Consider the following 44,550-nt stretch of genomic DNA (forward strand, 5'->3'; position numbering starts at 1 on the left):
CAGCCTGTTAAAACTTTTCGGACAGGCTCTTTTTATTTAGTAACACTATTTTTGTTATCTTACTTCTTTAAAACACATCACCTTCTTTGAGTTTTTCAGCGTTTTCAGCAAGTTGTAATTCATCAATAAGGCGTTGAACATCTCCATTGATAACATTCTGTAAATCATAGAGAGTAAGCCCGATACGATGATCAGTTACGCGACCTTGAGGATAATTATAAGTGCGTATTTTAGCTGAACGGTCACCACTGGATACCATTGACTTACGGCGAGCAGAATCAGCTTCCATTTTTTTAGCAAGTTCTAATTCGTAGAGGCGAGAACGTAATACTTTCAATGCTTTTTCAAGGTTTTTGTGTTGAGATTTTTCATCTTGGCAACGCACCTCTATACCTGTAGGAATATGCTGGAGTTGAATAGCAGAATAAGTAGTATTCACCGACTGTCCGCCAGGGCCTGTGGAGGTTGTACGAATAATATTTACATCTGCCATATTGAGTTCTACATCAAACTCTTCAGCCTCTGGTAATACCATTACAGTAGCAGCTGAAGTATGTACACGCCCTTGTGTTTCAGTTTGAGGAACGCGCTGTACACGGTGTACTCCTGCTTCAAACTTTAAAGTACCATATACATTATCACCTGTAACTTCAAAAATAATCTCTTTGTAGCCCCCTGCAGTTCCTTCATTGAAATCCATTACCGAAGTACTCCAGCCTTTGCTTTGGCAATATTTAGTATACATACGATAAAGGTCGCCAGCAAAGATAGAAGCCTCATCTCCACCTGTGCCAGCACGTATTTCCATTACAGCATTCTTCGCATCTTCAGGGTCTTTAGGAATCAACATATATTTGATTTCTTCCTCTAATTGAGGCAAGCGTTCTTTGCTTTCTTCTAATTGTAACTTAGCCATCTCCACCATTTCAGCATCACTACCATCGGCAATAATTTCTTCAGCTTCAACAAGATTGCCAGTTACATTGATGTACTCTTCTCGTTTATCCATCAACTCTTTTAGATCTTTATACTCCTTATTAAGCTGAATGTAACGTTTTTGGTCGGCAATCACATCAGGTTGGATAATCAAATCCGATACCTCATCAAAGCGTTGTTTAACAATGTTTAGTTTATCAAGCATTTTATTCTGAATAATCTTTTTGAGGGCGCAAAGATAGCAATTAATTAGCTAATTAGCAAATTACAGAATTATCACAACAAAAAATCTCTTAAAAAAATTTTAATATTTAGAAAATAAAATGTACCTTTGTAGCGTTTTTTAAAAAGAAGATTATTTTAACTAATACAAACAAAATGAGTTATAGAATTGAAAAAGACACTTTGGGTGAAGTGAAGGTGCCAGCCGATAAATATTGGGGAGCACAAACAGAACGTTCACGCAACAACTTCAAAATCGGTGCACCCGCTTCTATGCCGATTGAAATTATCCGCGGCTTTGCCTATCTTAAAAAAGCTGCTGCCTATGCTAACTTCGATTTAGGCGTACTTTCAGCCGAAAAACGCGATGCTATTGCTCAAGTTTGTGACGAGATTCTCGAAGGCAAACTTGATGACCAATTCCCATTGGTAATTTGGCAAACCGGTTCAGGTACTCAATCTAATATGAATGTGAATGAGGTTATAGCCAATCGTGCTCAAGTGTTAGCTGGCAAACAAATAGGAGAAGGAGACCCCGTGTTAAAGGCTAATGATGATGTGAATAAATCACAATCGTCTAACGATACTTTCCCTACAGGTATGCACATTGCTTGCTACAAAATGGTAGTTGAAAAAACTATTCCGGGGGTTCAAAAACTACGCGATACCCTTGCCGCTAAAGCTGAAGCCTTTAAAGATGTAGTAAAGATAGGTCGTACCCACCTTATGGATGCTACACCACTTACTTTAGGACAAGAACTTTCAGGCTATGTAGCTCAGCTTGATCACGCTATTCGCGCTATCAAAAATACTTTAGCACACCTCTCAGAACTCGCTTTAGGTGGAACTGCTGTAGGTACAGGGCTCAACACTCCTAAAGGTTATGATGTGAAAGTAGCTGAGTATATTGCTAAATTCACCGGTCTACCTTTTGTAACCGCTCCTAACAAATTTGAAGCTTTAGCTTCTCACGACGCTATTGTAGAAAGCCACGGTGCCCTCAAGCAATTGGCTGTATCATTAAACAAGATTGCAAACGACATTCGTATGATGGCTTCAGGTCCTCGTTCTGGTATTGGTGAAATTCTCATCCCTGCTAACGAACCAGGTAGTTCTATTATGCCAGGTAAAGTGAATCCTACCCAATGTGAAGCGATGACAATGGTAGCAGCACAAGTAATGGGTAACGATGTAGCTATTTCAGTAGGTGGTACTCAAGGTCATTACGAATTGAATGTATTTAAACCATTAATGGCTTCTAACTTCCTTAAATCAGCTGAGTTGTTAGGTGATGTTTGTGTATCGTTTGAAGAACATTGCGCAAGTGGTATCGAACCTAATTACAAACGTATTAAAGAATTAGTAGACAACTCGTTAATGCTCGTCACAGCTCTTAATACTAAAATAGGTTATTACAAAGCTGCCGAAATTGCTCAAACAGCTCACCGCAATGGTACAACCCTCAAAGAAGAGGCTGTACGCCTTGGTTATGTTACTCCTGAGGACTTTGATAAATGGGTGCGCCCTGAAGATATGGTAGGAAGCCTTAAATAATTAATAAGTAATAACTTATGTAACAAATAGAGGGTATCTGGAAACAACTTTTTAGATACCCTTTTCTTTTAATACACATCTTAAAACTATATTTTTATGCTGAAAAGAAATCTATTTTTATGGCTGTTTACTATAGCTATATCGTTCGGGGTTACTGCTCAAAACTACGAGTGGAAAGAAGCTCAAAGTGGCGGGTACACTTATAAATATGTTACCCACGATCCTACCAATGCAAGGTTTTATACCTTGAAAAACGGGCTTACCGTAATCCTAAGTCCTACTAATAAAGAACCCCGCATTCAGTGTTATGTAGCCGTGAAGGCTGGTAGTAAAACTGATCCTGCTACTCATACAGGACTTGCACATTATTTAGAGCATTTGCTCTTTAAGGGAACTGATAAATACGGTTCACTTGATTGGAATAAAGAAAAGGTACAATTAGACAAAATTGATGCCCTTTATGAAGAGTACAATCACACCAAAGACCCTGCTAAACGCAAGGCTATCTACAAGATAATCGATTCAGTATCGGGGGTAGCCAGCAAGTATGCTATTGCCAATGAGTACGATAAAATGATGACTGCTATGGGTGCACAAGGTACTAATGCGTTTACTTCTTTTGAGAAAACTGTTTATACTGATGATGTACCAGCAAATGCTATTAATAAGTATATTGCTGTACAAGCTGAACGTTTTCGCAACCCTGTGCTTCGTATTTTCCATACCGAATTAGAAGCCGTATATGAAGAAAAAAACCGCTCTTTGGATAGCGATAATAGTGAAGTATTTGAAACTCTCTTCTCTGAGCTATTCAAGAAACACAATTACGGCTTGCAAACTACTATTGGTACAGTAGAGCATTTGAAAAATCCTTCACTGAAAGAAATTCGCAAATACTTCCATACCTATTACGTACCTAATAATATGGCAATAATATTGGCAGGTGATTTTAATCCTGATAAAGCTATTGCTCAAATTGATAAGGCTTTTAGCTATATGCAACCTAAACCTGTACCTCAATATACTTTTGAGAAAGAAGCACCTATCACTGCCCCTATCATCAAGAAAGTAGTAGGCCCTGATGCTGAAAGTGTTTCTATAGCATTCCGTTTGCCAGGTAACCAAGATAAAGATGCTCTATTAGCTGATTTAGTAGGTGAAATCCTCACCAATGGCAATGCAGGGCTTATCGATTTGAATCTTGTAAAGAAACAAAAATTACTAAAAGCCAGTGCCTTTGCTTATACACTTATAGACTATGGAGTACTATATCTATCAGGAGCTCCTTTACAAGGACAGTCGTTAGAACAAGTAAAAGATCTTATGTTAGGGCAAATAGAAAACCTTAAAAAAGGTAATTTTGATGATGATCTCATTCCTTCTATTATCAACAATTTGAAAAAACAAACGATTCAAGCAACTGAATCTTATAGCAATCGCGCTAATATGTTGATGGCAGCTTTTACAGATAATCTCAACTGGAAAGACCAAGTAGCTTATGTAAATAATCTTTCTAAACTTACTAAAGCCGATATTGTCGCTTTTGCTAATAAATACTTAGGTAATAACTATGTGGCTATTTATAAAGAGAAAGGACAACGCACCAATGTAGAAAAAATTGAAAAACCTGCTATTACTCCTGTTGAAACTAATGCCGATAAACAATCAGCTTTTGTGAAAAAGATCAACGAGATGCCAAGTACTCCAGTAGCTCCTGTATTCTTAAATTACAGTAAAGATTTGCAAAAAGGTAAATTAGGTAATGCGGAAGTATTGTATGTACAAAATAAAGATAATGAGTTGTATCGTTTGAGTTTCCGCTACAAAATAGGTTCAGCTAATGATTTGAAAATGCCTATGGCAGCCCAATACATCCAATTTTTAGGAACTGATAAGAAATCAGCTGAACAAATTTCAAAAGAATTTTATAAGATAGCATCCAGCTTTCAAATCTCTACAGAAGAAGAATATACCTATGTATCAATAGAAGGTTTACAAGAGAATTTTGAAGCTGCTGTTAAACTTTATGAAGATTTAGTTCTCAATGCTCAACCAGATGAGCAAGTATTACAAGCACTTAAAGCTCGTGTTGCTAAATCACGTGTAGATGTAAAAGCTAATCGTGGAGCTATTATGCAAGCACTTACTAATTATGCTCTTTATGGTTCTAAAAATAAGGTGAACAATGTACTTTCTAATGCCGAAATTAATACGATTAGTGCAAAGGAATTGGTAGATAGAGTTAAAAATTTGAATAATGTAGAGCAAACCGTTATTTATTATGGACCTGCTACACTTTCAGAACTTACAACTAAACTAAAACCTTTACATAAAGTACCTACTAAGTTCGCTAAAGTAGCTCCTAAAAAAGAGTTTAAACAAGTAGAACAGACTAAAAACCAAGTACTTTTTACTGATTATGAAATGGTACAAGCTGAAACACGCTGGGTGCGCAATACTGTTCCTTTCAACCCTGCTGAAAGTACTGTAATTAGTGCATTCAATAACTATTTTGGTGGAGGTATGGGGTCTTTGGTATTCCAAACCATTCGCGAAAGCAAAGCGTTAGCATATAGTACTTATGGTTATTATGCTTCACCAAGAAAAAAAGCTGATAAATACTATGTGCTTGCCTATGTAGGTTCGCAAGCTGACAAATTTAAAGAAGCTGTAGAGGCTATGAATGAACTGCTCAATACAATGCCTGAATTACCAGCTAATCTCGAATTAGCCAAGCTACAAATCAAACAAGAAATAGAAACTGAGCGTATTACTCAAGATGGTATCATTTATAGTTATTTAGCCGCAAAAGAATTAGGTCTTAAGGATGATATACGCAAGCAAGTATATCAAAATATAGATGGTATTACAATGAAAGAGATAAAAACTTTCCACGATAAATACCTTTCAAAAAAGCCTTATACTTATGTAATTTTAGCTTCTGAAAAGAAACTTTCAAAAGATGAACTTCAAAAAATAGGAGATTTCAAAAAACTCTCTTTAGAAGAACTCTTCGGATACTAAAAATAAAAATGAGGCTCATCAAAAAAGATAAGCCTCATTTTTTTATTTTCTTCAGTTTTTACTTTTTCATAGCTTCTTTGATATGAGCTACTTCAGCTCCTATATCACCTGCTCCTACAGCTAATAATAATTGAGGACGTTTCTTGAGTAGAAGAGGAATAAGTTCAGTTTTGCTTACTAAAGTTTTTTTAGAAGTAGTTATTTTCTCTAATAAAACTTGTGAAGTAATCCCCTCTATAGGTAATTCACGTGCAGGATAGATATCTAATAGTATCACCTCATCAAATTGTGATAGACTTTTTGCAAAATCATTCATAAAATCACGTGTACGAGTGAAAAGGTGAGGTTGAAAAACAATAGTTTTAGGAGTATTAGGATACATTTCAGCTACTGCTTGATATAGCGCATTGATTTCGGAAGGGTGATGGGCATAATCATCAATGAAAACAAAGTCTTTTTCTTTAATGATATATGAAAAACGACGTTTTACCCCTTTAAAAGTAGCTAAGTGAGGTAACAATTTTTCAGGAGCAATTCCAGCTTTTACAGCCATAGTAACAGCTGCCAAAGCATTGAGTAAGTTGTGTCGCCCTGGTTTCATAAAGGTAATATCTTTATAAATACCTCCTGCATATTTGAAATCAAAATGATAAATACCTTCTACAATATGAATATTTTGGAAACTGTAATCAGAATTATCATCTAAACCATACGTTTCACCAGCTATATTTAGTCCGTTGCGTACAATGAGACTGCCTCCAGATTTAATTTTTCCAGCAAACTCGTGAAATCCTTCTATAAGATGTTGCTCATCACCATAAATATCGAGGTGATCGGCGTCCATAGAGGTAATACAAGCAATGTTAGGTGAAAGTCGTAAAAATGAACGGTCAAACTCATCGGCTTCAACTACTGTATATTCACTACCTTTGAGCACCAAATTACTATTGAAATTTTCGGCTATACCTCCTAAAAAAGCACTTACCGAAGCTCCACTTTCTACCATAATATGGGCTAAAATACTCGATGTTGTAGTTTTACCGTGAGTACCTGCAACAGCTAAACAAAAGGAGTTTTTAGTAATGAAGCCTAACACTTCTGATCGTTTTACTACTTGGTAGCCATTTTCTTGAAAAAATGTCAGTTCCTTATGATCTTTAGGAATAGCAGGAGTATAAACCACCAGAGTAGTTGTAGTATTTTTGAATGAAGCTGGTATAGCTTCTACCTCATCAGTAAAATGTACTTTTATACCCTCTTTTTCAAGCATTTCAGTAATATCAGTAGAGGTACGGTCATAACCAGCTACTACTTTGCCATTGGCATTGAAATAACGTGCAAGGGCAGACATTCCTATGCCTCCGATACCTATAAAATAAACGTTTGTTATTGGTTGTAAATTCATAATTTCTTTGTTTCTAATAATTTACCATTTTTATAAGTGCTCACAGTGGTTTCTTTTATACTGCGGTCTTCACATATTTTTTGAGAAATTACCCCTTTTTCATATAACTCTTTGCAGTTACCTTTTTCAGTAACATACCATTTTTCAGTTATTTTTCCTTCAGGGTCATATTTGGTAGTAGTTTTACTATTTATTTGTTCGAGTTTGAGTTTGCCATTTTGATAATACTCTTTGGTAGTATTTTTAATAGTATTTACTTCTTTACTGGGGTTGCCATTCTTGTGATAATTAGTTACTATTTGGTCAGCGCCTTCTTTTAAATTAGTGTATATTTCTATTTTTTGAGCAATATTTCCAGCATGGTCATACACCAATCCTTCTATAGTATTACCTTTGAAGATATTTTTTTTGCGTAATCTTCCTTCAGGAGTAAAAATATGAATTTCAGCAAGTTTTCCATTATTAAAAATATAAGTGGAAGGAATGTTACGTTTTTTATTTACAAATTTACCTTCACCTACTAATTGACCACTATTACCTATTTCAAACTCGAAACGTTGTTCGTTGTTATCAATGATGTAAGTACCTTTTTGTAAAGCTATCTTTCTTGTGATAAATGCCTGACGTATCATATCAGCATTGATAGCAGCTGAGTTACCTGATTTGAGATTGCATTGTAATTGTTGATATATTTCATAGTTTGTATATTCTTTGATTTCTACGATACCTTTTTTGAAATCATCACTTTTAGTATCTATAAATACAGAGGGTTTTAAGGTGGTTTGTGCTATAGAAAGCACTCCTCCTCCTAATAGAGCTATAAATGTTAAAATTTTAGTCATCTGTTATCTGTTATTTATTATTAAATCTACAATTTCTTTAGTTGCATTGGGTTGAGCTAGTGCTTTAATATGAGACGAAAGATTTTGTTGTTGAGTTTCATCAGTTATCAAGCTGCTAAAAGTATCTGCAAATTTACTATCTAATTCATTTTCCTTTATTAAAATAGCAGCTTGTTTATCAGCTATAGCACGTGCATTTTTAGTTTGATGATCTTCGGCTACATTAGGTGAAGGGATGAATATAACAGGTTTGCCTACTACACATAATTCACTTACAGAACTTGCACCTGCTCGCGAAATAATTACATCGGCAACGGCATAAGCTTGTTCTATACGATCAATAAAAGCTAAAACGTGTACTTGTGAACTATTATACTTTTTGTATTCTTCATAGTAAAGTTTGCCACATTGCCATAGCACTTGCACCCCTAATTTTTCAAATAAAGGTAATTGAGCTTCCACTAACTGATTGATGCGTCGTGCTCCTAAACTTCCTCCTAATATCAAAAGTGTTTTTTGATGAGGATTAAGTTGGAAATACAATAAACCTTCTTCGCGATGTTGGTCTATATTTAATAAGCCTCCACGAATAGGGTTACCCGTTTTTACGATTTTCTCCTTTGGAAAGAAAACTTCCATACCATCATAAGCAACACATATTTTCTTTGCCTTTTTAGCAAGCATCTTATTGGTAATGCCTGCATAGGAATTTTGTTCTTGAATAAAAGTAGGGATTCCCATTTGTCCTGCTACTTTTACTACAGCTCCACTGGCAAACCCCCCTGTACCTATGACAGCATCAGGTTTAAAACGCTTAATGATTTGTCGGGATTTCCATAGACTATGGATAAACTTTAGTGGAAAAATCAAATTTTGCCAAGTGAGTTTACGTTGAATTCCTGAAATCCACAAACCTTCAATAGGATAACCGGCTTGAGGTACTTTTTGCATTTCCATACGATCTTTGGCCCCTACAAAAAGTATTTCGGCTTCAGGTAAACGTTTTTTTATTTCATCGGCAATAGCGATGGCAGGGAATATATGTCCGCCAGTACCACCTCCTGAGATAATAAATTTTTTCATAGAATTTAGTTATTTAGTTTTTAGTTCAATAACTGTGATTTCAGGCCATACCCCTAAACGACCAGGGAAAGCGTGATAACCAAAACCTCTATTTACATTGAGGTATTTACCACCCTCTTCATACATTCCTCCCCAATATTTGTAAATATATTGTGAGGGACTCCATTTTAGCCACCCAGGTATTTCAATACCACATTGCATCCCGTGTGTATGACCACTGAGAGTAAGTTGAATATCTTTATTTTCAGGTAACACAATCTCTTGCCAATGAGTTGGGTCGTGACTCATTAATATTTTAAAATCTTCGGTATTTACACCTTCCATAGCCTTATTCAAATCGCCATATTTAGAAAATCGACCGTGTCCCCAGTTTTCTACCCCTATTAAAGCTATTTTTTCGCCATTACGTTCTAAATAACAATGTTCGTTAAGCAATAGTTGCCATCCCATTTGTTTTTGTAATTGAAATAAATGCTCTAAATTTTGTTGTTTAGCTTCAGGAGTTTCCCAAGAGGAATAATCACCATAGTCGTGGTTACCCATAATAGAAAATACTCCATCAGGTGCTTGGAGAGTAGCAAAAAGTGATTTCCAATTGTGTACCTCATTTGCCAAATTATTTACCAAATCACCTGTAAAAAGGATTACATCGCTTTTTTGTGAGTTGATAAGATCTACTCCATAGCGTATTTTCTCATATTTATCAAAGCTACCACAATGAATATCGGATATTTGAGTAATGCGATAGCCATCAAATGCTTTAGGGAGATTATCGAAATACAATGTGTATTTCCAAACTTTATAGTTATATTTTCCTTTGAAAATACTATAGAGGATAGAAGCAAAAGGAATAGCTGCCAATCCCCAACCTAAAGTACTTACAAACTTACGACGAGAAGGAATACGTGGTGCATTAGTAGGTTTGCGAAATATAGCTTTTATAAGTCGTGTAATATCTTCTAATAACAAAGGAAGAGTTACAAACAAACAGATAATAAGCCACGTAAGTAGCCCTGCAACAGCATATTGTTGAGGGGCACTCCATACAACTTTTCCTCTACAGAACCAATGGTACAACAAGTGAATTACCACTCCTATTGTGATGAGCCAAAATAGCCATTCTACCCAACGGGGAACTTTGAGAGTTTTTAAACTTCTACTTGCATAAAATGTTAGTAGAAAATAAATGATAAAAATACCAATAAGAATTATATAAACCATATTCATTTGTCAATTTACCAATTTGCTAATTGACAACAAACTGGCTAATTATTCATAATTTTTTTGATGTTTTCAACATTAGAAATAGGGCGTTTTGTTTCGTCTAAAAACGCCTCTGTTTTAAATGAGAAAGGCAAAGATGTACCCAAATCCTCAAAAACTGTACCTGAAAAGTGCACTTGGGTAAAACCAGCAGCTTTTATCTGTATAATGCTCTGTGGATTGATACCACCCCCAGGCATAATTGTGGGTTGACCTGCAGCTATGCGGTTGAGTTCTTTAAGTAGCTCTAATCCTTCGATAGCTGATTTTTTACCCCCTGAGGTAAGAATACGTTCAACTCCCAAGCGTTTTAGGGTTTTAATTGCAGCAATGGGATCGGGGGCACAATCAAAAGCACGGTGATAGATAAATTCCATAGTACCTGCAGCTTCTTTGAGGCGCGCAGTACGTTCTTCATCAATTGTGTTATCGCGATGTAACACTCCTGTTACTACTCCTTGGCAACCTAATTCACGACAGAGATTGATGTCGCGTAACATCACATCAAACTCCTCATCGGTATAAGTAAAATTACCACTACGAGGACGTATCAGTACACAGTTACCGATAGAGAGTTCATCCATTACTTTTTTAATTAATCCATAGCTGGGGGTTACCCCTCCTACACCTAATTCGCTACACAACTCTATACGGGTAGCACCTGCTATTTCAGCATTTTTAGCCGACTCAAAAGAGCTGGCACATATTTCATAAATCATAGTCTTTGTTAATTTAGAGCGCAAATGTACAAAACAATTGATAATTAGCAATGAAGAATGAGTAATTAATATAAAAATATCCGAGAAAAGTATTATACTTCCTCGGATATTTATATTTGAAGATGTTTCTTTAGTTGTTAGTTTTGTTAAGATCTTCTAATACTGAATCAAAAAACAACAACATTTCGTGAGCGTGGTATTTGCCGTATTTGTTGAAAGTTGCTTGTGTTTTAGTATCAGGTTTCCAATCGAAGAAAGCGTGATTGGCACCTCCTACTTGTATATACTCCACCCTCTGACCGGATTTGGAAAGGGCGCGTTCGTAAGTTTTGACCTCTTCATCTTTTATAAGTCCATCTTCTGAACCTCTAAACAACAATTGGGGTACAGCTCTTTTAGAAGCCTCGGGAATATTATTGATAGGAGCTATTTCGTTCAAAAAAGGATAGTTCTTAAACATAAAAGCAAGAGTTTCTGGACGAAAAACTCCATAACTAGGGGCAACAGCTTTGATAGCATTAGTTAACTCATCACGCACTTGAGTTACTGTTTTCCCTTTAGGCATATAGGTAGGCATAAACTCATACATACCTTGTATTTTACCAAAGCCTTTATCACCTATACGTTCTACAAAGTTAGCTGCTGAGGCAGATAGATGTCCTCCCGCACTATCACCTGTAAGGAATAACTTACTGCTATCGCCTCCATATTTAGCAGCGTTTTCAGCAATGTGTAACAAAGCTCCATACACATCTTCTATAATTTGGTGCAATTGAGTAGGAGTACTATCTCCGTCTAGTTTGTCTATCCAGCGATAATCAATGTTGAAAACCACATATCTGCCACTGTTTGCTAGTTCGCGTGCCAAACCTCTCATCACCGATTCAGTATTGGAGCTCCATCCACCTCCGTGGATAATTACAACACAAGGTAGGTTTTGCTTACCTTTAGGACTATATACATCGTATTTCAGCGGTTTTACTCCCGGTTTAGCATAAACAATATCTTGCACTACTTTCAGATTAGCTTCCGCTTTTTTAGGTACAAAACAAGCTCCTACATTCATATCTTTGTCTACTTTCACTTTGAACTCAGGTGTAGATTGTTCATAAAACATAGCCCCCCACTGTTCTGGTAAGGAGTAATAGCCACTATCAAAAATATAGCCAGTGGCAGGGGTTGCTTTGAGTGTAAGAACCGTGCCTGCTTTTACCATTCCGTCCTTAGGTAAAGTAGGGCTAATAGTATACGAACCATTACGTGCCTCATCAGGCGTTACTTTGAATTTGTTTTGTGCTTGTAACCCTATAACAAATAAGGTTATAGCACTGAATAGTATGCATTTTTTCATATCTGTTTATTTTAACTATAAAAACAATTCATTTACTTTCCCATATTCTGCCCATTGTATATCATACACTTCATTGGCGAGAGTTTTGTCGCTTACTACCTGTAATCCTTGAGCTTCGGCTTTGAGGGTTAGCAGGTTGCCGATAGTAGTTTTAGCATTTAATTTATTGAGTAGAGCTTTTACAGTATCGAGAGATAGATCTTTAGCAAGCTGTCCTTGGAAAGGGAGTTCCATCCAGATAATCTCTTTAGCCTCTACATCTAAGATACCAAAGAGGAGTCCTTTTTGTAATGATTGAGCGATACGCACCTGATGAATCACGGTAGAAGGGTCATAAGCTACCCCTGTACGCTCAGATACTTTCATTTTATGCTTACTATCCATCCAACCTACTACTAAATTAGGTGATAGTGCCCCATTAGAATAAGCATTGCATACAAAGGTCACGTACTTAGCTTTCTTTTGGCGCAAGATATTTACATCGATATTGATATACTCGGCAGTACCTACTTTATTAGGAATACTGCGAATATCACCACTGTGTTGGCAACCCGTAGCGGTAAGTTTACCAAAAAAGCACATCTCATTTTCCATTCTACATTCTTCGTCAAAGATAATATGGCAGGACAAGTCCATATCGAGATGTTGGGCAGGAAGGTCTTTGCCCCATTGCATAAAGAGGCGTATCTCGTTGCCTTCTAAGGGAAATTTCGTACCCATTAGGGTTGCATTGAAGTCGTGTATATTATTGCCTCTATCACCTATAGGCAAAGGGATATGATACAGCTGTTTATCTATAAATATCGTTTTATGAGGATTGGGTTGTTTAGCAAACTTTCGGCGTATTGTCCACAAGCATAGGTCTTCTACAGCTGTTTTCATCTGGGCTAATTGCTCTTCGTTATAACCTAAATTTACCCATTGATTTTTAGGAGCATTTATATAATCGCCTGTGATGATTTTTATAGGGCGTGTACCCTCTGGTGTAAAGTAAAGATCAGCATAATTATTAAGGGTAAAGAGCAAACGCATGGGTACTTGGTCTATTACTTCTTTGAAGGCGATAATCGTATCATCTGCACCCACCCATAACATAGTAGCGAATAGCGAACGTGCAAACTGGGAAGGGCGTTCTTTTAGATATTCTAAAACAGTATCAGTATCTACATTTAGGTAAGCCTGTTGAACCTTGCCTTGCCACACTTCGTATTTCTGATGATAAAAAATATCTAATAGTGTAGCAAGCTTTTCAAAGCCTTTTTTCTTGCTATACTCGGCTAAACGCAAGGCACGAATAAAGCGCACCCACATTTCGCGCTTAGGGTGCATTAATTCACAAGCCTTCTCAGCTGAAAGAGACAAATTATTTAACCAGCGTACTACTCGGGCACATTCCTCACGAGAGTACTTGAGTTTGAGAGCTTGTTTTGCTTCAGCTTTAGCTTGCTCACTCTTATCTAATTGACGCATTATATGCTGGTTGTTTTTAGCATTTTTAGCAACAATTGTTTTAGGAGGGATTATCTGTAAGAAGCCTGTTTTTTTATACCACAAATAGCGCAATATATTGGTAGGGGAGCTAAAACAAGCACCCGCTTCCGCCTCCTTGCCCTGAGCAATATAGTTATCTACTACCAAGACAAGTGTCTCCTTCATACCAATATGAGTCTCAGGAGCTACTGAAAAGTAAGGGAGTAGCAACTTAAAGGAATCGGACTGAGTCGCATCCAAGGCAGTTTTGGATCTTAGTAGGTTTTGGAAAAAGGTATCAGCTTCCGCTTCACGCCAAAGGTCAAGGATTTTGAGTTTGCTACCTTGTCCTTGATATTCTATTTCTCCAAGTTCAAAAGGGGTACCACAGAAAGGACAACCATTATAACGCCACAAAGGGAAAGTACCATAAGGAATATAGTGTCCACAAGCTAAAAATCGCTCGTGTTTAGGTATGTAAGAATCGTTATATCTTTCATCTTCGTCTTGATAGTAATCGTAATAATAGCTAGAATACTCATCATCATATTTTATCAGGTCAGGATACTGATTGTAGAAATCTGTGATAATATGATCTATCGCACTCTCGCCTGTAGGTACTTCCCAGTTTTTGATAAGAGGTGCCCAATTGAGATTGACATGAAGTACCTTTTTTATCACCTTGACAACAGACTGACGATACTCATTGGTAGTACCATTGGTAGCATGCAAAAGGTCTTCAGTAACCCCAAAACCATGTTGGCGTAGGGCAGCTACTAGTTCCAAGGTACCTGGCTGTATAGCTCTTTGTGAGACCATCGTATCAGGGATATAAAGGGCGTTTTGCCTAAGAGCAACTTTTTGTATGTTGATTGTTTTTCCCATAGTATAAAATAAAAAAGAAAGGTAATCACGGAAGTAAGTTCTTACCTAAAGAGAAATGAAGTAACTTCCGTTTGACCTTTCTTTATTAAATTATGAACACAGATTTTTATTCTTCGGTAGGAGGTGTTACTTCCTCAGTAGCATCGGTCTCGTCATCGTCTTCTTTCATTACTTTGGTAACGGCAGCAATAGAGTCTTTACCTTTGATGTTGATGAGTTTTACACCTTGAGTAGCACGCCCAGAGATTCGCAGTGTGTCGATGGAGAGGCGTATTGCAATACCTGATTTGTTGATAATCATTAAGTCTTCGCCTTCCAAAACACTCTTGATAGCAACTAACTGACCTGTTTTCTCAGTAATAGAAATAGTTTTTACCCCTTTACCTCCACGGTTAGTAATACGATAAACTGCTTCGTGTGTTTCGGGGTCATCGATGTATGAACGTTTTCCATAACCGTTTTCAGAGACAACTAATACGGTTTCTTCACGTGGGTTTTCGATAGCTATCATACCTACTACTTCATCGTTTTCAATGTTGAGGTCGATACCACGTACTCCCTGAGAATTACGCCCTACAGCACGTACTTTGTCTTCTCCAAAACGTATTGCACGACCTGATTTCACTGCTAACATCAGCTGGCTACTACCTGAGGTAAGTTTAGCTTCGATAAGCTCGTCGCCTTCTTTAATAGTAATGGCATTGATACCATTCTGACGTGGGCGGGAGTATTCTTTGAGCAAGGTTTTCTTTACAGTACCTTGTTTGGTAGCCATAATGAGGTAGTTGTTATTGATATACTCTTCATCTTTGAGATTTTGAACGCTCACAAAGGCTTTAATTTTGTCGTCTTGTTCTATATTGATAAGATTTTGTACAGCACGACCTTTGGCAGTTTTGCTACCTTCAGGAATTTCGTAGACGCGCATCCAGAAACATTTACCTTTCTGGGTAAAGAACAATAGATATTGGTGATTAGAGCTTACAAATAGGTGTTCTAAGAAATCTTGGTCGCGAGTGGTAGAGGCTTTTTGACCTACCCCTCCCCTACTTTGTGTTTTATACTCACTGAGGGAAGTACGTTTGATATAACCTGCGTGAGAAATGGTAATGACCATTTTATCATCGGGGATCATATCTTCTACACTAAACTCGCCTCCTGCATACTCAATAGTAGAGCGACGTGCATCGCCGTATTTTTCTTTTATTTCAAGAAGTTCTTCTTTGATAATTTCAGTTCGACGTTCTTTACGAGCTAAGATATCTTCTAAATCACGTATTTCGGCTAACTTTTGTTCGTATTCTTCTTTAGTTTGCAATATTAACGCTTTGTTGATACGGCGTAGAGCTAAGGCTAAGATAGCTTCGGCTTGAATATCTGTAAGATCAAATTCAGCTATCAAATCTTCTTTAGGTTTATCGTGAAAACGGATGATTTCAATAGCTTTACCCATTGTATCTTCGGTAGCCATCACTTTCATAAAACCTTCCAAGATATGGATACGTTCTTTAGCTTTACGCAACTCGTAATCAGTGCGACGATATACCACATCGTGACGATGTTCTACAAAGTGATAAATAAGCTCTTTAAGGTTTAATAGCTGAGGGCGACCATTTACCAAAGCAATGTTATTCACACTAAAGGAAGTTTGTAATTCAGTATGTTTAAACAAGTTGTTTAGTACTACATTAGGTACAGCATCACGCTTTAGGATATAAACAATACGAATCTTACCACGAGCTGATTCATCGCGTACATCAGTAATACCCTCTAACTTACCTTCTTTTACTAAATCGGAGGTTTTTTTCAGTAAGATAGATGTATCTACTTGATAAGGTACTTCGGTAACGACTATACATTCTTTGCCTCTTACCTCTTGAAATTCAGCTTTAGCACGTACAATCACACGACCACGTCCTGTTTTAAAAGCCTCTTTTACTCCTTCATAACCATAGATAATACCACCTGTAGGGAAATCAGGAGCTTTGATATATTTGATAAGTTCATCTATTTCAATATCATTATTATCAATATAAGCGATGGTACCATCAATTACTTCACTAAGGTTATGAGGAGCCATATTAGTAGCCATACCCACAGCGATACCCGCAGAACCATTCACTAATAAATTAGGAATGCGGGTAGGGAGTACGATAGGTTCTTCACGAGAATCATCATAAGTAAGTTGGTGGTCAACAGTCTCTTTATCGATATCAATAAGCATATCTTCTGAGAATTTGCGCATACGGGCTTCGGTATAACGCATTGCGGCAGGTGGGTCACCTCCCATAGAACCAAAGTTACCTTGCCCATCAACGAGCATATAGCGCAAACTCCAGTACTGAGCCATACGCACCATAGTATCATACACAGCGGTATCGCCGTGAGGGTGGTATTTACCTAGTACTTCCCCAACAATGGCAGCTGATTTTTTATAGGGACGATTGCTGAGTACGCCCATATCGAACATACCATAGAGCACGCGACGGTGAACAGGTTTCAACCCATCACGAACATCGGGTAGTGCGCGCGAAACGATTACTGACATCGAATAATCGATGTAAGCAGATTTCATCTCTTCGCTGATATCAACAGGAATCAATTTTTCTCCTTCTGTCATAATTATTTACTATATAAAAGTAAGGTTTTTATTACAATTAGCGGGCTAAGATACAAAGTTTTTTTGAGATAGCAATAAAAAAAGTTGATGTTTTTTTTCTATTTTTTTTAAGTTTTTGATATTCAATATGTAATTGATAATTGTCTATTAGCAATTAGCTAAAATATTTTGGCAAATTGGATGGAAGTTAAATGGCTATTTCTGCAGAATATACAAAGAAAAATGAGGTTCTGTTTTGAAATAGATAATAGCCTGATTTACAAGAGTGGTTATTTTTTTACACTTTAAAAATCAGTTAATTAAAAACGTTTTCTAAAAAATAATTCTTTTTTTTCTTGGCGTATTCAAAAAAACGCGTACTTTTGCAAAATAAAAGAACATAAAACAATAATTTATGGCAACATTTATTAATTACACAATTATTATTATCTATTGTACAGCTTTGATAGGCATTTTTTTATATAGTCTTTCAATGCTTAGTTTGCTGCTGAACTATTTAAAACACCGCAAACAAAATGACGAGTCTCCTAAGTTCAACCTTCTTGACCCAAAAGAGATACCCTACGTAACCATCCAACTACCACTTTACAATGAAAAGTATGTAGTACCTCGTTTACTTGAAAACATTGCTAAACTTGAGTATCCGCGCACCAAACTTGAAATACAAGTGCTTGATGACTCTACTGACGAATCGGTAGCTGAAACCGCTGAAATTATTAGAAATTTACAAGCTACAGGGTTAGATATTCAGCATATACGACGTGAAAATCGTCAAGGTTTCAAAGCAGGAGCCCTAAAAGAAGGGTTAGCTATCGCTAAAGGTGATTTTATAGCTATCTTTGATGCTGACTTTTTACCACAACCTGACTGGCTTAAACGTACTGTAATATACTTCAAAGACCCTGAAATAGGGGTAGTACAAACCCGTTGGGGACATATCAATCGTAATTACTCTATCCTTACTAAAATACAAGCCCTTGCTCTTGATGTTCACTTCACTCTTGAACAAGTAGGGCGTAACTCTAAAGGCTATTTTATCAATTTCAATGGTACTGCAGGTATTTGGCGCAAAGCTTGTATATACGATGCAGGCAATTGGGAAGGCGATACACTTACCGAAGACCTAGACCTTAGCTATCGCGCTCAGTTAAAAAATTGGAAGTTTAAATATTTGGAAGATGTAGAAACTCCTGCAGAACTTCCTGTAGTTATTTCGGCAGCGCGCTCACAACAATTCCGTTGGAACAAAGGAGGAGCTGAAAACTTCCGCAAAAGTGTAGGTCGTTTACTCGCTGCTAAAAATATTGGATGGAAAACTAAATTTCACGGAGTAATGCACCTCTTGAACAGCTCAATGTTTTTATGGGTGTTTATCACTGCCATTTTCAGTATCCCAATGTTATACCTCAAAAATCAATACGGTCATTTAGGATGGATATTTCACTTCACTAGTTTCTTTATAACAAGTACTATTATTTTGTTTATCTGCTATTGGTTTACTTATAAGAACTTACAAGGGAAGACTTTTGATGACTTTTTGAACTATGTAAAGCTATTCTTTACATTCTTCTCAGTGGCTTTAGGATTTTCTTTCCACAATACTATTGCTGTACTTGAAGGACATAGTGGCAAACGCAGCGAGTTTGTACGTACCCCTAAGTTCAACATCAGTTCGCTAAGTGATAGCTGGAAAAACAATAAATATATCAACACTAAACTATCACCTAATATGATAGTAGAGTTTTTACTAATGTTGTACTTTGCTTTTGGATTATATAGTGCTGTTCGTCTCAATGATTTTGGGATGTTTCCATTCCACTGTATGCTTACTTTAGGTTTTGGATTTGTATTTTTCAAATCGCTTACCTCAAAAGCTTAATTAGTATTAGTATATTTGTAAATTAGCAAATGAATGGAATGTATAAAATAAAGGGTTGTCTTGAATCATAGGCAACCCTTTTATCTTTTCTCTTACCTAAAACAATGAACTTAGAAACTTTCAGAGACTTTTGCTTGTCCTTACCACATACTACTGAAGATATGCCTTTCGGCGAGGACATATTGGTTTTTCGCATTTGTGGGAGGATATTCGTGCTTACGAATTTAGAAAGTGTCCCTTTGAGGGCAAGTCTCAAATGCAACCCTGATCGCGCTTTGGAGCTTCGTGAGCAATACCCTGAAAAGATTGTAGCAGGCTATCACTTAAACAAAAAACTTTGGAATACAGTTTTGGTAGAGAGCCTCCCTCCTACTCTTATTGAAGAAATGGTACAACATTCTTACGAAGAAGTACTCGCCAAAGTACCTAAAAAAGAGAAAGAACTTATAACAAATCAATAGTATGAGACAAAAATTTACTTTGATTACTTTGGGCGTTCGCGATTTTCAGAAAGCCCTTAGCTTCTACGAAGGCTTAGGTTGGCAAAAATCAGATAAAAGTATGGACGACTATGCTCTTTTCCCTTTGGGAGGCATCGTATTGGGGCTTTACCCCTTAGAAGAACTTTCAGAAGATACTACTTTGCCTTATGAGCCAAGTTCGTTTGCAGGAATGACTATCAGCTACAATGCTACCTCGGAAGCGGAAGTAGACGCTGTATTAGCCAAAGTTAAAGAATTAGGAGCAACTATAATAAAACCTGCTCAAAAAGTATTTTGGGGTGGCTATAGCGGTTACTTTAAAGATTTAGACGGTTATGTGTTTGAAGTCGCTTATAATCCTTTTTGGGAGTTCGATGAGAATAACAATCTTAAATTGTAGACAATGAAAACACGTATTACAGAACTTTTTAATATTCAATATCCTATCATTCAGGGAGGAATGATATGGGCAAGTGGTTGGCGATTAGCTTCAGCAGTGAGCAATGCAGGCGGTTTAGGACTATTGGGCGCAGGCTCTATGCACCCCGAAACCCTTGCAGAACACATACGTAAGTGTAAAGCGGCTACCGATAAACCTTTTGGAGTGAATATTCCTATTATGTACCCCGAAATGGATAAAGCTATTGAAGTGATTTTGCGTGAAGGGGTAAAGATTGTATTTACTTCGGCAGGAAATCCTGCTACCTATACGTCTTTATTGCAAAAAGAAGGCATAAAAGTAGCTCACGTAGTGAGCAGTAGTAAGTTTGCTCTTAAAGCCCAAGTTGCCGGCGTAGATGCTGTGGTAGCTGAGGGTTTTGAAGCTGGTGGTCACAACGGACGTGAGGAAACCAGCACAATGGTGCTCATTCCTGCTGTATGCAAAGTATTAGATATTCCTCTCATTGCTGCAGGGGGAATTGCTACAGGTAGCGGAATGCTTGCTGCTCTTGCCTTAGGTGCCGAAGGGGTACAGATAGGCAGTAGATTTGTTGCTACTACTGAAGCGTCTGTACACCCCGCTTTCAAAGAGAAGGTTGTAGCCGCTGGTGAAGGAGATACTGAACTTACCCTGAAAGAATTAGCCCCTGTGAGATTACTAAAGAATGGTTTTTATGAACAAGTAAAGGCATTATACAATACCCAACAAGCTACTGTAGAGAACCTTAAAGCCTTAGTAGGTAATCGTCGTACCAAACAAGGAATGTTTGAAGGAGATATGGAACAAGGTGAGCTTGAAATAGGACAAGCAGCTTCACTCATCACTAAAGTACAAAGTGTACAAGAAGTTATTGATGAGATTATAACAGAGTATCACAAAGGTATAGAAAGACTTACAGCTTTAAAATAAAACAATGGAACGAATAGAAATTTACACTAGCAAAAAGAAAAACATTTTTCTACTATTCTTAACCATTATTTTCTTCGCAATAGGCTTATTTTGTTTTCTAAATGCCAATGGATTATCTAAAGACGGCAAAAGAAGCATTGTTTTTATAGAAGCTATAGGTATTATCGTTGTAGTTTTTGCTTTAACAGCTCTATTTTTTATCATAAAAAACTTGCTAAACAATCAATGGGTACTTGCTATAGATGAAAAAGCCCTACATATAAGAATACAAAAGTATTATCTTATTCCTTGGCAAGAAATAATAGGCTTTCAAGAATTAGAGATCAAAGGGAATAAGAGTATTTTGATACAAGTGAGAAATCCAGAAACTCTTATTGCTAATGAAAAGAACTTTTTTGTAAAAAAGATGATGCAATGGAGTCAGAAAATGTATGGAGCTCCTATTAGTATTGCAAGTTCTACAATGAAAATCAGTCATAAAGAACTTGTTTCGCTACTTTTAGTAAGTTTTGCTACTTATAAAGATAAAAATTAGTAAGAATATGCACTTTAAAACTTTATGCAAAGTAATTATACTATTGTCATTTGTTATATTTGCAACTTGTATAGCATTCTTAGTTTATATACTTGGAGAAAAAGCTTATATTGATTGGTTAAAAGCTGATACAAACAAAGCTTGGGGGTGGGGTTTTACAGTGGGACTTATATTATTTTATGCCTTACCTTTATGTTTGCTTATCAGTAGCTTTTTATTCTTAAAAAAAACAATCTTATTTTGGATTCCTTATATTATATTGTTGATTTATGCTATTGATGAAAGTTTTATAGGTAGTTGGACTCACCCTTTACGTGGAACTTTATTATTATTATCCATAAATGCTGGGTATTTATCTTCATACATTTGTCTTTACTTTTATCAAAAGAAAAATAGTAAGAAAAAAAGAGATTGATTTATAAGTATTTACTTTTATTTGCAGAAAATGCAACAAAAAAAGTATTAAAAAATTTGGAAGATTATAGTAAATAATTGTATATTTGCACTCGGAAAATATATTTATATCACTATAATTGCGGGAGTAGCTCAGTTGGTAGAGCGTCAGCCTTCCAAGCTGAATGTCGCGAGTTCGAACCTCGTCTCCCGCTCTATAAAAAAGCCTGATAACAATATGTTATCAGGCTTTTTGTTTATCATTTCTAATTTTATTTTTACAACATTGTATATTTCCTGATCTTCATTGCCAATTCCCAAATGACAATTCCTGCACTTACAGAAATATTCAGAGAATGTTTAGTACCATATTGTGGGATTTCTATCACTTCATCAGAAGCTGAAACCACTTCTTGTTCCACTCCTTTTACCTCGTTGCCAAAGATAATAGCATATTTTTGATTTCTGTTAGGCTCAAAATCATTCAGCATTGTAGAATTTTCAGCTTGCTCAATACTAATAATATAGGCACCTTGCTCTTTTAGCTTTTCTACTGCCGAAAGTGTATTTTCTTCATATTCCCACGCTACACTATCAGTCGCACCCAAAGCTGTTTTATGAATCTCTTTGTTTGGAGGAGTGGCGGTAATCCCACAGAGGTATATCTTTTCAATTAAAAAAGCATCACAAGTGCGAAAAACAGAACCTATATTGTTCAAACTTCTCACATTATCCAAAATTACTATTAGAGGTGTCTTTTCTGCCTTCTTAAATTGCTCAATATCCAATCTATTGAGTTCATTATTCGCTAATTTACGCATATTACAGTCTGTTTACTTTATCTACTCCTTTGATGTTCTTAATATCTTGCATCAGTTTTTTTAAAGTAGCATTGTTGTTGATTGAAATAGAGACTTTTCCGCTGAATACATTACCTTCTGTATCTATATTAATATTGGTAAGTTTTACAAATTTGCTATCCAAAATCACTTTTGAGATATCACTGATGAGTCCATCGCGGTCAATACCACTAATTCTAAGACTCACTTTGAAATCTCTTTCATCAGATTTTACCCATTTGGCTTGAATGATACGATAAGCGTAATTCGATTGCATCGAAATAGCATTCGGACAAGTTTTTTTGTGTACCTTCACCCCTTCGTTGATAGTAACAAACCCAAAAATAGGATCACCAGGGATAGGATTGCAACATTTTGAAAAAGTATAGTCTAAAGATTCTTCTTCTTTACCAAACACAATGCTATCATAGTGAACGTTAGGCGAATAAACAGGTTCGTCGGTAGGTTTTTTAACTACTTTATTTTTGAATAAGCCAAAGAAAGACGTGCGATGAGATACAAACTCTTTCAGCATTTGGTTGCTGATTTCTCCCGTTCCTGCTTGATAGTAAATATCTAAACTCGTCTTTGTTTTGAAGTAACTCACTAGCTCATTCATTACTTCTTCATTAAGAGTAACCTTCAATTGCTTTAATTTTCGAACTAAAATCTCTTTTCCTTCAGCAGCAACAGCTTTTGTTTCTTCTTTTAAAGCATTTTTTATCTTACTACGTGCTTTAGCAGTTGTAGCATAGTTTAGCCAGTTCTTAGTGGGTTTTGCATTTTCAGCAGTGATAATTTCTACTGTTTCACCGCTCTTTAATACATAGTTTAAGGGCACTAATTTATTGTTTACTTTGGCTCCACGTGTTTTTAAACCCACTCCTGTATGTATTGAAAAAGCAAAATCAAGTGGTGTAGCACCTTTCGGGAGAGATTTTATCTCACCATTAGGGGTAAAGACGAAAATCTCTTTAGAATACAAGTTGAGTTTGAAATCTTCTACAAAGTCTACAGCATTTGCCTCGCTGTTTTCAAAGACTTCTTGCAACCTATTAAGCCACATTTCGATGCCTTCTTCTTTTTGATCGCCGTGTTTATATTTAAAATGGGCTGCATAACCTTTTTCGGCGATTTCGTGCATACGTTCGCTGCGTATTTGCACCTCTACCCATTTGCCTTTTGGCCCCATTACGGTAATGTGTAAGGCTTCATAACCTGTAGATTTAGGTGAGGAAATCCAATCACGCAATCGGGTGGGATTAGGACGGAAGTGGTCAGTAACAATAGAGTATATTTTCCAAGCCAAAAACTTTTCTTCAGCTGGTTCACTTTTATAGATGATGCGAATCGCAAATTTATCGTAAACTTCTTCAAAACTCACACCTTGCGATTCCATTTTTCTGTAAATAGAATAGATTGATTTGGGTCGCCCTTTGATGTAATAATCAATTTTTTGTTGCGTTAAAGAGGTTTCTACGATTTTAGTAAACGCTTCAATATATTCCTGTTGTTCTTCTTTGGATTCCTCCATTTTGTTTAGGATACTATTGTAGCGTTCGGGGTCAGTATATTTAAGGGCGAGGTCTTCTAATTCTGTTTTGATGTTATACAAGCCAATGCGGTGAGCAATAGGTGCATAAATATAGAGTGTTTCCGAAGCTATTTTGGCTTGTTTATAGTCTGCCATCGAATCCATCGTTTGCATATTGTGGAGTCTGTCAGCAATTTTTATGAGAATCACGCGCACATCGTCATTCATTGTAAGAAGGAGCTTTCGGAAGTTCTCGGCTTGTAAAGAGATGTCATTTTCACGGCTCATACTCGAAATTTTGGTAAGTCCTTCTACAATATGAGCTACAGTTTTACCAAAAAGCCGTTCCATATCTTCAATCGTATAGTCGGTATCTTCTACTACATCATGTAACAAAGCCGACGCAATGGCTATAGCGTCTAATCCTATTTGTGAAGCAACAATTTTAGCTACGGCAATAGGGTGAAAAATATAAGGCTCCCCACTTTTTCGGCGTTGGTTTTTGTGCGCATCAACAGCGGTGTCAAACGCCAAGCGAATGAGTTTTTTATCTTCATCACTCAAGGTTTGATAACTAATACGCAAGAGTTCTTTATACTCGCGGGCAATGGCTTTGTTTTCTTCTTCTAAGTCGGTGTTTGTTTCCATAAATAAAAATGAATGTAGAAAAATCTAACTTTAGCAAAATTTAGAACTTTACTGAAGTTTTAGAACTATTTTTTATTTAATAGTAGCCGATAATTTACGGAGCTTGATAGCCGTAAGGATTTTTTTAGTATACAATGGGAAGTCGGCACCGAGAAGCCAACCAAAATATCCTGGCTCTTCATCAAAAATATCTTCTACACGTTTGCCTTTGTGTTTCCCAAAGGTAAAGATTTCCTCACCTTTGTCATTATAGCCAATAAACCCAGCAAAGTCGGCTATTTGTTTGCGATAAGTAAACTCGCTGAGCTTTTTGATGTTGTTCTCTAAGCTATCATAACGGTCAAGCTGGGCTTTGAGGATTTCATAAGTGGCATTAGTATCTGCTGAAGCTGTATGCGCATCAATAAGATCTTTACCACAATAGAACTTATAGGCTGCCGAGAGAGTGCGCTGTTCCATTTTGTGAAAAATAGTTTGTACATCTACTGATACGCGGTTCCCCAAATCAAAATCTACTTCAGCACGCAGCATTTCTTCGGCAAGCAAAGGAATATCAAATCGGTCGGAATTGTAGCCAGCAAGGTCAGAATCTTTTATCATATTATGGATTTGCTTGGCAAGCTCTTTAAAAGTGGGTTCCCCCGCAACGCGTTCATCGGTAATGCCGTGCACATCTGAGGCAGCTTTTGGGATAGGAATAGTAGGGTTTACGAGCCACGTTTTACTTTCCTTATTGCCATTGGGGTAGACTTTTAAAATAGATATTTCAACGATACGGTCTTTGGTAATATCAATGCCCGTAGTTTCAAGGTCAAAAAAACAAATAGGTTTTGATAGTTTTAGTTCCACGATTTTAGTGAATAGTTAAAAGTGAATAATTTTAAAAATGGTAATTATTAATTTTCTATTTGAGCAGAGAGTCCAGCATCAAGAAGCGCGGTGCAAAGAGGTTCTAGATATTCATAACTTCCTGTTTTTACATCGCATTTTCCCTTGAAATGCACAATAATAGCACATTGCTCGGCTTGCTCAAAAGTGTGATGACAAACCTCTACTAAGGTATCAATAACGTGGTCGAAAGTATTGACATCATCATTGTATAAAATGAGATGACATTCATCATCTATAAGCTCCATCACGTCTTCCTCAGCAAAGGTTTCTTCTTGGTAATTATTTTGTAACATAATTTGCTTTTATAATGATACAAAAGTATGGTAAATAAATGAATTGTGCAAATGTTTACTTTAATATTTCTTATTGCAAAGCATTTGTTATCTAAACGATACAACATTTGGTAATCGTTGAGAAAAACTATGCAATCTAAAATCGTCGTTGGTAATCCCTGTAAATTTAAAAATATTCCTACCCGTTCCAGGTATATTAGGGTAATACCCAAATGAAAACTCTATAGCGCCAAAGGGTAAGTAGTCATTAGATATATAGAACCCTAAAGATACTTTAGAATAGACTTCAGTTTTTAAAAAAGCTGTATTATTTCTACCTATAAAACCTGCATCGGCTGATAGGAATGGGCTGAACCTAAAACCTAATAACTGAAAAGGTGCATAAACTTGTGTTTGAGAAGTAAAAATTAGTTTACGTGTGCCATATACTTCACTACTATTGAAACCTAAAATACCATTAGAATCATTTAAGTTGATATTATTGCGCTGGTATATACTTCCATTGAATCCTATTACGAATGAAGAGCGTAAAAACTGACGAAAATGCCAATCGCCTATTGTAAATAACTTAGTAAAATAGGTGCCTTGTCCTCGTAGAATAGTTTCTTTACTATTACCATTTTCAAAAAAAGATCCTACTTCAAAATTTATAGAGTGATAGCCCTTTCTGTTATAGTTTGCTGAGGTAAATCCAATTCCAAGATATGGTAATGTTGCCTTATTTTTCCATAAAATACCTGAAGTGAGAAATACAGAATGTCCTATCCCTACATCCTCAATATCGCCATTGCGAAAAATATAACGTTCTTTTATGAATCCTGTACTATTTAAGCTAAATTGAGTGAGATATAAATTTTCATTGCTGTAATATTGTTTTGGATCTATATCTAAAGAAGGTTTTTCGTAATAACTGATATTGCGAAATCTTGCTGCTGCAATAAAATTGTGAATGAGTTTAGAATCTCCTTTTTTAATAGGTTTTACCCAACTACCAAAAGCATCAAAAGTTCGCGTCATTAACGTAGGGGTATAAACAGAATCGCGATACCTAATACCTTCATCTTTAAAACGATTCTCATAATACCCTAAACGTCCCGACCAACGTGCTAAAGGTGAATAGAGAGGTCGTTCTACTTGTATATTTTTTGAAAACTCATTCTCATAATCAGAATAATAACCTGTTCGTACATTGATATAAGAATTTCTGATATTTCTCACTACATAATTGAATCCTTTACCATTATTTCCAATTCCTGAAAAGTATTGTTGATAAGTAAGTGAAAGTTCGTGTCCTATCCCGAAGAGATTCTGCTCAGTAAGCCTTGTCCAGCCTCTATTGCCTGCTAAATCTCCATCAAAGTACATCGACCAACTATCAAGCACATTTACTTGTACATCTATGGAATCGGAAGTTCCCTCCACAGACGTTGCTTTCACTTGTGCTCTACGAATATACCGTTGATTACGCAATATACGTTCGGTTTCACTCAGTAGAAGAGTGTCTAAAGGTTTGTCCTTTTTAAACAAAAGCATCCTACGCACTGTACTCTCACGGGTTTTTATATGTAAAGCATTGCCATAACGTTCTAACCGAGTACGAGGAGATTTGCTCAAATCTCTTTCATCAAAACCAAAAGGATCTAAGGTAGTAATAACAATGTTTCTAATGATTTTCCCTTGATAAGAAGAAGTTTTCTTAGGGGTAATAATTGTAGTAGATGTAACAGTAAATATACTTATTCCTTCAGGAGCTTTTTTTTCTTCAATAACAATAAGTTCATTTAAGTTCTTAGTGAGTTTATATTTTCCAAAAAAGTTTTTTATTTTTTTATAAAATGCTCTGTTTTTCATTTCTCTTTGAGGAGAAATGCCTTGTGGTAGAGAATCTTTTCCTCTTAAAGTATCTATTTCTTGAGAAAGAAGATAATTCATTCCCAAGAGAAAGAGTGCTATAAGAGTAAAGGTTTTTCTCATTTCCTTTTTTGCTGAAAAAATTGCTTTAATAAAGTTGTAGCTTCTTCAGATAAAATACCCGTAACAACCTCTGTTTTAGGATGTAATTTACCTCCTATTGCTTTGAAACCTCTATGAGGGTCATCAGCAGCATAAACTAATCGCGATAACTGGCTCCAATACAGAGCTCCTGCACACATTGCACAAGGCTCTAAAGTGATATACATAGTACAATCTGTGAGATATTTACCCCCCAGATAGTGAGCAGCCATAGTTATGGCCTGCATTTCGGCATGTGCAGTTACATCTTTTAGGCGTTCAGTAAGATTATGTGCCTTAGCTATAATTCTATTGTCAATTGTTATAATAGCTCCTACAGGGATTTCGTCCTCTTCAAAAGCGATTTGAGCTTCCTCCAAAGCTTTTTGCATAAAGTACTCGTCAGTATTCATCTGAAATAAAAATTACTTTGGCAAAGTACAAAAACTCTGCCAAAGTAATAAGATTTTAGTGTATGAGAATTATTATTTGTTTCCTCCAAAGAGGTTACCTATACCTCCCATTATATCATCCATTACATTGCCATCTTTATTCTTGTCAAAGAAAGAAGTAATCATTTCACCAATATTACCACCTTTACCTGAGAAAAAGTTAGAAATCATTGGGGTTAAATTCTCAAAAATTTTACTCACACCATCTAATGAAACGCCTGTTTTCTCACTGATAGCGTTCAAAGTAGACGATTTACCATCGCCAGTGAGTTTGTTTAGGATATCATTGCCTTCAGCATTGCCAAACATAGATTTTAATGAATCTACTACAGAGCTTACTTTATCAGCACCAATACCTGTTTTCTCGCTCAATCCTTTCACGAGTTGTTGGAGGTTATCACCTCCTAAAAAATCTAAAATTCCTGCCATAGTATAAATTATTTTAATAAGGTTGCAATTTGTGAAGCTAATTCAAAACCTATACGGTTTTGAGCTTCGTTAGTAGACGCCCCTATGTGTGGGGTGAGTGATATTTGAGGATGCATTAGTACTTGTATAGCGGGATTAGGTTCGTTCTCAAACACATCTAAACCTGCAAAAGCTACCTTGCCGTGCTCCAAGGCTTCTATAAGAGCTACCTCATTTAAGGCACCTCCTCTTGCCAAGTTTATTACACCTACCCCTTCTTTCATCAGGTTAAATTCAGGAGTGTCAAGCACATAACCTCCTTGAGCTGGACTATTATTGAGGGTGATAAAATCAGATTCCATCAATAAACGCTCTTTTTCTACCGTTTTGATGGTGAATGGTAAGGTTTGCCCATTGAAAAAATCAAGTGTTACTATTGCCTCTTTTACTTTAGGGTCATAAGCTAATACATTCATTCCTAACCCTATAGCAATACGAGCTACTGCTTGCCCACTACGTCCAAAACCTATAATACCTATGGTTTTACCACGCAGTTCAGCACCATTGGTATAGTTTTTTTTCAGTTCGTTGAACTGAGTATCACCTTCTAAAGGCATATTGCGGTTAGCATCGTGCAAAAAGCGCACTCCAGTAAAAAGGTGGGCAAATACGAGTTCTGCTACCGAGTTAGCTGAAGAAGCAGGAGTATTGATTACGTGTAGATTTTTGCTTTGAGCATAATCTACATCTATGTTGTCCATACCTACTCCTCCCCTACCGATGAGCTTCAGTGAAGAACAACCATCGATAATATCCTTGCGCACTTGAGTAGCTGAACGCACTAAAAGTACATCAATGGCGTGTTTGTTTATATAATCTATCAATTGGTTTTGAGCTACTTTTGTAGTGATTACCTCAAACCCTTCTTTCTCTAATGCTTCTTTTCCTGAATCGGAAATACCATCATTTGCTAATATTTTTATTGCCATTATTATCTGTCTATTTAAATATACTATATTTTTATTTATTTTTTATTCTTCGCTTTTTACTCTTCTTTGTACTACTTCAAAGATACGTTCACCATCACATTTTAATGTTTTAGATGGAAATTTAAGAATAAGAGCATAGTCGTGAGTTGCCATTAGTATAGTGCGCCCTGAGGCATTAATTTCCTTGAGTACTTGCATTACTTCAACGCTGGTTTCAGGGTCTAAATTACCTGTAGGCTCATCGGCTAAAATAAGTTCTGGATTGTTCAATAAGGCACGTGCAATAGCTACCCTTTGTTGTTCACCTCCTGAGAGTTCGTGAGGAAATTTAAATCCTGCATTCTGCATTTTTACCTTGGCGAGTACTTCCTCAATACGTTTATCTATTTTGGTTTTGTCTGTCCACCCTGTAGCTTTTAGAACAAAAGCGAGATTATCATATACACTTCTATCCGTAAGCAGTTTAAAATCTTGGAATACTACTCCTAACTTACGACGAAGCAGAGGAATTTCATCTTCTGTAAGATTTTTAAGATTAAAACCTACTACTTTTCCTTGTCCTTTAGTAAGGGGTAAATCACCATAAAGTAACTTGATTAAGCTACTTTTTCCTGAGCCTGTCTTACCAATGAGATATACTAATTCTCCTTTTCCAACAGTGAGATTCACATTGGATAAAATAAGATTATTTTTCTGATATACAGATACTTCTTTTAAATGTAATACTGGATTTTCCATTGATATAAATACTGAAAGTTGTGTGTTTTACTTTAAAAAATTCCTGCAAAGGTAGTAAAATTATTTAGATAACAGAAATATAAGCACACTTTTATTCATCAAAAACTAAAGCACGATCTGCTTGACTGTATGCCCAAGGAGCTCCATTATTTTCTATATTACTCATCATTACATTGAGTTCGGCAGGAGCTGCTGATTGTTCCATTACTAAATATTGTCTCATATCCATAATAATAGATAGTGGGTTAATTCCTACAGGACAGACTTCTACACAAGCATTACAAGTAGTGCAAGCCCATAATTCTTCAGGAGTAATATAATCACCTAACAATTGTTTGCCGTCAGGTTGAAAAGTGTCGTGCTTGTCGATATTGCGACCTATTTCTTCTAATCGGTCACGAGTTTTCATCATAATAGCGCGAGGAGAAAGTTTTTTACCTGTGAGATTCGCTGGACACTCATCAGTACAACGCCCACACTCGGTGCAAGTATAAGCATTCATCAGTTGTATCCACGTAAGATCGGTTACGTCCGAAGCTCCAAACTTATCTGGAGGGTTAGTATCTTGAGGCGTTGCAAAAGAATTGGTATTAGGGTCTAACATTAGTTTCACCTCTTGTGTTACCACAGGGTTTACCTTAGAGGTGCCTAACGGACGCACAGAAGCAAAATAAGTATTAGGAAATGCTAATAGAATATGTAGGTGTTTAGAATAATATAAGTAGTTTAAAAAACACAATATCCCAATGATATGTAACCACCAACAACTGCGTTCTATGATAATAAGAGTTCCTACAGAAACATTTTGTAATAATGGGTGTAGCCATTGGCTTATGGGGAAAGTTCCTGCTTGTATATAATGAGGTAGTTGCAGTGCTTGTAATTGGGCATCGGCAGCATTCATCAGCAAGAAAAGGCTCATCATCACCATTTCGGCATAGAGGATATTACTTGCATCTTTTTTAGCCCAACCTTTGAGTTCTGTTTTGTGAAATCGAGGTATTTTTAGGATATGTCTTCTTATCCAAAACACAATTACTGAAACAATTACTAAAAGAGCTAATATCTCAAAAGAAGCTATCAGAAAATTATAAAATTTTCCTAAAGGAGCAAATACTCTATGAGTACCCAAAATACCGTCTATGAGAATTTCTAACAACTCAATATTGATAATCAAAAAACCTGCATATACAACAATATGTAGTATTCCTACTATGGGACGTACTAACATTTTTTGTTGTCCTAAGGCAAGCCATAACATATTTTTGAGTCGCTCTTTGTGATTACCAGAGGTATCTTCAGCTTTTCCTAAACGGATATTCCTAATAAGTTTGCGTATATTATAAATAAAAAAGCCTCCTCCTATACAGAGAAGTATTAAAAATACTATGTTAGGAAGGAAGCTCATTAATATGTTTATTCAGCTTTTTCTTCGTCGTTTGGTTCGTATACTTTAGCTTTTTTACCAAAAACAGAGAAGTGAAGATAACGTTTAGGATTCAAACGCAAATCTTGTAATAGTAGTTCAAGATGTTTAGCCGATTTATCCAAATCTTTATAGAGAGCCTCATCTTTTAGTAGTTTACCAATAGTGCCTTTACCTCCTTCTACATCAGCTAAAAGAGTGTTGAGATTAGTAAGTGTAGTTTGAGCATTAGTGATTACTTTGTTGAGCTCAGCTTCCGAAAGCTGTCCTGATACTTTTGATAAATCGGTAGTGATTTTATTAGCATTGGTTAAAGTAGTATTCAAATTAGTTTGATTAGCAATTAACATTTTGTTGAGAGTAGCTGAGGCTTGATTGAGATTGCGCATAGTTGCACTGAGTTCAGTTATTGCATTTTTCAAATCGTTAGTAGTTTTAGCATCTAAAATACTATTAACTCCTGTAAGGGTAGTATCAGCTTGCCCTAAAAGGTGATTGAGTTTATCTTGTGTAGGTTTGATTGACGATGAGAGAGAAGCTAACATATCTTCTTGTACACGTGCTTCTAATACATCACCTGATACAGCTGCGGGTGCGTTATCAAAAGCAGGAATAATTTGTAATCCTGCTCCTCCAAGTAAACTATTGTAGAGTTCAGCTACACTATTTTTAGAGAATTTGAAATCATCTGAACACTCCATAGTAATTTTTATCTTAGCACTTTTTTCTTCTAAGTCTACCGCTTCTACGCTTCCCACTTTCACTCCATTCACAGTGATTTGTGTACCAGTTTTCAATCCACCTGAATGAGGAAAATAAGCGTAATAAGTATTCGTTTTATTAAATAATGACTTAGACTTCAAAAAGTTGAAGCCTACATAGAAAGCGACAATACCCGCTACTACTATAATTGCTGTTTTTATTTCTCTGGATAATTTCATTTGTTTCTATTTTGAATAAGGTTTATTTTTCTAATTGTTTAGCTTTTTCTACTGTAATACGTTTTTTTTGATAAAATGCTACGATATAGGCATCTTTATAGCCTTTTTTTTTTGCTTTGTTCAGTAGTTCAAGGGCTTCTCGGTGTTTAGAAGTATTTCCATAATAATACACATATACATTGTTGTCTTTTTCAACTGATATAGGCGAGAGTCCTTTAAAATTAAAAGACTTAGTTTCTAAACGTTTTGGACTTGATGATATTTGTATTTTATAACTCAATTCGTTATTGTTTGTTCTATTATTAGAAACATCAGTTTGTTTAGAGCTACGCCCTATTCCTCTCGCTTGAGAAATACTATCATCAGGAGCTACATACGAACTTTTTCCTTGTACCCATTTTTTATAAGTAAGAATCGCTTCTGCTATATTTTCAGCGAACTCTTCTTGTCCTTTAGCCGAAGTGAGAAACTTGCGTTCTTCATTATTAGTCAAAAAAGCAGTTTCTATTAGGATACTAGGCATATAGGTTTGATGTAAGACGATAAAACCCGCTTGGCGTACCCCGCGATTAGTGCGTTTCATCACTCCTGTAAGTTGATTTTGTACTATTTTAGCCAGCTGAATACTCTGTTCTAAAAATTCCTCTTGCATAATAGAAACACCTATCACTGATTCTGGAGAGTTGATGTTGTATTTGGCGTATTTCTTTTTGTAATCTTCTTCTAAATAAATTACTGAGTTTTCGGCTTTAGCAACCTCAAAGTTTTGCTCATTGGCGTGTAGCCCTAATACATAGGTTTCTGCTCCATCTACTTGAGTTTCGTGAGCATTACAATGTACAGAAACAAATACATCAGCTTTATTTCTATTGGCAATAGCACCACGCTCATAAAGGTCAATCAACTCATCGGTTTTACGTGTGTAGATAACCTTTATATCAGGATAGGCTTCTAACTTTTTGCCTACTAATAATACTATTTTCAGTACTACATCTTTTTCGTAAATGTTTTTGTTTACTACCTTACCAGGGTCTTTACCTCCGTGTCCAGCATCTAAAACTACTTTAAATACAGGTGTTTTTTGAGATAGTCCCAACATTGGTAATGCACATAGTACCCATAAGAAGATATAATGGACAAATTTCATCAATTCTTACATTTTCATTTAAATAGGCGGCAAAGGTAAGATTTTTACCTTAATACACCAAAATTGAACAGATATTTAACTGATTATTAACGATTGAAATTCTTCTTCACTAATCATTTTCACTCCTAATTGTTCAGCTTTCTCTTTTTTGCTAGGTCCCATATTATCGCCTACTATCACGTAATTAGTTTTTGATGAGATAGATGACCCTACTTTACCCCCGTGTTGTTCAATGAGGGCTTTGAGTTCATCGCGAGAATATAAGTGAAAGACTCCAGAAACTACAAAAGTAAGTCCTTTAAGGGTATCTGTTTGTCCTTCAGTAGATTCCTCTGAAAGAGCAAATTGCAATCCATAGTCTTTGAGTCTATCAATAAGTTTACGATTATAGTCGTCTGCAAAGAAATTTACTACACTGGTAGCTATTTGGTTGCCTATCTCGTCTACTTCTACTAATTGTTCTATTGTAGCATTTTCGAGTGTTTCAATATTTTTGTAGTGGCGTGCTAACTTCTTAGCAACAGTTTCACCTACATATCTAATTCCCAAAGCAAAAAGCACGCGTTCAAAAGGTATTCCTTTTGATTGCTGAATACCTTTAATAATATTCTCAGCACTCTTTTGTGCCATACGCTCTAAGGGGAGCAATTTCTCTACGGTTACCTCATAGAGGTCAGCATAAGTATGGATAATACCGGCACGGAAGAGTTGTTCTACTGTCTCTTCTCCTAAGCCTTCTATATCCATTGCTTTGCGTGAGATAAAATGTTGAATCTTACCTGTAATCTGGGGCGGACAGCCATAAGCATTAGGACAGTAGTGTTGCGCTTCGCCTTCGTTACGCACCAACTCGGTACCACATTCAGGACAATGGGTGATATATTTCACGGGCTGAGTATCTGCTTCGCGCTTATCTAAGTTCACGCCCACAATTTTAGGGATAATCTCTCCGCCTTTTTCTACATATACCGAGTCGCCTATGCGAATATCAAGCTTTTCAATCTGGTCAGCATTATGCAATGAAGCGCGTTTTACTACGGTTCCTGCTAATAACACGGGTTTGAGATTTGCCACCGGAGTAATAGCTCCTGTACGTCCCACTTGGTAGGAAATACTCTCTAAAACAGTGTCTACTTGTTCTGCTTTGAACTTGTAAGCCATTGCCCAACGTGGTGATTTTGAAGTATACCCCAACTCTTCTTGCTGGGCAATATTGTCTACCTTTACCACTACTCCATCAGTTTCATAAGGCAAAGTGTGGCGTTTGGTATCCCATTCATTGATAAAGTCCATCACTTCGGCAGTAGAGTGGCATAATTTGGAAATATTAGGTACTTTAAAGCCCCATTCGCGCGCTTTTTCTAAACTCTCAAACTGACTCTTTATACCTGTGTTCCCTACCAAAAAGTACAATAAGCAATCCAAACCTCGTTTAGCAACCTCGGCAGTATCTTGCAATTTGAGACTACCGCTAGCGGTGTTACGAGGGTTCATAAAAGGGTCTTCGCCAGCTGCTATACGTTCCTTATTGAGGTTTTCAAAGGCTTTTTTAGGCATTACTATCTCCCCGCGAATGTAAAAACGTTCAGGGTAATCGCCTTTTAGTTGCAAGGGTACTGAACGAATCGTACGCACATTAGCGGTAATATCGTCACCCTGAATACCATCACCACGAGTAGTAGCTTGTTTAAGCTTGCCGTTTTCGTACAACAAATCTATAGAAGCACCATCGTATTTCAATTCACAAGTAAAATTGATTTGGTCACTGCCTAATGTTTTAATAATACGTTGTTCCCATTCCTCTAAGTCTTCTTCAGAATAAGAGTTATCTAATGAGTACATACGATATTCGTGTACTACAGTGGGGAAACTTTTAGTTATAGTTCCTCCCACACGTACAGTAGGAGAATTCTCATCGTAAAACTCAGGATGCGCTTGCTCTAAAGCTTGTAGCTCTTTAAGTTTTTGGTCAAACTCATAATCTGAAATTGTAGGATTGTCCAGCACATAGTAGTTATAATTGTGCTCATTGAGTTCCTCCCGAAGTTGTTGTATCTTTTCTTTCATAATTTTCCTTGTTACCTTTTACCTCTTACCTTTTACCTCTTACCTTTTACCTCTTACCTCTTACCTTTTACCTTAAGACCCTATCCGGCTCTTTGTTCTTTTCCCATTTTAGGTCTGAAAGCATTGAAGCTTTGATACCAATAAAGAAGTACCATGAGCTACGATAACCAAAGGGAGTAAATTGAAAACTCATACGAAAACTGTTCAGATCGCGTTCAAAACGTACTTGAGTATAGGTGAAACCTTGATTTACAAAATCATAACCACTGGAAAGCCCCACTTGCCACTTAGGAGTAAGTGATACATTCCCTGAGAACATTAGAGAATTATTAGATATAGTACTTTCACGTGCTTGATTACTATAAGTAAGTGAGTGTGCAAGAGTAATATCCCAAGGTATAGCCGCTTTATAGTAGTTTTTTTTCTCTTCTTTATCCTCGCCTTCTTTGCGGTTCTTATCCATATCCTGCACTTCGCTTAGTGGTTTCGACGACCCAAAGAGGTCATCAGTACGTCCTCCTGCTACGTTACCCGTCTGTTTGTCTTTATTCTTGTCTTTTTTATCTTTGTTCGAGAATGAATAGTTAGTAGAAATATTGGCGTTAGTAAGCCTAAAAAGACTACCGCCGTTGTCTATATTCCATTTCTCCATTTGTCGTCCATTGTTGTCTATTGCATAAGGGTTGAGTGTTGCCCCAAAGTTCACCCCGAGCTTCCCGTTGAAGAACGAAGTACCCCCCGTAATATTCAGCGGACTAAACTGCTTGGTAATCACGTTGTAGTTAGAACTGAAATTGAGACTGTTCAAGAGCATTACCTTTTTCGGCTCAGCATCAGTACTATCTTTTTGTTTCACTTTGGCTTCAAAGGTGTTCGCCAAAGAGAACCCTATCGATTGCGACTCACCCAAACTTGGCGTACCGTAGATCCCCCCTTCAAAACGGGTATATTGTGAGCGGTTGCCATAAGCGTCCGAAATGTAATAATCATAATATTGATCAAAAGAAGGATTATAACCATAACTCACTGAGGGTCGCATTATGTGACGAATAGCTTGAATTTTAGCATTCTTACCAAAACGGAAAGTACCATAGATAGTCGTACCAAGACTCGCCCCGAGGTTGTATGTCATAAAACGGTCAAAACCACTGAGAGTATCAATTCCTACCTTTCCCGTATTGCTATTGAAGTCCTTACGGCGAATTGTCTTAAACTGCCAAGTCTCGTTTACTGAAGAGTTCAATCCTAAGGTAATGTATTTAAATAACTTAGCAGTTGTACTCACCGGTATAGAGTGTCGCACCCCGTTTTTAGCCTCATCAAACATCTTTTTACTAAAAAACAGACTATCATAAGTAGCAAAACGGTTGTCAGCTTGCATACTATATTGAAAATTCAAACTCTTAATAAGACCTTTCTTTGCTTGCCCTTCACGAGCAAAAGGGTAAATGCGCTCCATACTCGCACGCATCGAAGGGAGTGTCATATCAATACTTTTCGTATTCGTATTTTGTGAATGCGATGCCGATAGCGATAAGTTAATCGAAGGATATGCTGGGAATGTCTTGGAATACGAGATAGACGACATCATCGTGTTGTTCAAAAAGTTCGACGTATTCGCTTGATTGTAGGATTCTTGATAATATCTACTGTTGCTCGATAGGTTTACCGAAGCCGAAAAGTTGGAATTAGGGTTAGCTTTGCCGTCTTTGGAATGCGACCACTGGATATTGTACATACGGCTGCCTGAATAGTCAGGTAAACCCCTCATACTGTATATGTTATTCTCAAATGAAAGATTAAAACTTCCGGAATACTTGTAGCGCTTCACATAAGCCGATTGTGCTCTAAGCCCATAGCTACCATTGGTATAATAGTCACCCGTAAGCGAAAGGTCAAAATTGTCGCTAATTACAAAGTAATAACCTATGTTCTGCAAAAAATAGCCACGGTTATTCACTTCTCCAAAGGTAGGGAAGATAAGCCCCGAAGTGCGTCCCGATACCATAGGGTAATAAGCGAACGGAATAGCCAAAGGGGTAGGAATATCCACTATATACATATTGCTAAAACCCGCAATAATCTTTTTCTTAGGTACAAACTTCGCTTTGCGTACTTTGATGTAATAATCAGGATCGTCAAGGTCTTCAGCAGTAGTGATAATTGCATTTCTCATAAAGTAAGTAGAGTCATTCTCCTTTTTTATGATCTCACCTTTTATGTTGTTTTCGTCCTGCTTGGTATAAGCATTGCGGATAATCGCCTTCTGGTTACGATAGTTAAAGCGAATAGAATCAGGCTCTATTACATCACTACCTTGCTTAAATACAGGGTGCTGACTATATTCACCTAAACTATCTTTCAAACGTCCTGCATATACCTCTCCTTTCTCGTAATTAATCACATCTATGCCCGCTGTAATGTCAATATCAGTATATTGTACATTAGTCTCATTGTACAGGATGATTTCATTCTTTATTCTATTGAACACAATACTATCCTTAGCCTTGTATTTCACTATGTCTTCCAAGGCATTTTTAGGTTTCTTAATAGTATCGTTTTTAAGGGAATCTTTAGCCTTTCCTGAAGTTTTTTTAGGCTTGATACGTCGTCCACGACGGTCATTCTTAGGCTCTATAGTGTCTTTTTTAATAGTATCGCGTGCTACCCAAGGATAGGTATAGTTAAAACCACCTGTCCTAAAGGCAAATGATTCAGCATACCAAAAGCAACAGCTTACTACTAACAAGCTGATAATAAAAGAGAGTTGACGTTTATACTGTAACAAAGTTTTTCCGAATATAGTTTTATTGAGGCGACAAAAATACAACTTTTTTTTGAAATGCCAAGAACTATATCGCAACTTACTATTGGAAATGGATCTACTAGCCTCCAAAACTACCATTTATTACTCTCTTTTACTTAAATTATCATATTCATAACGAAATCGCCTTTTTCTTGAATTTTCCGCAATAACTGTAATAACGAATAATAAACGAAGAAAGAACGAACAATAAACGAAGAAAATACATACTTTACTTATTGACGAATACTTAACGAATTGAACAAATCATTGAGAATAATGTAAAACTAAAAATATTTGAACACTACTTGTTTTATTATCTATCACCTAAAAAAATCTCTCTCCCTTCATTCGTAATTCCTAATTATTTTGTACTTTTGCCCTTACTTTAACGAAGTAAATGATGATGACTCTCAAAAATATCAAAGTTTTTATTAAAAAATCCCTTGTTTTCAAGATTTTAGCCTTTGCCATAGCCTTAGTGCTTATCTTGCAAGTATTTCCCGAAAAAGCGAAGTTTAAATACGAATTTCGCAAGGGTGAACTTTGGCAACACGATAATCTATATGCTCCTTTTGATTTCCCCCTAAAAAAAACAGATCAACAAATAAACTCTGAAAAACAACAAATTACCAATCAATCTACCGTTTATTACAAACAAGATACAACTGCCTTTATAAGTGCTAAACAGAAGTTTGAACAGAAAAAAAATAGCTATTTCAATCAATTGTCTAAAGACAAAAAAGAGCTCTTACTCCACAAAGCTGAAACATTTTTAACTGAAAGCTATCACAATGGGATAATGCTCAACCCTCCTGTGTTCAAAACTTCCGAAATCGCAATTATCAAGCAAAACAACCAAATTATTGAAGTCTCTGCCTCTCGTGTATTATACCTTCAACAGCTAAATAATGCCATTAAAAACTATTTCAATACCGCTCCTTACAACGAATATCTTAAAAATTACTACGACCTTTTCTTTGATATCCTCACCCCTAATCTTGTAATCGACCAAAATTTTACCCAAAAAGCCTTAAATCAAAACCTCAAAGAGATTGTCTATACGCGTGGATGGGTGAACAAAGGAAAACTTATCATCGCCAAAGGTGAATTAGTCGAAGGTGAAAAACTAAACACTCTCTTATCTCTCAAAGAAGAATATGAAACCCAAACGTGGAGTCAAAATAACTATAATTGGTCGCTATCAGGCTATTACACATTAGTTGCTATAGTATTGATACTAATGGTGTTATACTTAAAAATATACGAAAAGAAAATATACAAAAGCAATGTCAAATTGAGTGTTATCTTGCTCAATATGCTCACGATGATTCTTTTCGTCGGACTCATCTCTCGCTATTTCCCCGATTATATCTATATTGTCCCCGTAGGAATGATGGTGCTCATTCTCAAGTCGTTTTTCGATCTGCGCACCGTCCTCTTTGTGTATATCAGCACCATACTCATCACAGGCTTCATTGTGCCCAATAGCTTCCAGTTTGTGTTCATACAAATTGTATCTGCTATGGCTATCATCCTCACTCCTAAGGGAATGCACTACCGATTGAGCAGTTTTGTATCGGCGGGACTCATCACCGCTGCCTATTTAATTATTTATATCGCTTTCCATACCATTACCGAAGGAACACTCAAAGGACTAGACATTTCCTTGCTCACTCTTTTCATTCTCAATGGTATAGGAATCCTATTTTCACAACCTTTTACCTATATCTATGAACGTACTTTTGGCTTAGTATCCGATGTCTCTCTCTTGGAACTTTCCGACACGAACACCAAACTTTTGCGCCAACTCTCCGAAAAAGCTCCTGGTACTTTCCAACACTCTATGCAGGTGGCAAATCTTGCCGAAGCTGCTGCCGCCGAAATTGGCGCTAATACGCTATTGGTGCGTGTAGGAGCACTATATCACGACATTGGTAAGATGGAAAATCCTATTTATTTTACTGAAAACCAAAAAACAAGCCTCAACCCTCACGACCAGCTCACTCCTGAACAAAGTGCTAAGGTGATTATCAAACACGTTGCCGATGGTGTCGAACTCGCTCATAAAAATAAACTGCCCAAACGCATCATCGATTTCATCAAAACCCATCACGGACGCAGTCTTACCTATTATTTCTATCGCAAAGCCTTAGACCTAAATCCCGAAGGCACTAAAGAAGAAGATTTCCGCTACCCAGGTCCTATTCCTTTCTCCAAAGAAACAGCTATACTGATGATGGCTGATTCAGTGGAAGCCGCTACCAAAAGTCTTAAAAACCCTACTTTTGAAGCTCTTAACGAGTTTGTAGATCGCATCATCAAAAAACAATTAGATGACAATCAATTTGCTAATTCCGATATATCTTTCAAAGAAATCGAAGCTATCAAACGCATATTTAAAAACAAACTCACCAATATCTACCACGTGCGTATCGAATATCCCGAGTAATTGGCACACTTATTGACATCCGATTCTCCAAGATTCTCCAAGATTCTCCAAGATTCTCAAAAATCTAAAATAAACATCAAAAAATATGAAACACTACTTTGTATTATTTTCGCTAATATCAACAATGGCAATAGCACAAAACCAAACGCCTACCGTCGAAGTTACAGGTGAAGGCATCGTATATGCAACCCCCGATATGGTAAATATCTCTATCAGTATCGAAAAAGAAGGGCTTGATTTGAAGAATCTCCGACAAAAGAACGGCGAAGCTGTGGCTCAAGTATTACAACTTTTGAGTAAGGAACTCCCTATGGAGAATTTCCAAACCAGCTATGTATCTCTTTATAAAGACGATTATAACAAACTGAACAAATATCGTGTCGTGCAAAATATCAATATCAAATTAGAAGATATAAGCAAGTACGATAACTTGATGAATACTATTTTCGATGCAGGAGTAAACCGAATTGACGGCATCAGCTTTGGAGTAAAAAACAAAGAAAAACTCTTACAAGAAGCACGTATCGCCGCTATCGACGATGCTCGTAAAAAAGCGTTACTCTATGCCGTAAGCTTAGATCAAAACATTGGTAAAGCTATCCAAATCAAGGAAGTAAACTCTCATTTCAACGATATACAACCCGTTGAAAGAATGAGCAAAATGAGTTTAGGAAGTACCGGAAATGATAATACTTTAGCCGTAGGTAAAATAGCTATCGAAGCTCAAGTAAATGTAGCATTCGAACTTTTAAAATAAATTCACTATGGGAACACAAGAAATTATAGCCTATATTTTAGTAGCAATAGCAGCTTTTTTCTTAGTGAAAAAACTGTTTTTTAACAAAAAGAAAGGCTGTTCTGGAGGCGCTAATTGCAACTGCGGACACTAAATAATTAAAAAAAATGCCAATTCACAAATTTGCTAATTGACAAATTATTCGTACCTTTGCGCCCTCAATTTTAAAAATTACAAATTATATCTATGACCGCTATTAGAAATATAGCTATTATTGCCCACGTTGACCACGGAAAAACTACCCTTGTTGATAAAATCTTGCACCACTGCGCACTCTTTCGCGACAACCAAGATTCTGGCGAACTGATATTAGATAATAACGACCTCGAACGCGAACGCGGTATTACCATCCTCTCTAAAAACGTATCTGTTGTTTATAAAGACATCAAAATCAACATCATCGATACCCCTGGCCACGCCGACTTTGGTGGTGAGGTTGAGCGTGTCCTCAATATGGCTGATGGCGTACTTCTATTAGTAGATGCCTTTGAAGGTCCTATGCCTCAAACGCGATTTGTACTCCAAAAAGCTATCGAAATGAAGTTGAAACCTATTGTGGTAATCAACAAAGTCGATAAAGAAAACTGTACGCCTGATGAGGTACACGAAGCTGTATTCGACCTGATGTTTGAACTCGGTGCCGAAGATTGGCAACTCGATTTTCCTACTGTCTACGGTTCAGCAAAACAAAACTGGATGTCTGAAGATTGGCATAAAAAAACGGATAGCATCGCTCCCCTACTCGATATGGTGGTAGAGCACATCCCTGCTCCTCAAATTGAAGAAGGTAGCTTGCAAATGCTCATCACTTCTCTTGATTATTCTACCTTTACAGGTCGTATCGCTATCGGTCGCTTGCACCGTGGTACCCTAAAAGCTGGTATGAATATTTCATTAGTGAAACGTGATGGGACTATCGTCAAATCTAAAATTAAAGAACTACACCTATTTGATGGTTTAGGTCGTAAAAAAGTAGAGGAAGTACAAGCAGGCGATATTTGTGCGATTGCTGGCTTAGAAGGCTTTGAAATTGGTGATACCATCGCCGATTATGAAAATCCCGAAGCACTTCCTACTATCGCTATCGATGAACCTACAATGAGTATGCTCTTCACTATCAACGATTCTCCTTTCTTCGGTAAGGATGGTAAATTCGTAACCTCTCGCCATATCAAAGAACGTTTGGAACGCGAATTAGAGAAAAACCTCGCTTTACGTGTAGAACCTACCGATAGTGCCGATAAGTTTATTGTTTATGGTCGTGGGGTATTACACCTCTCAGTGCTCATCGAAACAATGCGCCGTGAAGGTTACGAATTACAAATAGGTCAGCCTCAAGTAATTATCAAAGAAATCGATGGTGTAAAATGTGAACCTGTAGAAGAACTTACTATCGATTTACCTGAGAACGTAAGTGGTAAAGCTGTCGATTTGGTAACCCTTCGTAAAGGTGAAATGCTAAGTATAGAGCCTAAAGGTGAACGTATGATTATCAAGTTCATCATTCCTTCTCGCGGTATCATCGGTTTGCGTAACCAATTGCTCACAGCTACTGCTGGTGAAGCTATTATCCACCACCGTTTCTTGGAATTCCAACCTTTCAAAGGTGAAATCGCAGGGCGTATCAATGGGTCGCTCATCTCTATGGAACAAGGTACTGCTATCCCCTACTCTCTCGATAAATTGCAAGACCGCGGTAAATTCTTCATCTTCCCAGGCGAAGACATCTATACAGGACAAGTAATTGGCGAAAACTCTCGTAGTGGAGATATCGTTGTGAATGTTACGAAGACTAAAAAACTTACAAACGTACGAGCTGCTGGTTCTGATGAAAAAGTGAAGTTAGCTCCCCCTATTAAGTTTTCATTAGAAGAAGCTTTGGAATATATCCAAAAAGACGAATACGTTGAAGTAACACCAAAAAATATGCGCTTGCGTAAAATCTACTTAGATGAAAATGAACGCAAACGCCACGAAAAAGAGTTTAAATAATTAAGCAAATATTTTCTAAAAACAAAAGAGGTTGCCCAATATTGAGTAACCTCTTTTTAATTGTCATAAACTTTGTCAAAGTCCCAAAACTTCAACAAAGTCTATAAATCTGATAATCAATCACTTTT

General features: G+C 36.7%; 35 protein-coding genes and 1 tRNA gene. 13 read left to right on the forward strand and 23 right to left on the reverse strand.

Going from position 1 to position 44,550, the window contains the following annotated elements; genetic code table 11:
- Positions 1–67: 67 nt before the first annotated feature.
- The gene (gene prfA / locus HMPREF9073_RS06055; RefSeq protein WP_009413103.1) at positions 68–1,141 is read right to left on the reverse strand and encodes a peptide chain release factor 1; all 1,074 of its coding nucleotides are present in this window, start codon (positions 1,139–1,141) and stop codon (positions 68–70) included.
- 173 nt (positions 1,142–1,314) lie between these two features.
- Here prfA and fumC point away from each other — a divergent pair, with 173 nt between their 5' ends.
- Both fumC and HMPREF9073_RS06065 read left to right on the forward strand, forming a co-directional pair.
- Complete coding sequence (fumC, locus tag HMPREF9073_RS06060; protein ID WP_009413104.1) at positions 1,315–2,712, forward strand: class II fumarate hydratase; 1,398 nt, start codon at positions 1,315–1,317, stop codon at positions 2,710–2,712.
- A gap of 96 nt (positions 2,713–2,808) precedes the next feature.
- Complete coding sequence (locus HMPREF9073_RS06065; protein WP_009413105.1) at positions 2,809–5,736, forward strand: pitrilysin family protein; 2,928 nt, start codon at positions 2,809–2,811, stop codon at positions 5,734–5,736.
- A gap of 58 nt (positions 5,737–5,794) precedes the next feature.
- Here the strand turns inward: HMPREF9073_RS06065 and murC are convergent, their stop codons facing one another.
- From murC to gyrA, 8 genes are all read right to left on the reverse strand, one after another.
- The gene (gene murC, locus HMPREF9073_RS06070) at positions 5,795–7,141 is read right to left on the reverse strand and encodes a UDP-N-acetylmuramate--L-alanine ligase (RefSeq protein ID WP_009413106.1); all 1,347 of its coding nucleotides are present in this window, start codon (positions 7,139–7,141) and stop codon (positions 5,795–5,797) included.
- The gene (locus HMPREF9073_RS06075) at positions 7,138–7,983 is read right to left on the reverse strand and encodes a hypothetical protein (protein WP_009413107.1); all 846 of its coding nucleotides are present in this window, start codon (positions 7,981–7,983) and stop codon (positions 7,138–7,140) included. The genes murC and HMPREF9073_RS06075 overlap by 4 nt, the downstream gene beginning before the upstream one ends.
- Positions 7,984–7,986: 3 nt before the next feature.
- A complete protein-coding gene (gene murG, locus HMPREF9073_RS06080; protein WP_009413108.1) occupies positions 7,987–9,066 on the reverse strand; it encodes an undecaprenyldiphospho-muramoylpentapeptide beta-N-acetylglucosaminyltransferase in 1,080 nt (359 codons plus the stop codon).
- A 9-nt stretch (positions 9,067–9,075) separates the two neighbouring features.
- On the reverse strand, positions 9,076–10,287 hold the full coding sequence (locus tag HMPREF9073_RS06085) for a metallophosphoesterase (protein ID WP_034555536.1): 1,212 nt from the start codon (positions 10,285–10,287) through the stop codon (positions 9,076–9,078).
- A gap of 44 nt (positions 10,288–10,331) precedes the next feature.
- Positions 10,332–11,048: a copper homeostasis protein CutC gene (locus tag HMPREF9073_RS06090; protein WP_009413110.1), complete on the reverse strand. Its 717-nt coding sequence runs from the start codon at positions 11,046–11,048 to the stop codon at positions 10,332–10,334.
- Positions 11,049–11,178: 130 nt separating this feature from the next.
- Positions 11,179–12,399 (reverse strand): alpha/beta hydrolase, encoded by a 1,221-nt coding sequence (locus HMPREF9073_RS06095; protein WP_009413111.1) that lies wholly within the window; start codon positions 12,397–12,399, stop codon positions 11,179–11,181.
- 15 nt (positions 12,400–12,414) lie between these two features.
- Positions 12,415–14,754: a hypothetical protein gene (locus tag HMPREF9073_RS06100; RefSeq protein ID WP_009413112.1), complete on the reverse strand. Its 2,340-nt coding sequence runs from the start codon at positions 14,752–14,754 to the stop codon at positions 12,415–12,417.
- A 106-nt stretch (positions 14,755–14,860) separates the two neighbouring features.
- Positions 14,861–17,374, reverse strand: a complete 2,514-nt coding sequence (gene gyrA, locus HMPREF9073_RS06105) for a DNA gyrase subunit A (RefSeq protein ID WP_009413113.1) — start codon at positions 17,372–17,374, stop codon at positions 14,861–14,863.
- 394 nt (positions 17,375–17,768) lie between these two features.
- On the opposite strand from gyrA, the gene HMPREF9073_RS06110 reads away from it, so the two are divergent.
- The 7 genes from HMPREF9073_RS06110 to HMPREF9073_RS06140 all read left to right on the forward strand — a co-directional run bounded on the left by HMPREF9073_RS06110 (position 17,769) and on the right by HMPREF9073_RS06140 (position 22,229).
- Positions 17,769–19,253: a cellulose synthase family protein gene (locus HMPREF9073_RS06110; protein ID WP_034555524.1), complete on the forward strand. Its 1,485-nt coding sequence runs from the start codon at positions 17,769–17,771 to the stop codon at positions 19,251–19,253.
- Positions 19,254–19,357: 104 nt separating this feature from the next.
- Positions 19,358–19,714 (forward strand): MmcQ/YjbR family DNA-binding protein, encoded by a 357-nt coding sequence (locus HMPREF9073_RS06115; protein ID WP_009413115.1) that lies wholly within the window; start codon positions 19,358–19,360, stop codon positions 19,712–19,714.
- Between the two features lies 1 nt (position 19,715).
- Entirely contained in the window at positions 19,716–20,135 is a 420-nt protein-coding gene (locus HMPREF9073_RS06120) for a VOC family protein (RefSeq protein WP_009413116.1), read from the forward strand.
- Between the two features lie 3 nt (positions 20,136–20,138).
- Entirely contained in the window at positions 20,139–21,086 is a 948-nt protein-coding gene (locus HMPREF9073_RS06125; RefSeq protein ID WP_009413117.1) for a nitronate monooxygenase family protein, read from the forward strand.
- Between the two features lie 4 nt (positions 21,087–21,090).
- Positions 21,091–21,621 (forward strand): STM3941 family protein, encoded by a 531-nt coding sequence (locus HMPREF9073_RS06130; RefSeq protein WP_009413118.1) that lies wholly within the window; start codon positions 21,091–21,093, stop codon positions 21,619–21,621.
- Positions 21,622–21,628: 7 nt separating this feature from the next.
- Positions 21,629–22,036, forward strand: coding sequence for a hypothetical protein (locus HMPREF9073_RS06135; RefSeq protein ID WP_034555526.1), 408 nt, complete (start codon positions 21,629–21,631; stop codon positions 22,034–22,036).
- A gap of 120 nt (positions 22,037–22,156) precedes the next feature.
- A tRNA-Gly gene (locus HMPREF9073_RS06140) sits at positions 22,157–22,229 on the forward strand.
- Between the two features lie 63 nt (positions 22,230–22,292).
- Here the strand turns inward: HMPREF9073_RS06140 and HMPREF9073_RS06145 are convergent.
- The 14 genes from HMPREF9073_RS06145 to HMPREF9073_RS06210 all read right to left on the reverse strand — a co-directional run bounded on the left by HMPREF9073_RS06145 (position 22,293) and on the right by HMPREF9073_RS06210 (position 39,167).
- Positions 22,293–22,835: an RNA methyltransferase gene (locus HMPREF9073_RS06145; protein WP_009413120.1), complete on the reverse strand. Its 543-nt coding sequence runs from the start codon at positions 22,833–22,835 to the stop codon at positions 22,293–22,295.
- Between the two features lies 1 nt (position 22,836).
- The gene (locus tag HMPREF9073_RS06150; RefSeq protein WP_009413121.1) at positions 22,837–25,035 is read right to left on the reverse strand and encodes a bifunctional (p)ppGpp synthetase/guanosine-3',5'-bis(diphosphate) 3'-pyrophosphohydrolase; all 2,199 of its coding nucleotides are present in this window, start codon (positions 25,033–25,035) and stop codon (positions 22,837–22,839) included.
- Between the two features lie 72 nt (positions 25,036–25,107).
- Positions 25,108–25,884 (reverse strand): 3'-5' exonuclease, encoded by a 777-nt coding sequence (locus HMPREF9073_RS06155; protein ID WP_002672676.1) that lies wholly within the window; start codon positions 25,882–25,884, stop codon positions 25,108–25,110.
- A 47-nt stretch (positions 25,885–25,931) separates the two neighbouring features.
- Positions 25,932–26,219, reverse strand: a complete 288-nt coding sequence (locus HMPREF9073_RS06160; protein ID WP_009413122.1) for an ATP-dependent Clp protease adaptor ClpS — start codon at positions 26,217–26,219, stop codon at positions 25,932–25,934.
- Between the two features lie 87 nt (positions 26,220–26,306).
- Positions 26,307–28,193 carry a hypothetical protein gene (locus HMPREF9073_RS06165; protein ID WP_009413123.1) on the reverse strand — a complete coding sequence of 629 codons (1,887 nt, stop codon included), beginning with the start codon at positions 28,191–28,193 and terminating at the stop codon, positions 26,307–26,309.
- Positions 28,190–28,624 (reverse strand): nucleoside deaminase, encoded by a 435-nt coding sequence (locus HMPREF9073_RS06170; protein ID WP_009413124.1) that lies wholly within the window; start codon positions 28,622–28,624, stop codon positions 28,190–28,192. The genes HMPREF9073_RS06165 and HMPREF9073_RS06170 overlap by 4 nt, the downstream gene beginning before the upstream one ends.
- A 72-nt stretch (positions 28,625–28,696) precedes the next feature.
- Complete coding sequence (locus HMPREF9073_RS06175) at positions 28,697–29,092, reverse strand: DUF937 domain-containing protein (RefSeq protein ID WP_009413125.1); 396 nt, start codon at positions 29,090–29,092, stop codon at positions 28,697–28,699.
- A gap of 8 nt (positions 29,093–29,100) precedes the next feature.
- Positions 29,101–30,060 carry a D-2-hydroxyacid dehydrogenase gene (locus HMPREF9073_RS06180; protein ID WP_009413126.1) on the reverse strand — a complete coding sequence of 320 codons (960 nt, stop codon included), beginning with the start codon at positions 30,058–30,060 and terminating at the stop codon, positions 29,101–29,103.
- A 42-nt stretch (positions 30,061–30,102) separates the two neighbouring features.
- Positions 30,103–30,798 (reverse strand): cell division ATP-binding protein FtsE, encoded by a 696-nt coding sequence (locus tag HMPREF9073_RS06185; protein WP_009413127.1) that lies wholly within the window; start codon positions 30,796–30,798, stop codon positions 30,103–30,105.
- A 91-nt stretch (positions 30,799–30,889) separates the two neighbouring features.
- Positions 30,890–32,206, reverse strand: a complete 1,317-nt coding sequence (locus HMPREF9073_RS06190) for a (Fe-S)-binding protein (protein ID WP_009413128.1) — start codon at positions 32,204–32,206, stop codon at positions 30,890–30,892.
- Between the two features lie 8 nt (positions 32,207–32,214).
- Complete coding sequence (locus HMPREF9073_RS06195) at positions 32,215–33,165, reverse strand: MlaD family protein (protein ID WP_009413129.1); 951 nt, start codon at positions 33,163–33,165, stop codon at positions 32,215–32,217.
- Positions 33,166–33,187: 22 nt separating this feature from the next.
- Positions 33,188–34,312, reverse strand: coding sequence for an N-acetylmuramoyl-L-alanine amidase (locus HMPREF9073_RS06200; protein ID WP_009413130.1), 1,125 nt, complete (start codon positions 34,310–34,312; stop codon positions 33,188–33,190).
- 75 nt (positions 34,313–34,387) lie between these two features.
- Positions 34,388–36,379 carry an NAD-dependent DNA ligase LigA gene (gene ligA / locus HMPREF9073_RS06205; RefSeq protein WP_009413131.1) on the reverse strand — a complete coding sequence of 664 codons (1,992 nt, stop codon included), beginning with the start codon at positions 36,377–36,379 and terminating at the stop codon, positions 34,388–34,390.
- Between the two features lie 67 nt (positions 36,380–36,446).
- Positions 36,447–39,167, reverse strand: coding sequence for a putative LPS assembly protein LptD (locus HMPREF9073_RS06210; RefSeq protein ID WP_051046563.1), 2,721 nt, complete (start codon positions 39,165–39,167; stop codon positions 36,447–36,449).
- A gap of 418 nt (positions 39,168–39,585) precedes the next feature.
- Between HMPREF9073_RS06210 and HMPREF9073_RS06215 the strand changes: the two genes are divergently transcribed.
- From HMPREF9073_RS06215 to typA, 4 genes are all read left to right on the forward strand, one after another.
- A complete protein-coding gene (locus HMPREF9073_RS06215; RefSeq protein ID WP_198005890.1) occupies positions 39,586–41,634 on the forward strand; it encodes an HD family phosphohydrolase in 2,049 nt (682 codons plus the stop codon).
- 85 nt (positions 41,635–41,719) lie between these two features.
- Entirely contained in the window at positions 41,720–42,391 is a 672-nt protein-coding gene (locus tag HMPREF9073_RS06220; protein ID WP_034555528.1) for an SIMPL domain-containing protein, read from the forward strand.
- Between the two features lie 7 nt (positions 42,392–42,398).
- Entirely contained in the window at positions 42,399–42,524 is a 126-nt protein-coding gene (locus HMPREF9073_RS15475) for a FeoB-associated Cys-rich membrane protein (RefSeq protein ID WP_009413135.1), read from the forward strand.
- Between the two features lie 92 nt (positions 42,525–42,616).
- Positions 42,617–44,422 carry a translational GTPase TypA gene (typA, locus tag HMPREF9073_RS06225; RefSeq protein ID WP_009413136.1) on the forward strand — a complete coding sequence of 602 codons (1,806 nt, stop codon included), beginning with the start codon at positions 42,617–42,619 and terminating at the stop codon, positions 44,420–44,422.
- The last annotated feature ends 128 nt before the right edge of the window (positions 44,423–44,550 follow it).

Origin of the sequence: Capnocytophaga sp. oral taxon 326 str. F0382 (assembly GCF_000318295.1) — a bacterium.
Classification (GTDB): domain Bacteria; phylum Bacteroidota; class Bacteroidia; order Flavobacteriales; family Flavobacteriaceae; genus Capnocytophaga; species Capnocytophaga periodontitidis.

What these genes read in the sequence shown, in the direction of transcription:
- prfA (WP_009413103.1), bottom strand. Translation starts at nt 1,141, where the DNA reads ATGCTTGATAAACTAAACATTGTTAAACAACGCTTTGATGAGGTATCG.
- fumC (WP_009413104.1), top strand. Translation starts at nt 1,315, where the DNA reads ATGAGTTATAGAATTGAAAAAGACACTTTGGGTGAAGTGAAGGTGCCA.
- HMPREF9073_RS06065 (WP_009413105.1), top strand. Translation starts at nt 2,809, where the DNA reads ATGCTGAAAAGAAATCTATTTTTATGGCTGTTTACTATAGCTATATCG.
- murC (WP_009413106.1), bottom strand. Translation starts at nt 7,141, where the DNA reads ATGAATTTACAACCAATAACAAACGTTTATTTTATAGGTATCGGAGGC.
- HMPREF9073_RS06075 (WP_009413107.1), bottom strand. Translation starts at nt 7,983, where the DNA reads ATGACTAAAATTTTAACATTTATAGCTCTATTAGGAGGAGGAGTGCTT.
- murG (WP_009413108.1), bottom strand. Translation starts at nt 9,066, where the DNA reads ATGAAAAAATTTATTATCTCAGGAGGTGGTACTGGCGGACATATATTC.
- HMPREF9073_RS06085 (WP_034555536.1), bottom strand. Translation starts at nt 10,287, where the DNA reads ATGGTTTATATAATTCTTATTGGTATTTTTATCATTTATTTTCTACTA.
- HMPREF9073_RS06090 (WP_009413110.1), bottom strand. Translation starts at nt 11,048, where the DNA reads ATGATTTATGAAATATGTGCCAGCTCTTTTGAGTCGGCTAAAAATGCT.
- HMPREF9073_RS06095 (WP_009413111.1), bottom strand. Translation starts at nt 12,399, where the DNA reads ATGAAAAAATGCATACTATTCAGTGCTATAACCTTATTTGTTATAGGG.
- HMPREF9073_RS06100 (WP_009413112.1), bottom strand. Translation starts at nt 14,754, where the DNA reads ATGGGAAAAACAATCAACATACAAAAAGTTGCTCTTAGGCAAAACGCC.
- gyrA (WP_009413113.1), bottom strand. Translation starts at nt 17,374, where the DNA reads ATGACAGAAGGAGAAAAATTGATTCCTGTTGATATCAGCGAAGAGATG.
- HMPREF9073_RS06110 (WP_034555524.1), top strand. Translation starts at nt 17,769, where the DNA reads ATGGCAACATTTATTAATTACACAATTATTATTATCTATTGTACAGCT.
- HMPREF9073_RS06115 (WP_009413115.1), top strand. Translation starts at nt 19,358, where the DNA reads ATGAACTTAGAAACTTTCAGAGACTTTTGCTTGTCCTTACCACATACT.
- HMPREF9073_RS06120 (WP_009413116.1), top strand. Translation starts at nt 19,716, where the DNA reads ATGAGACAAAAATTTACTTTGATTACTTTGGGCGTTCGCGATTTTCAG.
- HMPREF9073_RS06125 (WP_009413117.1), top strand. Translation starts at nt 20,139, where the DNA reads ATGAAAACACGTATTACAGAACTTTTTAATATTCAATATCCTATCATT.
- HMPREF9073_RS06130 (WP_009413118.1), top strand. Translation starts at nt 21,091, where the DNA reads ATGGAACGAATAGAAATTTACACTAGCAAAAAGAAAAACATTTTTCTA.
- HMPREF9073_RS06135 (WP_034555526.1), top strand. Translation starts at nt 21,629, where the DNA reads ATGCACTTTAAAACTTTATGCAAAGTAATTATACTATTGTCATTTGTT.
- HMPREF9073_RS06145 (WP_009413120.1), bottom strand. Translation starts at nt 22,835, where the DNA reads ATGCGTAAATTAGCGAATAATGAACTCAATAGATTGGATATTGAGCAA.
- HMPREF9073_RS06150 (WP_009413121.1), bottom strand. Translation starts at nt 25,035, where the DNA reads ATGGAAACAAACACCGACTTAGAAGAAGAAAACAAAGCCATTGCCCGC.
- HMPREF9073_RS06160 (WP_009413122.1), bottom strand. Translation starts at nt 26,219, where the DNA reads ATGTTACAAAATAATTACCAAGAAGAAACCTTTGCTGAGGAAGACGTG.
- HMPREF9073_RS06165 (WP_009413123.1), bottom strand. Translation starts at nt 28,193, where the DNA reads ATGAGAAAAACCTTTACTCTTATAGCACTCTTTCTCTTGGGAATGAAT.
- HMPREF9073_RS06170 (WP_009413124.1), bottom strand. Translation starts at nt 28,624, where the DNA reads ATGAATACTGACGAGTACTTTATGCAAAAAGCTTTGGAGGAAGCTCAA.
- HMPREF9073_RS06175 (WP_009413125.1), bottom strand. Translation starts at nt 29,092, where the DNA reads ATGGCAGGAATTTTAGATTTTTTAGGAGGTGATAACCTCCAACAACTC.
- HMPREF9073_RS06180 (WP_009413126.1), bottom strand. Translation starts at nt 30,060, where the DNA reads ATGGCAATAAAAATATTAGCAAATGATGGTATTTCCGATTCAGGAAAA.
- HMPREF9073_RS06185 (WP_009413127.1), bottom strand. Translation starts at nt 30,798, where the DNA reads ATGGAAAATCCAGTATTACATTTAAAAGAAGTATCTGTATATCAGAAA.
- HMPREF9073_RS06190 (WP_009413128.1), bottom strand. Translation starts at nt 32,206, where the DNA reads ATGAGCTTCCTTCCTAACATAGTATTTTTAATACTTCTCTGTATAGGA.
- HMPREF9073_RS06195 (WP_009413129.1), bottom strand. Translation starts at nt 33,165, where the DNA reads ATGAAATTATCCAGAGAAATAAAAACAGCAATTATAGTAGTAGCGGGT.
- HMPREF9073_RS06200 (WP_009413130.1), bottom strand. Translation starts at nt 34,312, where the DNA reads ATGAAATTTGTCCATTATATCTTCTTATGGGTACTATGTGCATTACCA.
- ligA (WP_009413131.1), bottom strand. Translation starts at nt 36,379, where the DNA reads ATGAAAGAAAAGATACAACAACTTCGGGAGGAACTCAATGAGCACAAT.
- HMPREF9073_RS06215 (WP_198005890.1), top strand. Translation starts at nt 39,586, where the DNA reads ATGATGACTCTCAAAAATATCAAAGTTTTTATTAAAAAATCCCTTGTT.
- HMPREF9073_RS06220 (WP_034555528.1), top strand. Translation starts at nt 41,720, where the DNA reads ATGAAACACTACTTTGTATTATTTTCGCTAATATCAACAATGGCAATA.
- HMPREF9073_RS15475 (WP_009413135.1), top strand. Translation starts at nt 42,399, where the DNA reads ATGGGAACACAAGAAATTATAGCCTATATTTTAGTAGCAATAGCAGCT.
- typA (WP_009413136.1), top strand. Translation starts at nt 42,617, where the DNA reads ATGACCGCTATTAGAAATATAGCTATTATTGCCCACGTTGACCACGGA.